The organism is Alcanivorax sp. DG881, assembly GCF_000155615.1.
Taxonomy (GTDB): Bacteria; Pseudomonadota; Gammaproteobacteria; order Pseudomonadales; family Alcanivoracaceae; genus Alcanivorax.
The window spans coordinates 210,756-268,426 of the sequence record NZ_DS989915.1 but is presented as its reverse complement, the minus strand read 5'-3'; the positions used below and the strand labels follow the sequence as shown (position 1 = coordinate 268,426).

The following is a 57,671-nucleotide window of genomic DNA, read 5'->3' as shown; positions in this document are numbered from 1 at the left end:
TCAGTGGCAATACCCTACCGCGCAATACCATCGGGCTCAAAAAGTCGGCTGATAATCGCCGCCCAGGCGTCCGCGACAGGCCCGTCATGCTGCCAGTGGTGCAGTTCGTGACGGACAGGATACTGTTTACGCAGGCGATCAAAGGCCGCAGCAGGTGCCGCTTCAGTCAAGCTGTCACCCAATCGCCGGTAATCATCGTCCAGCCGATATGCTGCTTGCAGTAACGCCAACAGGTCCGCATCACTCGCCACCGACTGCCGTAACACCGGCACATCCGCCCCAGCAGCCTCTCCCGCCGCTTCCCTGCCCGCCCACTCGCACACCGCGTCATAGAGCATGCGAGTCCCTTTGAGCTTGCCTTCCAGGCTGTAACCCGCAATATGCGGCGAGCCCATCAGAACCTGTTGATACAGCGTCGGCGGCACCGTCGGCTCTTCCTCCCACACATCCAGCACCGTTAACGGCCCGGCACCATCGGCCAGCTGCCGGGACAGCGCCGCATTGTCGATAACCGGCCCGCGACAGGTGTTAATCAGCATCTGTTGCGGCCCCAACCGGGAAAGCCGGGCCTTATCCAGCAGGTGCCAGGTGGCATCATCCCCTGTGCGGGTCAGCGGCACATGCAAGGTGATGATATCGGCATCCAGCACCTGATCCAGCGGGGCCAGGCTCACCGGCCCGGCGTAACCAGCTCGCTCCAGCAGAGGGTCACAGCCGTGCACCGTCATGCCCAGCGCTCCCAGCCAGTCCGCTACGCGACGCCCCACATTCCCCAGGCCAACCACTGCCACCCGGGTTTCCCGCGGACATCGCCCCTGGGCCGCGCACAGCAATAGCACGGATTGCAGCACATATTCCGCCACCGCACGGGCATTACAGCCCGGCGCATGGGCAAACGTAATGCCCGCCTGGGCCAGATACGCCAGATCCACGTGGTCCGTACCAATGGTGGCGGAGCCCACAAAGCGTACCCGCGAACCGGCCAGCAAGGTGGCATCCACACGGGTGACAGACCGCACCAGCAGAATCTCCGCCTCGCCCAGCTGTTCCCGGGTCAGGGTGCGGCCATCCACTCGCTCAACGGTGGCAAAGGCCTCGAAAGGCTCCAAACCGGGCATGTTGGCATCGGCGATAATGTGCATCGGTATCCTTGGGTTAAGCATCAGTATTGGAGCCCGCTATTTCAGCTCCCGGCAAAGCAACCGGGCCATATCGGTAACGGTTGAGGTATAGGGATGACCAAACAGGTTGAAGTGATTCAGCCAGTGATACAGGTCATACACCGGCCACCGTGCCCGTTGCTCCGGTGTCGGCAAATGCCCCTGGTAGCCATGATAAAACGCCTCGGGTGGTCGGCCGAACAAGTTCAGCATGGCCAGATCCACCTGCGGGTCGCCATAATAACAGGCCGGATCGAAGAACACCGGCTCTGCGCCGTCAATTTGGCCCAGATTCCCCATCCACAGGTCCCCGTGCAACAACCCACTGGCAGGCTTGCGCGGCAACCAGTGCGGCAGATGGTCGATAACCCGATGCACGGCCCGGCAGGCCGGCGCCGGCAGCCCCTTCTGCGTTGCCCATTGCAACTGCGGCTGCAGCCGCTGACGGGCAAAAAAACGGGGCCATTCGGCTTCGTCGCGGTTGTGCTGCGGCATGCCACCAATAAAGTTGTCCGCCACACCGCCATAAACCGTGTTTGTGGCCCCGCGGTGAAGCCCGGCCAGGGCTTGCCCGGCAGCCCGCCACCCGGCCTGCCCCAGTGGCTCCAGCACCAGAGCTTCCAGAAACAGCACCCCGCCCGCCTCATCGGCATATCGGCCCTCTACCTGCGGCACCCGTAACCACGGCGCCAAGGCCCGCAACCCGGCTTCTTCCGCTGCCAGCAATGCGGCAGTCGGGTGCATTTTCACAAAGCAACGGCCCCCCGAATGCGTCAGCAAACCGCTATTGGCGGTGTCCCCACCCGCGCCGGATCGATACCGCATCTGCTGGTTCCAGCCTCTTGCGGACAGGGCCCGTCGCAGCACTAGTGGCAAATTCGTATCATTGCTATCCATAAACTTGACTATAGAGGCCTCCGTCGGTGGTGCTAAGGGCCAATCATGACCGATGGTTACCCTTGATTTAAGCCGTTCTTCTGATTACAACTAGGCACTAAAGAATGCCGCGTTGGCGGCCCATAACAACAAAAGAAGCGATCGCCACCCATGAAAGCATTTTTGCCCTTTTGCGGCGCCGTGTTAGTGAGCCTGTGTTCCATTGCCGGTGCGGCTGACGACGATGGCCTGTCCGAGCAGATTCGCCAACTCAAGAGCGAAGCCCTCAACCTGAATCGGGACCTCACCCTGCTGGAGCAGGAATTACTCTACGCCAGCCCGCAGACCAGCATCTTTGTCTCTGTAGACGTGGGCACGCCGATTCGCCTGGTGGACATCAACCTGACCATCGACGGTGACCATGTTGGTTACCACTTTTATTCCGACCAGGAATTCGAAGCGCTCACCAAGGGCGGCATTCAGCGCTTGTATACCGGCAACCTGACCAGTGGTCGCCATGTCATGGAAGCCACCATCACCGGCTACGATCCCCTCGGCAAGGACTACCAGAAAACCACCAGCTACAACTTTACCAAGGGCCCCGGCCGCAAAATGGTGGAAATGCAGGTGGTCGATGACCTGAATAGCCAACAGCACAAATTCGAATTCCGTGAGTGGAATCAGCAATGACACGACCCCGGATGAAACGGTGGCTGTTGTGTTCACTGCTTGCGATTAATCTCTCGCCCGCCCTGGCAGCAAAAGTCGAATTTTTTGATGACGTAGACACCGGCCCGCAGGTTCTCGGCGAGGAAGAGCACCGTTATCTGGCATTCGGTGAAGTCATGTATGACTACTATCGCGAAGCCAACTTCGATGCCATCAACCTTCTGCTGGTCAACCAACAGCAGCAACTTTTCAGTGAAGATACCGACTACGCCGAACTGGTCCTTGGGGATCTCTACGTCACCTACGGCCTGCCGGGCAAAGCCGAAACCATCTTCAACCGGCTGCTGGCCAAGGATATCCTCAGCCGCACCCGCGCCCAGACCTGGCTGCACAAGGCCGCCTTGCATTACCGCGAAGGCAACTACACCGACGCGGCCATGATTCTCGATGGCGAAAACATGAAAGGGCTGGAGCCGGTTGACGAAGCTCGCCGTCGCCTGATGCTGGCCAATATCTTCATGGCCGAGGGGGACTTTACCGGTGCCCTGGACTACCTCCATTCCGTGCCCCTGAATACCGATGAAGGCCGTTACGCCAGCTACAACATGGGCGTGGCGCTGATTCGGGCCGGCCATCAGGCTCAGGGCCTTGAACTGCTTAAATCCTTGCTGTCTGCAGGTGGCAGCAGCGATCAGGCGCTGGCTCTGCGTGACCGGGCCGCCCTGGCGTCGGGCCTGACAGAATTGAAAGACGGCAACCTGGAAAATGCCCGCGCCGATCTGCGCCAGGTACGTAGCGACGGGCCTTTCTCCGAAGATGCCCTGCTTGCACTCGGCCTGGCGAACTACCGCGCCGGCGACGTGAAACGCGCCCTGCCCCTGTGGCTGGAAGCGGTACGTCGCAACAGCAGCCATCCCTCCGTGCAGGAAGCGTTGATGCTGGCCCCCCGTGCCTACGAAGAGCTCGGCGGCCTGCCCCAGGCCCTGTCGGGCTATCAGTATGCTGCCACGCAATACCGCGAGGCCCTTAAGGACATTCAGCGCGCCATCGATAACATCGCCAAACCCGGCTGGTCCGAAGCCTTGCTGCCGGAGGACGAAAACGCGGCCGGCCTGCTGCCGGCCAACACCAACGACATGGCAAAAGGCGGCGAGCTGTCGTATTTATACAAGCTGTTTTCCAGCAACCATTTTGCCCAGCGTTTTGAGCACTACCGGCAAATCCAGCAGATCAAGACCATGGTTGAACACTGGCAGGAATCGCTGCCGGCCTTGCAGCAAAGCTACCAGCAACAGCGTGAGACCCTGAGCCGAAACCTGCCCCATGTTCGCGGGCAGGTTACCGGCTTGATGAGCCGCCAGGAGACGCTCAGCCAGGCCAGCGACCAGCTGGCCAGCCGTATCCCCAACTATGTGGACCTGGAAAAGCCTGCCGATGTAGCCAATGCTGAACAGGCCATCATGTGGAAGAAAGTCGACGCCCTCGCCCACCAATTCGGCCGTATCCCCGGTTCCGACCACAACAACGCCATTCGCCTGCGCCGGGTTCGCGGCCTGCTACTTTGGGATATTGCCCACCAGTCGGTGGAACAACGCGAACAACAAGTGCAAGCTGCAACCCACTTACGCGAAGAAAGCCAGATACTGGCACAACGTATTGCGGCGATAAGCCAACAGATCCGGGACGCCACCCTGCGTACCCGTGACGACGTAGGCCAACGCCTCGCCGCACAAGACCAGAAAATAAAACAAATAAAACACCTGACAGAAGACACCTTGCTGGCCCTGGAGCAAAACATGCAGGCCGACGCCCTCGCCCTGCTCCACGCCAACCAGCAAAAGCTGGCTGACCAGTTGGCCGAGGCACATCTGGCCATTGCCCGCCTGCAGGACTCGTCTGTCTCCGGTGAGAAAAACCAGAGGAAAGGATCGTGAAACGATTTCGCCTGCACAGTCTGGCTGCAGCGATGGTGGCCTTGGGGGGCTGCGCATCCGCACCGCCAAGTGGCACCCTGGAGCAACAGGCCCGTTTCGGGGGAACCACCCTGGCGGACCTGGAAAGCACAGACATTGTCATTGAAGAGCAGCAACTGGAAAGCGCGTCCACCCAGGATGCCCTGAACAGCTACCGTCAGGCGGCTGAACTGTTCGACGATCCGCAACGCCGGGCCAAAACCCTGCGGCGCATGGCCGATCTGGCGTTGGCATCTGCCACCGAGCAGGACATGCAGATTGCCCAGCAGGAAGACGAACAGCTGGAGCAAAAAGTCGACCAGCTCGTCTACGACAACACCATGTCCCAGGTGAATACCACCGACGACACCGAGCGGAAACTGGCCCTGCTGGACCTGGCAGGCACCATGTCCCCCACGCTCGCCGACGAGGATGTGGACTACAGCACGGCGATCCAGCTGTATCAGGAGCTGCTCAACAGCACCAACGATGCCAACGAACGTGCCGAAGCCTACTATCTGCTCTCCAAGGCCTACGCCATGGATGGGGATTTGGACAAGGCCCGCAGCAGCCTGGATTCTCTGGTAGAGCAATACCCCAACAGCGAGTGGGCACTGGAATCCCAGTTCCGACGCGGCGAAATGCTGTTCTCCGAAGGCGACTACGAATACGCAGAAAAAGCCTACGCTGACGTCATCGAACGGGGCGAGCGCAATGAATTCTATAACCAGGCGTTGTACAAGCACGGCTGGAGTTACTACAAACTGGGCGAATACGAACGCGCCCAGGACAGCTTCTTTACCCTGCTGGACAACCTCAATGGCCAGGCCGTGCTGGCGGATAACACCAGCATGGAAAGCAAACTGTTCGTCGATACCCAACGGGTTGTCAGCCTCAGTTTCAGCAACCTGAACGGCGCCAAGTCAGTGAAAGCCTGGTTTGCCCGCAACGGCAACCGGGACTACGAGCCGGCGATTTACCGTACCCTCGGTGACGTCTACCTGAACCAGGAACGTTTCCGCGATGCGGCGGAAACCTACGACATGTTCGTTCAGGTGTACCCGGATTCCCGCCTGGCCCCGGAGTTTTCTACCCTGCAGATCGAGTCTTACCAGAAAGGGGGCTTCCCGACGCTGGTATTGCCGGCCAAAGAAAAATTCATCGACCACTATGGGGTGAACAGCGAGTACTGGAACCGTCACCCGGATATCCGCCAGCAATATGTGGATCTGCTCAAGGGGCATATCCTCGACCTGGCCGAATACCACCATGTGCTCGCCCAGAAATCCGGCAAGCCAGCGGACTACCAGGCGCCAGCACGCTGGTACAAGGAATACCTGGACACGCCCCCCGTCAGCGCCAATCAGGGTGACGTGAACCACCGCTACGCCGATGTGCTGTTCGCCGCCAACGATTACCCGGCTGCGATTGCGCAATTCGAGCGCACCGCCTATGGCTACCCCGAGCACACCACCGGTGGCGACGCTGCCTTCTCCGGCCTGGTTGCCTATCAGAAAATTCTCGATGGCGAGCTGGAACCGGAACAGGCAACCCTGTGGCGCCAACAGAAAATCGCCAGTGCCCAGAAGTTTGGGCAGCACTTCCCGCAACACCCGCAGGCAACCAATGTGTTGCACAACACCGCTGAAGATCAGCTGGCACTGGGTGATGTAGAAGGCGCGGTGAAAACCGCCGGCATTCTGGTCAGCCGCGACCCGGCACCGGCACCGGAAATGCTCCGCTACGGCTGGGCCACCATTGCTAACGGTGAATTCGATCTGGGGCGCTTCAAGGTTTCCGAACTGGCCTACAACAAGCTTTTGCTACTGGAAGAAGTGCCGCCGGAGCAGCGCGCGGAGTACCGCGAAAAACTGGCGCTCAGCATCTACCGCCAGGGCGAACAACAGCGTGATCAGGGCAACCTGGATGTGGCCGCCGCCACCTTCCTGCGCGTTGGCCAGGCGGTACCGGAAGCCGCCGTACGCAAGAATGCCGAATTTGACGCCGCCACCCTGTTCATCCAGCAGCAGCGCAGTGCCGATGCCATTCCGGTCCTGGAAGCCTTCCGTCAGCGTTACCCGAACGATCCGCTGACCGATACCATCCCGGACAAACTGGCAGTGGCCTACGAACAGCAAGGCAACTATACCGCCGCCGCCGGTGAGCTGACCCTGATCGCTGCCAACCATAAAGGCGAGAACGATGAACTGGCCCGCCAGGCCATGTGGCGCGCCGCAGAAATGCAGGACCGGGCCGAGAAGCCGCAAGCGTCCATCGCGCTCTATGAGCAGTACCTGCAGGAATGGCCACAGCCCTATGATTTCCGCTCCGAAGCGCAATTCAGGCTGGTGGAACTGAACCGCAAAACCGCCAACAGCGAGCGGGAAACCTACTGGTTGAAACAACTTGTCACCAGCTACCGGGACGCCGGCAACAATGCCGACGACCGCGTCGCCTGGCTGGCCGCCTATGCCAGCTTTACTCTGGCTGAACCGAACTTCCAGGAGTTCAACCGCATCAAGCTTGAGCAGCCGCTGAAAACCTCTCTGGCCGCCAAGACCACGGTGATGAAAACAGCACTGGCCGATTATCAGGCCGTTGCCCAGATCGGCGTCGCCGAATACGCCACGGCCGCCAATTACAAAATCGGTGAAATGTATCGCGTGCTGGCCAGGGACCTGATCAAGTCGGAACGCCCCAACGGCATGGATGAACTGGAGCTTGAAGAGTACACCATGCTGCTTGAAGACAAGGCCCTGCCCTATGAGGATCAGGCCATCGATATTCTTATCGCCAATGCCAACCTGGTCACCGATGACATCTATGACCAGTGGGTAAAAAAGAGCTTTACCGCGTTAGCAGAGCTGATTCCCGGCCGTTATGCGAAGTTTGAACAGGTTGAGAGCTATGTCGACATTATCTATTAACGCAGCACGCGGCACGCAACACGCAACACGCAGCGCGTTCCTCTTGCTGGCACTACTATTCTCTGGCTGTGCCATCAATCAGGGCGGCGGGCTGGACGGTACCGCCGAAGGCAACACCAGCAAATATGAACAGCAAAAGAGTGGCGGCGCCGCTGCCAACAGCGATGCGGTGCATATTCCACCGGTGCCCCACGACCCCAAAGTCGAGAAAATCGCGCAACAGGCCATGGGCGAATACGCCCGTGCCCTGCAAACCCGCATGGCAGGCAACAATGAACAGGCACTGGTCATGTTCCAGTCTCTGGCCGAACGTTATCCGCAACTGTCCGGCCCGCAGCTCAACATCGGCTTGATACAGATGGAGCTGGAAGATTACGACAAGGCCCAGGCGGCCTTCGAGCAGTCGCTGGCCATCAATGATGCCAACCCCTACGCCCACAATGGGCTGGGCCTGGCCCTGCGCGAGCAAGGCGAATTCGATAACGCCCGCATTCATTATGAGCGTGCCCTGGTGCTTGACCCCAAGTATGCCCGCGCCCATTTCAACCTGGCCGTACTCGGCGAGCTGTACCTGCAGGACATGAACCTGGCGCTCAATCATTTCCGTGCCTACCAGAACCTGCAGAAACTGCCGGACGAAAACGTAGCCAACTGGATTGTCGATCTGGAGCGCCGTGCGCCAGAACAGCCCAGCCAACCGGTGGCCGAAAACGGCTCGACCCTTAACCCCGGGGAGATGAACTGATGCGAAGCCTGTTGACCCTTGCTGCACTGCTGCTGGCCACTGCCAGCCATGCCGCCGATGACTCGAGCGAACCGTCGACCAACGTTATCGGGACCCAGGAGGCACCCACGGTGCTGAACGTGGTGCCCTGGAAAGACCGTGAAGTAAAACTGGAAAAGAAGGATCCCACCTCGTCGTTGCTCAACCGGGTGCTGGAGCCACTGGACCAGGAAGTGCTGATGCGTGAAATCGAGTATCACCAGCTGCTGACCCAGGAACCGGACAATGACGGCCTGTTTCTGGAATAAACAAACACCGTAAATAGCATTAGCGTGCGTGCACGCTTTTTTTCTGATAAAAACGAACACTTTGGGGAAAGGCGCCAGCACGTTCACACCAGCCGAAACGTCGCTGCGCCCAACAATAACGCTAAACAGAAACATCGCAGGAGAAGTTCATGCCCACCACCGCCGCTGCCGCCCAAAATCTGGGTGTCATTGAGACCTCTATCAAATTTATTCAGGATGGCGGGTTCTTCATGTACCCCATTCTGATTGTGTTGGCACTGGGCCTGGCCCTGTCTCTGGAACGCATCATCTACCTCCAGGCCACCAAGGCAAAAAACCAGAAGACCTGGAAAGACGTTTACCCGCTGATTGCCAAGGGCCAGTTCCGCCAGGCGCTGGACGTGGTCAGCAACAGCAACACCGGTATGGCCAAGGTAATCGGTTACGGCCTGGAACGCGCCAAATCCGCCAAGCGTCATGATGATATCGAACTGGCCATGGAAGAAGGCCTTATGGAAATCATTCCGCGCCTGGAAACCCGCACCCCCTATATCGCCACCTTCGCGAACATCGCCACCCTGCTCGGTCTGCTCGGTACCATTCTTGGTCTGATCAGTGCTTTTACCGCGGTCGCCAGTGCTGACCCGGCCCAAAAAGCCGATCTGCTGTCTGCCTCTATCTCTGTCGCCATGAACACCACGGCGTTCGGCCTGATCGCTGCGATCCCCATGTTGTTGGCTTTCGCCTTTATCAATTCCATGACCGGCAAACTGGTCGACAGCATGGAAATGGCCTCGGTGAAATTCGTTAACGTATTCCGCCAGGTTTCTGCCCAGCAAGAGCGCAAGAACGACGGCCAATAAGCCGATTTCTTGTTTTCGCTAACCTGGTGTAAGGATCTGGTATGCGTTTTCGCAGACGACGTTCGCACGACACCGAGGTGGAACTGAACATCACTGCCTTCCTGAATTTGATGGTAGTGCTGATTCCTTTTCTGCTGATCAACGCGGTCTTCGCGCAGGTATCCATCCTGCAACTCGACCTGCCCGCGGTGAATGACAGCAGCACCCCCTCGGAAGACGACGAAAAAGACAAGCTGGTGCTTGAAGTGCTGATTTACGGCAACCGCTACGAAGTGGTCGACCGCAATACCAGCGCGGTACTCAAGATTGTGAAAAACGATGGCGAGAAGCCCAATAGCACCGGCCTGCACGATTACCTTGTGCAGGTAAAAGAAAAGTTTCCCCAGGAAACCGCCATTACCTTGCTGTGTGAGGATGACACCCCCTACGAGGTGATGATCCAGACCATGGACGCCGTGCGTCTGTACAACAGCGAGGTCAACGGCCAAACCATCAAGAAAGAGTTGTTCCCGAGCATCAGCATCGGTTCAGCGCCCAAGGATCAAAGTGGCAATAACGCCGGCAAGGGAGGTGATGCATGAAGAAGTCATCCCGCGCCCGCCGTATGGCCCGGCACCACGGCAAGCACAAGGCCGTTGCCACACTGAACCTGACGTCCCTGATGGACATTTTCACCATCCTGCTGATCTTTCTGCTGGTGAATAACAACAATGCGGCCAAGTTGCCGGACAATCAGGATATCCAGTTACCGGAATCCATTGCCCAGGAGCTGCCCACCGAGGTGCTGACCATTCAGGTAAGCCCCGTGGACATCATTGTTGAAGGGCAAAAAATCGCCGATACCGAAACAGTCAGAAATCAGGAAGAGCGTACCGTGGCGGCGCTGGTGGAAGAATTGAATTTCCGCGCTTCGCAAGGGCTGGCGATCAGTCCGGACGAAGACCGGGAAATAATGATTCTTGCCGACCGCTCGGTACCCTACTCGGTGATCAAGAAGTTGATGCGTAGCTGTATGGAAACCCCATACACACAAGTCGCCTTCGCTGTGCTGAAAGTCGCAGAGGAGGAGGAAGAATGACGCAGAAAAACAATAACAAGCTGCGCATCCTGATTGACGGCTCGCTACCTTGGGATAAACAGGAGGGGGAAGATCGACGCCTCTACGGCATCGTTATCGTTCTGCTGATTCTCTCTTTGCTGATCATGATCATGGTGAACGCGGTGACCATCGAGAAACCGGACCGCCGTGAACAGCAGAAGATTCCGGAACGCCTTGCGCAACTGGTCATGGAAAAGAAAAAAGAACCACCACCGCCTGAGCCCGAACCGGAACCCGAGCCAGAAGAGAAAAAGGAAGAACCCAAGAAAGAGGATCCCAAACCGGAGCCCAAGCCTGAGCCGAAACCCGAGCCCAAGCCCAAACCGGTACCGGAACCTCAGGAGCGCCAGCAGGCCCGTGAAAAAGCACAGGCAAAACTGGAAGAGGACCTGGGTGACTCCCTGGCCGGGCTGGACGATATCGGCCCATTGGTGAACTCTGGCAGCGACCTGCGAACCGGTGGCAGCACCACCGCCAAGGCAGAGCGTGACCTGATCGGCACCCGTGCCGGCAGCGGTTCCGGGGGCGTGGCAGTAGCACGGGCCTCAAGCGGCGGCGGTGGCGGCGGCACCTTATCTGCCGGCACCGTGGGCAGTGGCGGCAAGCAGGTGGACAGCAAGATCGCCCAGGCCGGTGAAGCAGCCAGCACCTCGCGCAAAGGCAGCGATGGCAAGAGTCGTCGCACCCAGGAACAGTTACGCCGCGTATTCGACCGCTATGCTGGCAAGTTCAACAGCCAGTACCAGCGCGCACTGCGCAGCAACCCTGCCCTGCAAGGCACTGTGGTTCTGGCTTTGACCATCGCCCCCAGTGGCGACGTGCTGGACGTGAAGATCAAGTCCAGCCAGCTGGGTGACGACAAGCTTGAACGGCGGATCCTGTTGGTGGCCCGAAAAATGAACTTTGGCGCCATGAATGTGGAAACCTGGAAAGGCGATTACAAGCTGAACTTTTTTCCTAACTAAAACCAAGCCGCGGCACGCACTACGCCGCATGCAACACGAAAAAGGCGGAAATGGGCTAGCCCCCATTTCCGCCTTTTTTCTATCATTAGCCGTGTAGCGTGTTGTCGGCTTACGGCTACGCCTAAGTCGACCTTGTGTCTCTCCGGCGGAAGGATTTGCTACCCTTTCGCCACTGTTGGCGGGCAACCCGTATTCGACCTGAGGCCCTGAGCCTGTGATGTAGATAGGTCCCGCCAGCATTTCTCTCAAAACTTGAACGATATCCGAGCCCGCCGTTGACCGGATGAGGCTGCACGAACAAGGAGAAGTGGAGAGATGGCTACCATCGGTATTGATGTCAGTAAGAAAAAGCTCGATCTATGCTGGTTGCGTGATGCTCAGGCCGGCAAGGTAAAAACCCGGGTATTTCCCAATGCCCACGATCATTATCCCGCGCTGCTGTCATGGTTGCTCAAACAAATCGACGCGTCCCCCGGCGAGCTTCAGGTGTATCTGGAAGCGACCGGCATCTATCACGAACCCCTGGCGTACTGGCTGCACCAATCTGGCGTGACGGTCTACGTGCTGAACCCTGCCCGCGTGAGCTACTACGCCCGCTCCCTGGGCGATCAAGGCAAGAGTGACAAGAAAGACAGCAAACGGATTGTGCATTTTGCGCAGGCGAACCCTGAGCTGACGCCTTGGCAGCCTGAGCCAGAGGAAGTGCGGACCCTCAAGCAGCTGGCCAAACGTCTGGAGACGGTACAGAAGGACATTCAGCGCGAACAGAATCGGTTAGAAAAGGCGCAGTTCAACCGTGACACGCAAGCAGAACACTCGATTACGCATGTGCTGGCATTGCTGCGACGGGAGGCCAAAAGGCTGATCAAGGAAGTGGATGATCATATTGATCGCCATGACGGCCTTAAGCGCGACAGGCGCTTGCTGGAAAGCATTCCGGGGATCGGCGAGGTGCTGTCGGTGCATTTACTGGTGACGCTGCGATCAAGGCGCTTCAAAAGCGGCCGACAAGTGGCCGCCTTCATGGGTCTAGTGCCGGTGGAGTGGACCTCGGGCAGTTCGGTCAGGCACGCACCGCGGCTCTCGAAAAATGGAGATCCAGCCTTGCGGCAGAAGTTGTATATGGGTGCCGTTGTGGCGATGCGGCATAACCCCAGCATCCGGCGGCAATATCAACGGCTGTGTGCTGCAGGCAAACGAAAGATGTCAGCGCTGGGCGCGGCGATGAGAAAACTGGTGCACATTGCTTATGGCGTGCTCGCACACCAGAAAGAATATGAACCACAACCCACTTGAGAGGGGTTGTGGCTCATTGGGAGAGACGGTATCTACATAATGAGCAAGCTGTTACTGAGTATCGCCCTTTCTGACAACGATCACGCACTATTGTGCCAGCCGCGCTAACGCTTCGCGCAGGGCATCAGGAATGGCTACAGGCCGCCCTGTTGCTCGATTCACGAACACGTGTACCACAAAGCCGGTGGCCTTCGCCGGGCCTTCACTGCCAAACAGTGCCAATCCATAGCGCACAGAACTGTTTCCGAGCTTGTCCACCTTCATCCCCACCACCAATGATTCCGGATAGGCTGCCGCTTCCAGATAGTCACAACCGGAGCTGACCACATAGGCGATGTGCTCGCCATCATGGATATCCAGTCCGCCTTCGTCGACCAGGTAGCGGTTGATGGTGGAATCAAAATAGCTGTAATACACCACGTTGTTGATGTGGCCGTAGATATCGTTATCGCTCCAGCGACTATCCACCGGGCAAAGGTAGCCGTACTCCTCACGCTGAGGGCGGCTCGGTTTATCACTCATTCGTACTCATCCCAGGAAGGCAACACGCCGAATACCAGCGCGTGTTGCATGCTGCGTATCGCGTGCTGCGTCTCTTGATCAATACACTGCCTTGTAAATATTCAGGGCATCCGCCTCTGTCACTTCACGGGGGTTATTCACCAGTAGCCGTTGCTGCAGCATGGCATCCGAGGCCAGGGTTTCCAGGCTGTCTTCGGTGACCCCGGCATCGCGCAGGCGTACCGGCAGGCCCACCTCACGGATCAGCGACTCCAGCGTCGCAACCAATACTCCCGCGCCATCTTCATGGTCAGCAAAGGGACGGTCACTGAGAATCGGCGCCAGTTCAGCATAGAGCGGCGCCGCCTTGGGTAAATTGAAACGCAGCACTTCCGGCAACACCAGAGAGTTGCTCAAGCCATGGGGGATGTGAAAATGCCCTCCCAGAGGGTAAGCCAGCGCGTGCACTGCCGCTACCGGGGCATTGGCAAAGGCTTGCCCCGCCATCATTGCACCCAGCAGGCAAGCTTCCCGGGCAACCAGATTACTGCCCTCCTTCACTGCCGTAGCCAGATTGCCCCCCAGCAGGCGCAGCGCTTCACGGGCCAGCATGTCGGAGTACGGGTTTTTCTTGTGCGCACTGGTATACGCCTCGATGGCATGCACCATGGCATCCACGCCGGTTGCGGCCGTCACGTGAGGCGGCAGCCCCAGGGTCAGCTCGGCGTCCAGCACAGCCAGATCCGGCAACAACGACGGCGCCACAACGCCCGCCTTGGTGGTCGCACCGGTGGTCACGATTGCCACCGGCGTCACTTCAGAGCCGGTACCAGCAGTCGTCGGCACCTGCACCAACGGCAGTCGCGGCCCCGTTGCCAGGCCAACGCCGTAGATATCGGACAATTGCTGGCTGGCCTTGGGGTGTGACAGCAAAGCGACCAACTTGGCCACATCCATGGACGAGCCACCGCCAAAACCGATCACCAGGTCCGCCCCGGCGTCCCTGGCACTGGCTGCTGCCTCCAGCACCACCGAGTCTGCAGGGTCCGCAGTCACCTGGTCGAAAAGCGTCAACGGCATGTTGGCGCTGCGAAAGCTCTCTTCCACCGGCCCCAGCAAGGGGGTGCTGCGAATCCCCGGATCGGTAACCAGCATGACCCGGGTTGCGCCCAGCTGCTGGCACAGTTCAGGCAAACGGGTTGCGGCACCCGCTTCCACCAACACACGGTGCGTGGTGGCAAATTCAAACCCCACCATGGTGTCTCTCCATCGAAATTTGGAATGTGATTTTATGCTAGCACAGCTGACCATGGGCATAGGTGCCAATCCCCACGGATTTAACGCCAAAAGTGTATCTGTTTATCAATAAAAAACGCGCCCGAAGGCGCGTTCTGTGTCGTCCTGATGGGCCCGATCAGCCAATAAAATAACTGCTCGCCTTGGCATTGATCTGGTCACTGACATACTTGGCCAGCGCCTGCACCGTCCACTGGGGCGGCGCGCTCATCGGCTCGGGGATCAGGCTGGCATCCGCCACGAACAGCCCCGCAGTGCCATGGACTTCGCCATTGGGCGCCACCACGGAGTCATAGCTGTCGGCGCCCATACGGCATGTGCCGTGGGGGCTGAAACTGTTGGAACGAAAGGTGTACATGCCCTTGATGCCATAATCCACTTGCGCCAGTTTTTCATCCAGGCTGAATACCGAGTCCACTTCCAGACTCTGGAAGGTCGGCATGAACACTTTCTCGGCGCCACCGGAAAAGAAGATTCGTGCGGCCAGCGCCGCCGATGCCTTCATGTTCTCAAATTCTTCCCGATTGGGGTTCCAGTGAATGGTCTTACCGCCGGTATAGGCGTCGCCATCCCACTGCACATACCCCCGGCCCAGATCGGTGCTGAAAGCGTTCACTCCAGCGTAGTATTTGTAGTCCTTCATGAAATCGATATGCGCCTTGCCGGCCTTCATATCGCCTTGCGCCATGAGGGACTCCGGCTCAGCCAGCCCCGAGAAAATGGTGTAGCCGTCCGTGCGGGTAAACTCATCCACCTGCACCCCGACCAGGGCACCACGGAACCCGTACAGCGGCTCCTTGAATTTCCCCATCACCTGGGTGAACGGCTGGATGGACAAGTTACGGCCCAGTTGCCCGCTGCGGTCTGCAATTTCACTGCGCTGCATGATCAGCGGGCTGTGAATGGCCCCCGCTGCCAACACCACCAAATCCGCATCCACCTGCATGTCTGCCACATGGGCACCGCTGTCCGGGTCGGTCACGCGGGCTTCCACCCCGCTAGCCCGGCCGTTTCGGGTGCGCACTTTTACCACTTCCGTATCCGAGAAAATCCGTGCGCCATGCGCCGCCGCCCAGGGCAGATGGGTTACCAGGGAACTCATTTTCCGATCCGACGGGCACCCCGCCAGACAATGCCCGGTAAGCGCGCATTGCTTCACATTGCGCTGCGCCGGCTTCCAGGAGAACTGCATTTTCTCGCAGCCCTGAATCACCTTGTGGGCGCAGGCATTGATTTCGTGGGCTTCGTTGATGTGAATCTGTAGCTGGTCGGCCACGGTATCCAGATAAGGGCGAAATTTTTCCGCAGACAAATTATCCAGCCCGTACTTGGCAGCCCAGCCATCAAGCACGTCATCGCCGGGCTCTTCCATCACGCAGGCACCAATCACCGTGGATCCCCCCACGCAGGCACCCTGCACAAAAATGATATCCGCGGTAGTGTTCACCTGGCCTACCTGATCCTGATAAATCTTGGTCATGGTATCGCCAAGGTGCTCGGTAAAGGCCGAGCTGGGATAGTACCGCCCGGATTCCAGCACCAGCACATCCCGCCCGGCCTTGGCCATTTCATAGGCCACCATGGCACCGGCGGCTCCGGAGCCCACCACCACCACATCGGTTTTCAGTGTGAATCGCTTACCCAGGCTGGCATCCAGTGCCACGTCTTTTGCCTGGGTGACAGGAACCCCGTCCCGGGCTACTCGTACAAACGCCATTATTATTCTCCGCCCTTACGCCCGTGGTAACGGGGCATTCCCCAATCGTCGTACACCCCACAACTCCGTCACCGGCCCGTGATATTCCAGACCCGGCCAGGTGCGCTCGTCACGCCAGTAGTTCAATGCCACCAACGCTTTCAGGGTGGTCATCAGCCCGCGTTCAAAGAACGAGCCTTCCTGCATGGCATCCACATAAGCCAGTGCCTTGTCATCAGGCAAACGGGTAAAACGGCTGAATTTGAAACTGACCATGGGTCGGTTGTTGAACACCCAGATTCCCAGCCCCAGCAATTCGCGGGTCTGCGGCGGCATTCGCTGGGCCATGGCATCCACGTTTTTTATGGTGGGTACGACATCCGTACTGGAGGGCAACCCATAACGATCAGCGGGGATCATCACCTCGGTCAGGCGGGTGATCACCTCGACTTCGTCGTCATTGAGGCTGTGATATTCGAGGGTTTCCGGTGCCTCACGGCGGCCGAACAGACTGGAACAGCCCGTGGTGAAGGCGGCACCCGCCAGCACACTGGTGCGCAGGAATCCGCGGCGGCTCAGTGGCTCTAGGCCACCCAGAAAGCCGGGCAGCGGCGCACGGTTATTATTCTTCATTCAGACCCTCTCCTGGGCAGGCCTGTTTTTCGTTCAGGCCCTTGTTGTTATTGGTGGAGCGGTATTTGCCATCGTTATTATTCCTTGAGTCTATAACAAACCGTTACAAACGCCAAAGCCCCCGGCGCAACCGGGGGTGGGCGTTATGATCAAGCGGGACGACGTGATTACGGAGGGCTGGGCTGCGGGCATCCCTGCCCGCTGCTTTCACGCTATTTGCCGGGCAATTCGGGTAGCCAGCGCATACACCGTGATCTGCGGATTGACGATAATGGAGGTGGGCAGCAGGCTGGCGTCAGCCACGTACAGCCCGGGAACATCGTGGCTCTGGCCATCGCTGCCTACCACACTCTGGTCCGGGTCTGCCCCCATTCGGCATGTGCCTTGGGGGTGGTAACTGACCATACGCAGGTGCTGCGGCAGGTTTTCCAGCGTATCGACCATGACATCGATATCCGCCTCACTGCGAATCACCCGGTTATCGCTGGCCGGCACATAGACTTCTTCAGCGCCCGACGCCAGATGCAGACGCGCAGCCGCTTTCAGCGCTCGCTGCATGGAGGGAAAATCCATATCGCTGAGCTGGTAGTTGATCTTCTTGCGCTCGCCGTCCCACTCAATGGTGCCCACATTGTGGTCGTGGATCAGCGTGACCAACCCGCCCAGGTACTTGGCATCGGCCATGTAATCCATGAACGGTTTGCCGGTGCCCGGTTCCGCCGCCATGGTCAGCTCCACCAGCCCGGCGCCGCCGTCTTCCAGCACGAAACCGCCTTTATCAGGATGCATAAACTCGTCCACATACACACCGAGCATGGCGCCACGCCAGGGATAAACCGGCTCTGGATAGCGGGCGGGAACATACAATGACGGGTGACAGGCGAAGTTCTTTCCCACCTGTCCGGACCGGTTACCCAGTCCGCTTTTCAGCAGCAGCAGCGGGGTCTGCACCGCCCCTGCTGCGACAATCACCCGGGGCGCGGTGACGGTCATGCGCGCTGCAACAGAGCCATCGCGGTGGGTTACCGTTGCCTCCACACCACTGGCCTTGCCGTTTTCGGTGAGAATGTTCTCCACGCGGGTATCCGCATAAATCTGCGCCCCGTGGGCCGCAGCCCAGGGCAAATAGGTCACCAGCATGGATTGCTTGCGTTCGGTCTTGCAGCCAGACAGGCAGTGCCCGGTCAGGCCGCACTGGCGGATATTGCGCTGCAACGGTTTCACCGACCAACCCAGGCGGTTGGCACCGGCGCGGATCAGGCGCCCGTGACGGGGAATCTCATGCTCACCGTTTTCATGGACGGCCAGGTTCTTTTCCACTTCGTCGAAATAGGGTGTCAGCTCCGCCGTGGTCAGGTCATCGAGACCAAAATCCCGCTGCCAGTCCTGCAGGATGAAATCCGGCGTACGGAAACACACACAACCATTGACCACCGTGGAGCCCCCCACACAGGCGCCCTGCAGCACCAACAAATCGCCGCTGCTGTTGGTCTGGCCGCCATGGTCTTGATACAGGGTGTCCAGGCTGTCAGTGAACCGTTCGGTGAAGTCCTTTGAGGGCACATAGGCGCCAGCTTCCAGAACCACAACCTTGAAACCCCGCCGGGCCAGCTCATAGGCACTGACCGCCCCGCCCGCTCCGGAGCCGACGATCACCACATCCGCCTCAATTGTCAGCCGCTCGCCCTCGGGCTGCTTGCCCGTCAAATCACTGGCCTGGTGCACCGCAAGGCCTGAGGCCTGCCAACCTGCCGTATTGTCCGCTGTTGTTGCGATTGTGTCGTTCATGCCTGCCCCTCCGGCTGGTTGGCGCGCATCGCATCATCGGCCGGTAACGGCGCATTGCCGAGATAGGCAAGCCCCCACTTGTCGCTGACCGGGCCATCAAAACCGGTCGGCGCCCAGGTTGCCGGCTCCTGCCAGTAAGCGCTGTAGGTCAGTTGCTTGATCACTGTGGCCAGGGTGCGCTGAATCACGCTGGCGCGCCCCCAACTGTCAAAATAAACGCGCGCATCCGCGTCGGATAGATCCACAAAACGACGGCCGTGACTGAGCACCGCCGCGTTGTCGAACAAGCCCAGCCCCGTCCCCATTTCCTTGCGCGTGGCCGGGTCCAGGTTATTCAGCAGTGCCTGCACATTACGCACCACCGGCACCTGGTCACTGGGGGTCAGCGCGGTGCCTTCCACCGGCAACAACACCTGGCGGGCACGATCAAAAAGGTGATATTCCGCAGCAGAAAGCCCGGTGGCCCACTCCGGCGCAGGCTGGTTGTCCAGCGGGGAGCGGCGCAGAAAGGCAAAACCGCCGGCGGCCACGGCAGCCACACCTGCGGAACCCAGCAGGCTCCATTTCAGAAAGCGCCGTCGGGCCATGCCCTGCTGCCAGATTGCCGCCACGTTGGGGGCGGAATGGGGGCTTTTCATGGTCTGTCCTCAACACAAACAAGTCAGTGATGAAGCTACTGAAAAGCCCTTATGAAAACAATGTGTTTACCTGCACAGCCCGGTTTGACCGCACAGTACAGCCCAGCATTGGCGCGGGGTTGGGAGGAGCCGTCAGGTTGGAGGTCGATCGTCGAGGGTGACTTTTGGCCCAACGGCCACCGGGTCCTGGTGGATAATCACATCCGCCATGGGAAACGCCTCCTGGATACGCGTTTCAATCCGGGTGGCCAGATCGTGGGCCTGCAGTAGGGTTAGGTTCTGATCCATATCCACATGCAGCTGGATAAACTGGGTGCGCCCGGACTGGCGGGTACGCAGATCATGGAACCCCAGCGCCTGCGGATGATCCGCCACAATCGCGGTAATCACTTCCCTCACCTCGCCGGGGATCTCCCGGTCCAGCAACAGCTGCGCAGATTCATAGGCAATATGCCAGGCGCTGAACAGAATGAAGACCGCAATCACCAGGCCCACCACGCCGTCCAGCCACAAATAGCCAAACTGGCTGACCACCAGCACGACGATGATTCCCACATTGACCGCCAGGTCCGACAGGTAGTGCAGCGAGTCAGCCTCAATGGCAGTGGAGCCGGTTTCCCGGACCACATACTTCTGGATCAACAACAAACCGAATGTCAGCACGATGGAAAACAGCATCACCGCCACGCCCGCACCGTTCTCGCTGATGGGCTGCGGGTCCATCAGCTTGGTCACGGACTGGTGAATCAGGAACACCGAAGAACCGGCAATAAAAACCGCCTGCCCCAGCCCGGCCAGCGCTTCAGCCTTGCCATGGCCGAAGCGGTGTTCTTCATCCGCGGGCACCAGAGAATAGCGAATAGCGAAAAAGTTGATCAGCGAGGCAATGGAATCCATCACCGAATCCACCAGCGAGGCCAGCAGGCTGACAGACCCGGTCATCAGCCAGGCAATGGCTTTTGCCGCAATCAGAATCAGCGCCGTCAACACGGAGGCCAGCCCTGCCACAAGCAGCAGGCGATGTTCACGGCGATCATCACGACGCATATAAGTGTTCCGTCCAGTCAGTTAAGTCAAAGCGGCGCCGGGAAATCAGCGTTTGGGCAAATAGCCCATGGGGTCGACGGGCTTGCCGTCTTTACGGATTTCAAAATGCAGCTGAGTGCGGAAAGTGCCACTGGCCCCCATGGTGGCAACCTGTTGACCGCCCTTCACCGTATCCCCTTCCTTGACCATCATCTTATCATTATGGGCATAGGCGCTTAACCAGCGTTCGCTGTGCTTGATAATCAGCAGATTACCGTAGCCTGTCAGGCCACTGCCCCGATAAACCACTCGCCCCGGGGCCGCCGCTACCACAGGGCTGTTCCGGCGCCCGGAAATGGCGATTCCCTTGCGCCCCTGGCTGGCATTGGAAAACGATTCCACCACCTGGCCGCTGGCAGGCCAGCGCCATTCCACCGGGCCTACCGGTACAGTCGGCCTGGATGAGGGTTTGGCGGCGGGTTTTGCCGCCGGAGCAGGCTTGGAAGCGGGTTTTGATGCCGCCGGTTTGCTGGCCGGTTTGGAAGAAGACGTGGCCGGCTTGCTGGCAACCGTCGGGCTGGAAGTCTTGATGCCCAGCGAGATACGCTGGCCGGGATAAATGGTGTACGGCGCCGGAATATTGTTGGCCCGGGCCAGCGCCCGAAAATCCCAACCATAACGCCAGGCAATGGAGTACAGGGTCTCCCCTTCACGCACATGGTGGGTGCCGGAGGTAACTTTGCGCGGCTTCGGTTCCTGGCCATAAATATCCACCACCGGCGCAAAGTTGCCGGCACTGCAGCCACTGACCAAAATCCAGACCATGAACGCTGCCAGTGTGCGCATCAGTGACTGTCGGTGCCTGTGTGAAGATCTACTGCCATCAACCACCCCGTTGCCAGGAAACCAGAATCCAGATTGCTCAGTAAGCGTAAACCGACCCCCAGGGCGCTACTCAGCCTTGCGGTGTCTGCGCAACATTATGCACCGGCGCCACCCGGTAAAGTAACCACACCAGCCCGGCCGCCACTGCCACCATGGTCAGAGCCAAAGGCAGCTGTGCGGACTGCTCGGTAATCGCAGCATACTGTGATGGCCACAACCAGGTGTCACCCAGGCCGTGCTCACCGCTCAATCGCCAGGGCCACAATTTCAGTAATGAACCCGCCATAAAGCCGGCCAGTAACGCCATGACCGTGTCATGGAAACGATGCAGCGTCCACTTGAGCACATGCACAAAACTCAGCAGCCCCACCGCGCATCCCGACAGAAATGCCAGCAGCAAGCCAAACTCAGCCTGCTTCACAGCTTCCAGCACAGGCTGGTACATGCCCAGTAAAAGAAGGATAAAACTGCCGGAAATGCCCGGCAGAATCATTGCGCAGATGGCCAGCATGCCACTGAAGAAAAACACCAACGCACCGCTACCGGCAGCCGACAGTGCCGGGGCCAGGCCGATGGCCACGGCCACGCCGGTGCCCAACAAAAAGGCACCTATCTGCACCGGGCCTCGCTGCTGCAAGGGTTTCAAGACCAGAAAAATGCTGGCGAGAATCAGGCCGCTGAAAAAGGCCCATACCGGCACCGGATGGCTATCCAGTAACCAGGTGATTAGCCGTGCCAGCACGGCAATGCTGGTGAAGATGCCGGCCAGCAAGGTGAACAGAAACGTGAGGTTGGCCTGCTGCCAGGCGGCAACGAATCCCTGCTGACGCCATACAGTGAGTAGTCTCGGGGTAATGCCGCCCAGGGTGTTGATCAGTTCTTCATAGATACCGGTGATCAGGGCCAGGGTGCCACCGGAGACGCCGGGCACCACATCAGCGGCTCCCATGGCCATGCCGCGAAAAAAAATACCGGGTCGAATCATGTTTACGCCTCATGCACCACGCTGCACGCAACAACGCGATTTCGGGATGAGTGTTTTTGCACGCTGGAGTACGCGCTTCTCTAATCAGCAGAACCATTTAGACCGGGAAGCAAGTTACCACTTTCACGTTGCAACACGAGCTTGGGATTGTCTTGCCCCACTACCGAATTTCGCCCTTCAAACTGTTGTGGTGCGCGGGCAGAGCTTATTCGCTAGAACCAATTCTGATCGCGCCTTGTAGCTTGTAGCTTGAAGCTGCCTTATCGCAGCACCCCACGCTGGAACGGTACGAAACGTACCGGGTCCAGGGTCTGGGTATGAAATTGATCACCCTCACGGTCGACCACGGTGAGAATCTGCTGGCGATCACCGCCAACCGGCATCACCAGGCGGCCGCCGTCTGCCAGTTGAGACAACAAATCGTCAGGAATATCCGCACGGGCGCACGCCGCGAGAATACCATCGAACGGCGCCTCTGCCTTCCAGCCAAAACCGCCATCCGCATGCTTGAGCTGCACCTTGGCCAGGCCCAGCTGCAACAGGCGTTTGCGGGCCTGATCCTGCAGGGGGCGAATGCGTTCCACCGAATACAGCTCATCACAAAATGGTGCCAACACCGAGGTTTGATAACCGCAACCGGTGCCAATTTCCAGCACCTTGCGCGGCTTCCCGTTGGCAATCAGCAGCTCGGTCATGCGGGCAACCACCCAGGGCTGGGAAATGGTTTGCCCATGACCGATCGGCAAGGCGGTATCATCATAGGCCTGATGCGCCAGGGCTTCTTCGATAAACAGGTGTCGTGGTGTATTGCGGATAGCGTCCAGTACGCGCTCGTCCTGAATACCGGCGTCACGCAGACGCTGCACTAACCGATCCCGGGTTCGCGCAGACGTCATGCCGATGCCGCTGAGTTGGATATCCATCTGTGTTCGTTTGCCTCAATGCGAGTCAATCAGCCGGTGAACTGATCAGCTCTGCCATTACTGTCGTGGCAAAAGCGCCTGTGGGTAGCGTAAACGCCAGCTCCAGGCAGTCTTCCCCTTCCCGTTCCGGGTCTGTATGCCAGACCCACTGCAAGTCCCGTACCGGCAGCCTTGTGCTACGGCGGGCTTCTTCTACCTTGATCTGGCGCAGGCCCTCAATCACCGGGGCGTGTGGCGCCAGTATCTGCTGCTCCAGTTTATTACAGGGGCCAGATGATGCCATGCCGGGCAGGCCGGGCAAAGGGGCGGTGGGGTGCACTTCCCCGCTGGCAACCCGTTCCACCGCGTCGCAATCGTCATCGGCCATAAATAATCCGCGGCTGCCTTCCGGTTGCAAAATATCGCCGGCCAGCACTCTGTTCCAGCAGTCGCGACGTACCCGTTCAGCCAATACCTGATTGAACAGATTGCTGCGCACGGCGGACAACCACATGCCCCGCAGCGCTTTCTTGCGTGGTGCTTCCCCGCCGAGCAACCATTCGGTGCCACGCACCAGATTCCCGGCCCCTCGACCAAAACGCTGCTCGCCGAAATAATTCGGAACGCCTTCCGCCATGATGGTGTGCAGCTGGGTCTCCAGTGCTTCCCGGTCGCCTTGGAAAGCCGTGACGCGCAACCGAAAGTCATTGGCGCGGTGGGTACCACGGTTGAGTTTGCGACGGTGACGACCGGCTTGCAGCACCGTCAGCCCTTCGGGCCAATCGAACTCCGGATCGTCCTTGCCCGGCAAATGCAGGCTGAACCATTGCCGGGTCACCGCGTGTTTATCTTTCAGGCCACTGTAGCCCACCGACAAGCGATGAACGCGGGCCTGCTTGGCAAGCAGCATGGCCACGTCTTCGGTATTCCAACCGGTTTTTTCAATTTCCAGCCAGAGGTGTTCACCCTGGCCTTCCGGTGTCACGTGCATTTGTTCTGCAACGTAAAAATCGTCTGGCCGGGCCTTCAATACGCCCTGACACACCGGACCACCGTGGGCGCAGGGCAAGCCTTGATGAGTCATTTCGGACACGGCACTCACAGGCTCTCCAGCAACACCACGGCCTGCACCGCTATGCCTTCCTTGCGACCGGTAAAGCCCAGTTTTTCCGTGGTCGTCGCCTTGACCGACACCTGCCCCGGATCGCACTGCAGCAATTCGGCGATGCGCTCACGCATGCCGGCAATGTGCGGCGCCAGCTTGGGTGCCTGACAGATCACCGTCAGGTCCGCGTTGCCCAGCCGCCATCCCGCATCCAGAATCGACCCATAAATGGCACTCAGCAACTGGCCGGAATCAGCACCTTGCCATTGTGGGTCGGTGTCCGGGAAATAGTGGCCAATGTCCCCCAGCGCCAAGGCGCCAAGCAAGGCATCGGATAATGCATGCAACGCCACATCGCCATCGGAATGCGCCTTGAGCCCGTGGCTGTGGGGAATGGCAATACCGCCAAGCATGACATGATCGCCCTCATCGAAGGCATGGACGTCAAACCCCTGACCAATACGCACGCTCACCACGGTTCTCCTTCGCTGCTGTCATCACCCTGCTGCCTGCTCAGATAAAAGCGGGCCAGTGGCAGATCGTCGGGGACGGTTATCTTGATATTGTCGCTGTGACCGGCGACCAGCCCAGGCTGCCACCCGTCACGCTCCATGGCAGAGGCTTCATCGGTAATGGTGGCCAGGTCACCCTGTAGTGCCGCCAGCAGCGCCTGCGCCGGGAACAGTTGAGGTGTCAGCGCCCGCCAGATATGCGCCCGGTCCAGCGTGGCCGCAATATGCTTTTGCTCTGCGGCCTGCTTGATGGTATCCACCACCGGCAAGGCGAGAATGGCACCCTGGGGGCCGGTCTGGTCCAGCAGACTCTGAATATCCGAGAGCCGGATCAGCGGGCGGGCCATATCGTGCACCAGCACCCAGGCGTCGGCACCACCTTCGTCCCGCACTGCCGCAACACCGTTGCGTACCGAATCAGCCCGGGTGTCGCCGCCGACCACCGTCTGGATGCGCGGGTGCCGGGATACCGCCAGCGTGGGCCACCAGGGGTCGTCAGCGGACACCGCCACCACCACTTTGTGGATCGGCGCGAACGAGAGCAATCGATTCAGGGTGTGTTCGGCCAGGGTTTGGCCGGCCAGGGAAAGATACTGCTTGGGAAAACCCGCGCCCATCCTGCTCCCCACCCCGGCAGCGGGAACCACGGCATACAGCGGGCCGGAAATAACAGGATTCACTCGGTGCCCCGGGGCTGTTCAAGAATCAGGAAAAACGTTTCCCCCTTGCGAACCATACCCAGGTCCTTGCGTGCGATTTCTTCCACGGCTTCCGTGCCCTGCTTCAGGTCATTCACATCGGCGGCCATCAGGCGATTGCGTTCTGCCAGCTTGGCATTGCTTTCCTTCAGCACGGCCACGTCCTTTTTCAGCGCGGCCACATGCCGAAGGCTGCCTTCACCAAACCACAACCGGACCTGCAGGCCCAAAAACAGCAGCGCCAGCAACGCCAAGGCGACTTGCCGGGCGGGTGACAGTTTCAGTGTCATCCGCTCGGCATTGCCCTTGCTGTTGCCGGCGCTGGATTTTGCCTTGGGGGCTGGCATCGCTTAGCCGAGCAGCTTGAACTCTTTACGGCCATGGTAAGCCGCACGGCCCAGTTCCTGCTCGATGCGAATCAAACGGTTGTACTTGGCAACACGGTCGGAGCGGCACAGGGAGCCGGTTTTGATCTGGCCCGCCGCCGTCGCCACGGCCAGATCAGCAATGGTGGTGTCCGCCGTTTCACCACTACGGTGGGAAATGACCGCAGTGTAACCGGCATCCTTGGCCATCTTGATGGCGTCCAGAGTCTCGGTGAGAGAGCCGATCTGGTTGAACTTGATCAGAATGGAGTTGGCCACGTTCTCGTCGATACCGCGCTGGAGAATCTTGGTGTTGGTCACAAACAGATCATCGCCTACCAACTGGATTTTCTTGCCCAGTTTTTCGGTGAGGATTTTCCAGCCATCCCAGTCGGATTCGTCCATGCCATCTTCAATGGAAATGATCGGATAACGGTCGCACAGCTCTGCCAGGTAATCCGCAAACTCTTCAGAGCTCATGCTGCGGCCTTCGCCAGCCAGCACATATTTGCCGTCTTTATAGAATTCGCTGGCCGCGCAATCCAGTGCCAGGGTCACATCATCACCGGCCTTGTAACCGGCAATCTCGATGGCTTCCATGATGGCTTCCAGTGCCGCTTCATTGCTGGGCAGGTTCGGCGCAAAGCCGCCCTCATCCCCAACCGCGGTGTTCAGGCCACGTTTCTTCAGCACCCCTTTCAACGCATGGAAGATTTCCGCCCCGTAGCGAATGGCTTCTGCCACAGTGGGCGCGCCCACCGGCTGGATCATGAACTCCTGAATATCCACGTTGTTATCCGCGTGTTCACCACCGTTGATGATGTTCATCATCGGCACGGGCAGGGAGTATTCGTTATCGTCGTCCTGCAGGTCGGAAATATACTCGTACAGGGGTTTACCCTGATCCACCGCCGCCGCCTTGGCCGCCGCCAGGGACACAGCCAGAATCGCATTAGCCCCCAGGTTCGCCTTGTTCTCGGTGCCATCGGCATCCAGCATGGCCTGGTCCAGCGCCTTCTGGTCGGAAGCGTCTTTGCCTACCAGCAATTCACGGATAGCGGAATTTACATTGCCTACCGCCTTGGTGACGCCTTTACCCAAATAACGGGACTTGTCACCGTCACGCAGTTCCAGCGCTTCGCGGGAACCGGTGGAGGCGCCGCTGGGCGCACAGGCACTGCCACTGGCACCGGATTCGAGAACCACATCGGCTTCGATGGTCGGGTTGCCACGGGAATCCAGAATTTCGCGGGCCTTGATATCAACGATCTTGGACATGTCGATCAATCTCCAAACTCTAATCAGTTATTTTCGAAGGCAGGCAGTGCCTTGACGGTATTATCCAGTGTTTGCATCTGTGCCAGGAATGGCTCCAGACGATCCAGTCTCAGGGCGCAGGGGCCATCGCATTTGGCATTATCCGGGTCCGGATGGGCTTCCAGGAACAGACCGGCAATTCCCTGACTGATCCCCGCGCGGCCCAATTCTGCAACCTGGGCACGACGGCCGTCGGCGCTATCGGCCCGGCCACCGGGTTTCTGCAAGGCGTGGGTCACGTCGAAAAACACCGGGTAGTTGAATTGCTTCATGATGCCGAAGCCGAGCATGTCCACCACCAGGTTGTTGTAACCAAAGCTGGAACCGCGCTCGCAAAGAATCAGCTGATCGTTACCGGCATCCTCACATTTGTGCAGAATGTGCGACATTTCGTGGGGCGCCAGAAACTGGGGCTTCTTGATATTGATGATGGCCCCGGTTTTTGCCATGGCCACCACCAGGTCCGTCTGCCGTGCCAGAAAGGCAGGCAGCTGGATGATATCCACCACTTCCGCCACTGGAGCCGCCTGGTAAGGCTCATGCACGTCGGTGATCACCGGGCAGTTGAAGGTTTTCTTCACTTCTTCAAAGATTTTCAGGCCTTCATCCAGGCCGGGCCCCCGGTAGGAGCTCAATGAAGACCGGTTTGCCTTGTCGAAACTGGCCTTGAATACCCAGGGCATGTTCAGCTTGCTGGTCACTTCCGCGTAGGCTTCCGCTACCTGCATGGCCATGTCCCGGGATTCCAGCACATTCATGCCGCCGAACAAGGCCATGGGCTTGTCGTTGGCGAATTCCAGCCCGTTCAGGGCAATGGTCTTCTGATTACTCACGGGATCACGCCTCCTTGTGGGCCTGCTGTTCCGCCAAAGCGGCTTCCACATAGCCTTTGAACAAACCGTGACCGTCACGGGGGGTGGAGGTGAATTCCGGGTGGAACTGGCAGGCCACAAACCACGGATGGTCGCCCACTTCGATCACTTCCACCAATTCACCGTCCACGGAACGGCCGACGATCTTCAAGCCTGCCGCTTCCAGCTGCGGCAGGTAGTTGTTGTTTACCTCATAGCGGTGGCGATGGCGCTCCACGATACGTGTGCTGCCATAGCACTGGGCCGCACGGCTGCCGTCTTCAAGCACACACTCCTGGCCACCCAGGCGCATGGTACCACCCAGGTCGGAGTCCGCAGAGCGCTGCTCTTTCTGACCATCTTCGGTGATCCATTCGGTGATCAGCCCCACCACCGGATCCGGCGTGTTCGGGTTCAGCTCTGAGGAATGGGCTTGTTCGATGCCTGCCACGTGACGGGCATATTCGATGACTGCCAGCTGCATGCCCAGACAGATGCCCAGATACGGCACCTTGTTCTCACGGGCATAACGGATCGCAGCGATCTTGCCTTCGGTTCCCCGGTCACCAAAACCACCGGGCACCAGAATGGCATCCAGGCTTTCCAGCACACCGGTGCCGTCACGCTCGATATCTTCCGCATCCAGATAGAGGATATTGACCTTGGCGCGGTTGCTGATACCCGCATGGATCAGCGCTTCATTGAGCGACTTGTAGGCATCGACCAGTTCGATGTACTTGCCCACCATACCGATGGTCACTTCGTTTTCCGGGTTCAGCTGTGCTTCGACCACACGATCCCATTCGCCAAGATCCGGTTCGGGCAGGTCCAGGCCAAATTTTTCCACCACGATGGCGTCCAGGCCCTGCTCGTGCATGCCACGGGGCACCTGGTAAATGGTCTTGCAGTCCGGGGAGGAAATCACCGCCCGGGCTTCCACATTGGTAAACAGGGCAATTTTTTCCCGGGCGCTCTGCGGAATCGGGTCATCCGCACGGCACACCAGAATATCCGGCTGCAAGCCGATGGAACGCAGCTCTTTCACGGAGTGCTGGGTCGGCTTGGTTTTGATTTCCCCGGCGGTGGCGATGTACGGCACCAGCGTCAGGTGCACCAGCAGGGACTGGCTGGAACCCAGCTCCACGCGCATCTGTCGGGCCGCTTCCAGGAAAGGCAGCGATTCGATATCGCCCGCAGTACCACCAATTTCCACGATGGCCACATCCGCATCGCCCGCCCCTTCGCGGATCTTCAGCTTGATCTCATCGGTGATATGGGGGATCACCTGGACGGTGGCGCCCAGGTATTCGCCGCGGCGCTCTTTATCCAGCACATGCTGATAGACACGGCCGGTGGTAAAGCTGTTGCGGCGGTTCAGGCGGGTGCGAATAAAACGCTCGTAATGACCCAGATCCAGGTCGGTTTCGGCGCCATCGTCGGTCACAAACACCTCACCGTGCTGGTAAGGGCTCATGGTGCCAGGATCCACATTAATGTAGGGATCCATTTTAATCAGGGTGACGTTGAGGCCGCGGGCTTCCAACAGAGTGGCCAGGGACGCGGAGGTAATCCCCTTCCCCAGAGACGACACCACACCGCCGGTGACAAAGATGAAACGAGACATGCACTCACCAGATCGCTAGTGGGTTGATAGCACCATCGTCAGTGTGTACCGGCCCCCATAAAAAAAACACCCTGCACGTTACAGACGGGCAAGGAGCTTTCGTGAATCGGGTTGGCCAGCTTCGCAAGAGACGATTGAACACCTGAAAATTCAGGAGCTTGCGCTACATCAGGACGGGAGAAAATGTTAACAGAAGCCGCCCCGCGCCTCAATCGGAATCGCTCCCGAGAGCGTAAAAAGGTGGTGATACCCACATCGGCTACGCCGAATTACGCACTGCCTGTTTAAATGGCTGGCCAAGCGACTGAGAGAGCAACAGGGTTCAGGGGCCGACTCACTTCTTGCGCCCCGCCGAGCGCAGGAGGCAGGAAGCCCGAGGCCAGCCTCAGGGCTTCTCGCATGCCGCCAGCACATCGGCAAAAGGCGAGTCGATCAGCGATGCAAACGCGGAATGCCGGCCAAGACGGGCACGGCTGGCTCGGGGGCTGCTGATACCACAAAGAAAGCGCGCCAGTTGCCGGGGCGTGGCCAGCGCCCCATGCCCTTCCTGTCTCACTGCCTGAATCACCGCCGCATCAGGTACACGGCGATGGCGTGCCGTCATGGGGCAATGTTCGCCCTTGCAATGACTGCACTGCCCACAGGGTTCAGGCAAGCGTTCGCCAAAATAGCTCACCAGGGCCTGCTGATAACAGCCCTTGCCCTCGGCCCAGTCACACACTTGCTGCAACCGCTGGATATCCCGTTGTTCGCGCACGCGAAACTGCTCTTCCATCCTAGCGGTCAACGCCTGAGGTTCCTGGGGGCGCTGCAACATCCGGTATCCCTGGCGCACCCCGGCCACACGCAGCTCAATCATTCCCTGTTGTTCCAGATAGCCCAGCGCCTTGAGGATGCGAAGCCGGTCAACCTGCAGCTCTGCGGCAGCATCAATGGGCTTCAGGGTTACCCAGATGCGCCCTTGTTTCCCGGTCGCGAAAACCCGCTGCAGGAAATCCGCCCGGTCGTCATTGAATTGACTGATCACGTCATCTTGGGACGTCCGGAAAGCCAGCTTGTACTCCGTATAAAATGGCGCCGTGGCGCGAACCACGCCTTCCAGCTCCAGATAGGTCAGCAGTGTATTGATCACCAGAGGACGAACATCGAATTGTCCGGACAACTCATGCACCGACAGGTCGAACTGCTCGGGCTGGGCCACCAGCCAGTCGATCAATCCGGCCAGCGACGTACTGTCCGGGGTGTCCCCGTAACTGAAATTCTCCAGTACGGTCAGATCGTCCGAACCGGCCAGCAATACACACTCGGAGGGTGCGCCATCCCGCCCTGCCCGGCCGATTTCCTGCATGTAGTTTTCCAGGGACTTGGGCAGGTTATAGTGATAAATAGCGCGAATATCGGCCTTGTCGATGCCCATGCCAAACGCGATGGTGGCAACGACAATATTCCCCTGCCCGGCCATGAAGGTTTCCTGTACCCGGTGGCGTTCGTCATCCTTGAGCCCCGCATGATATGCCTGTGCCGGCAGCCCCTGCGCCTGCAGGAACCCGGCTACCTGTTCGGCGGTTTTCTGCAGGGTGACATAAACAATGGCCGGCTCTGACGATCGGGACTGCAATGCCGCCAGCAATGCCTGATCCCGTTCGGAGGCATTGTGGGGCCGGATACTCAGCGCCAGATTGGGGCGGAAAAAGCCGGTCTGAACATGATCTTCCCGGGCAATGGAAAAACTGTCGCGGATCTGCTCTGCCACCTGGGGCGTGGCCGTCGCGGTCAGCGCCAACACCCTGCCCACATTGAGATCGCTGGCAAGCTGCGCCAGTTTCAGATAATCCGGGCGAAAGTTATGCCCCCACTCAGAAACACAGTGCGCTTCATCCACCGCCATCATGCTGATCGACAGCCGCTTCAAACGCGCCAGAAATCGCTCATTGGCCAGGCGCTCCGGCGCCACGTACAGCAGCTTGATACTGCCGTCATCCAGCCCCCGGTAGATACCCTGCAATTGCTCTGCATCCACGCTGGAATCCAGCCGCGCGGCAGCAATACCCAGCCGGTGAAGCTGATCCACCTGGTCTTTCATCAATGCAATCAGCGGCGACACCACCAGGGTCACACCACTGAACATCAACGCCGGCAATTGGTAACACAGGCTTTTACCGCCGCCAGTGGGAAACACCGCCAGCGCCGAACGCCCGGCCAGCAATGCGTCGATAACCGCCTGCTGCCCGGGGCGAAAGGCCTGAAGCTGAAAGGTCTGCTGCAAGTGTTGCTGAAGGGCCTGCATGGCACTCCCTTTTTCGGCTGTAGGGTTGAATACGCAAGGGGTTCGGGATCAGTCAGCGCAAGTCTGGCAGAGGCGGAATACTGAGACGAGCAGGTACGTCGTATTTTACTGTGCGCCAGAACGGACAGCCGCCCGGTGTCTGTAGCTCATGCGGGAGTGCTTGCTAGCGAGGAGCTTCGTTTGAAGGCAGCAAATACCAGCGCTCACTGTTGTCGCCCTCTTCACCATCGGCCAACCCCACCAGCGGCACACTCACCACCTCCCCATCACGGAGCAACAATGGCCACTGACGCCGCTGCCAGGGCGGCACGCCCGCCGCGCGCCAGAGTTCTTTGATCTGTTGATGCAATCCATTGCGGCGCACGACCAGAGAGCCGGACAATGCCCTGAGCTGCAGATTCCCCGGTGGACGAAGCACCCAAATATCCCCCTCAGCACCTTGCTTTGACCAATGCCAGTGGGGCAAGGCCGGCGGCGGCGCCCCTTCCGACCAGAGCACATCGCCCTGCCAGGGCTGAAAGGCCTCACGTGAAGCCAGATACAATGCCCCACGGTACAAGCGTGCCGCGAATCCACCCCACTCCACCCGCGCCTGGCTATCCCCCGCAGCCAGATGTAGCACCCGCAACTGTTCAAGCACCGCGGCACTGGGCGCGGTGGCCCGGTTTTGCTGTAACCACCAGCGCAGCACATTGCGCTGCCGCGCCAGGGACAAATCGGCCAAATCGGTCAGAGGAAAAGACGCCCCGGCCACGCCAAGGCTATCCGCATCCTGTACCGCGATTTCATTGAGCAGCTCACCGGCTTCCGCCATATGATCCGCCGCCCGGGCAAGCGTGCCATCGGCACCGGGCCAGCGATCGCGTAGTGCCGGAAAAATGGTGTGGCGTAGATAATTACGGCGCAGTGACTGATCCTGATTGCTGGGGTCTTCGCGCCAGTTCAGCGATAACGCCGCCCCCCAGCTCTCCAGCGTCTGCCGGCCAACCCCCAGCAACGGCCGCCAAAGGGGCACGCCTTGTTGCTCACTGTGCTCACGCATGGCCGATAGCCCCTGCACACCCGCTCCGCGCAGCAACCGGAACAACAGGGTTTCTGCCTGGTCATTGCGATGGTGTGCCATCACCAGCGTCGCGCCCTGGGCGCGGGCCAGTGGCAATAGCACACGATAACGGGCATCACGGGCACCGGCTTCCAGCCCGTTGGCCATGTCGACAGCCACCTTTTCGATGGCGAGCGGGATACCTTGCTGATCCGCCAGCGCCTGGCAAAAGCGTGCCCAGCCCTGGCTATCGGCCTGCAATTGATGGTCAATATGAACAGCGGAGAGGCGCGGGCCCAGACCCGCTTTGATCAGGAGGTGAAGCAACAGGCAGGAGTCCAGACCGCCACTGAGGGCCAGCAGCAGAGGCCCGTCGGGGGCCTGTTCAGCCAGCGACTGGCTGAACCCGGCAGCATCGGACATGGTTATTCGTCAGCGGGATCGCTGACCACGTTGCCGTAGCTCATCAGGCGCTCGTAACGGCGGTCGATCAGCGCATCCATTTCCATGGCGCGCAGCGATTCCAGCTGGGTTTCCAGCGCCTTGCGAACGGCATCCGCGGCCTGGTCGTGATCGCGGTGAGCGCCGCCCAGCGGCTCCTTGATCACCTGGTCCACGATGCCGAGCTCGTGCAGGCGGCCGGCGGTCAGGCCCATGGCTTCTGCCGCTTCCGGCGCCTTGTCGGCACTGCGCCAGAGAATCGAGGCGCAGCCTTCCGGGGAAATCACCGAATAGGTAGAGAATTCCAGCATCTGCAAATGATCGCAGACGCCGATGGCCAGTGCCCCACCGGAGCCGCCCTCGCCAATGACGGTGGCGATAATCGGCGTCTTCAGCTGGGACATGACACGCAGGTTGCGGGCGATGGCTTCCGACTGACCACGCTCTTCCGCATCAATACCCGGGAAGGCACCGGGAGTATCAATAAAGGTGAGTACCGGCAGCTTGAAGCGTTCGGCCATTTCCATCAGGCGCAACGCCTTGCGGTAGCCTTCCGGTTTCGGCATGCCGAAATTACGGCGCACCTTCTCTTTCACTTCGCGGCCTTTCTGGTGGCCAATCACCATTACTGGCTGGCCCGCCAGGCGCGTCATGCCGCCGATAATGGCCGGGTCGTCGGCAAAGGCACGGTCCCCATGCAGCTCATCGAAATCGGTAAAGATCCGCTTGATGTAGTCCAGCATGTAGGGGCGCTTGGGGTGCCGGGACAGCTGGGAAATTTGCCAGGAGCTGAGGCCGCGGAAGATGCTTTCGGTGAGCGTAATGCTTTTTTCCTGCAGCTTGGCCACTTCCTCGGAAATGTTCACCTCGCTGCCACTGCCCACCAAACGCAATTCCTCGATTTTCGCTTCCAGGTCGGCAATCGGTTGTTCAAATTCGAGGAAATTGGGATTCATATTCTGAGCCTGTTCAAGGTGTTATCAGCATGCGCCCGGACCAGAATGGCCGTTCCCTGGCGCCAATACGGCAGAAACGCTACGCCGGCGACCCCCGAACGCAACCTGCCCATAAAAGAATGCAACAAGTGTAGCCGCAACCCAATGACAACGTCGAGACATGGCCGACATGGCTAGGTTGCAAACTGTTTCAAAGGGAGACGCGGCACGCATCACGCTTCACGCGACAACGCGGGAGAGCATCGAGCGCAAAGAGTGGCCCTGCCGCCGCGTCCAGGCGTTTGAATCGCGGAACCCGACACTCTGGTCACCACTCAGCCTTCTCGTGTTGAAGCGTGCTGCGTGGTGCGTCTAGCGCTAATACTCCATCCGCACTGCGTTTTCACCAAAGCGTACCCGCAGCTCCTCCACCAGTGACTCGTGGGGGCTGATTTTCCATTCGTCGCCCAGCCAGAAACTGGCAGCGGCAATGTTGTGGTCCAGATCCAGCAGCACCGGCGTGTTGCCCCCCTGGTACGGCGACAGCATCTGCTGGAGCTGCTGGGGCAAATCATCCGCCACTGGCACCGCCACCCGTAAACGGCGGGCAAAGGTTTCCCGGGCCTGGCGCATATCCATGATTTCATCGGCGACCAGATTAAAGCCGCCGGTGTATTCGTCGTTGCGGACCCCGCCCTTGAAGATCAGCAGGGTATCCTTCTGCACCAACTCGCCGTATTCGGCAAAGGTCTTGCCGAAGACCGACACTTCCACCCGACCGGTCTTGTCATCCAGGGTGATGAACGCCATACGATCGCCACTGCGTTTGCTGCGGGTAATACGCAGCGCCACCACCAGCCCGGCGATGGTGGCGGCCTCCCCTTTCCCGGTGGGCTGCAGGGAATTGATTCGGGCGGTCACGAACTGCCGCACTTCTTTTTCATACTGGTCGATGGGGTGGCCGGTCAAAAACAGGCCCAGGGTGTCACGCTCGCCATTAAGACGGGTTTCGTCGTTCCAGGCGCGGGCCGGCTTCCATTCCACCGCCGTGGCCGGACTGTCATCCACGGCCCCGAACATATCCATGATGCCGGCCGCTTCGTTGCGGGCATCCTGATCTGCAGCGGCAATGGCGTCCGGCAAGGTGGCCAGCAACTGCGCGCGGTCGTGGAAACTGCTTTTCGGCCCCAGCTTGTCCAGTACCCCGGCGCGCACCATGGCTTCCAGGGAACGACGGTTGATTTTTTTCAGGTCAATGCGGCGACAGAAATCAAACAGGTCCTTGAACTCACCGCCATCTGCCCGCGCCGATACGATGGCATCGATGGGACCTTCACCCAGCCCCTTGATGGCACCCAACCCATAGACGATGTCGCCCTCCGGGTTCACGGTGAAGCGGTAGCCACAGGAATTCACATCCGGCGGCAGTACCTGCAACCCCATGGTTTTGCATTCATCAATGAAGGTCACCACCTTGTCGGTGTTCTGCATATCCGCAGAAATGGTGGCGGCCATGAATTCCGCCGGGTAGTGAACCTTGAGCCAGGCGGTCTGGTAGGCAACCAGTGCATAGGCGGCGGAGTGGGATTTGTTGAACCCGTAGCCCGCGAATTTTTCCACCAGGTCGAAGATCTTCATGGCCAGGTCCGGGTCCACACCCTTACCTTTAGCCCCTTCTTCGAAGATCGCCCGCTGCTTGGCCATTTCTTCAGGCTTTTTCTTGCCCATGGCCCGGCGCAGCATGTCAGCGCCGCCCAGCGTGTAGCCGGCCAACTCCTGGGCAATCTGCATCACCTGCTCCTGATACAGGATAACCCCGTAGGAGGGTTTCAGGATCGGCTCCAGCCACTCGTGCTGGTATTGCGGATCCGGGTAGGCCAGCGGTTCGCGACCGTGCTTACGGTTCACGAAGTTATCAACCATGCCGGATTCCAGCGGCCCCGGACGATACAGGGCCACCAGTGCGATGATGTCTTCAAATACGTCGGGCTGGAGCTTCTTGATCAGCTCCTTCATGCCCTGACTTTCCAGCTGGAACACCGCCGTGGTATCGCCCCGCTTGAGCAGGTCGAAACTGGGGCCGTCGTCCAGCGGAATGTGGTCAATAACCAGATCGTCCAGCCCTTCACGGCCGCGCTTCACGTTGGCGGCTTTTACGGCCCAATCAATGATGGTCAGGGTTTTCAGGCCGAGGAAGTCAAACTTCACCAGGCCGGCGGATTCCACATCGTCCTTGTCGTACTGGGTAACCAGGTTGGTACCGTCTTCTTCACAGTACAGCGGCGCGAAGTCCGTCAACTTGCCCGGCGCGATCACCACGCCCCCGGCGTGCTTGCCCACGTTCCGGGTCAGGCCTTCCAGCTTGAAGGCCATCTCCATGATTTCGTTGGCAGCGTCCTTGTCGGAATTTTCATCGCTTTCCAGGAATTCACGCAGGGTTTCTTCCTGCTCCAGCGCCTTGGTCAGCGTCATGCCCGGAATACCCGGGATCATCTTGGACAAGCGATCAGCCAGGCCGTAAGGCTTGCCCTGCACCCGCGCCACATCGCGCACCACCGCCTTGGCGGCCATGGTGCCGAAGGTGATGATCTGACTCACCGCATCACGGCCGTACTTGTCTGCCACGTAGTTGATCACGCGGTCGCGTTTTTCCATGCAGAAGTCGACGTCAAAGTCGGGCATGGAGACCCGTTCCGGGTTAAGGAAACGTTCGAACAGCAAGTCGTAGCCAATAGGATCCAGGTCGGTAATCTTCATGGCATAGGCCACCAAGGAACCGGCACCGGAGCCCCGACCCGGGCCCACGGGAACTTCGTTGTCCTTACCCCACTGAATAAAGTCGGCAACGATCAGGAAGTAACCGGGGAAGCCCATCTGGTTGATGATATCCAGCTCGAACCGCAGCCGGTCATCGTAATCCTTTCGTTTTATGGCGTACTCGGGATCATCCTTATCCAGCAACACCTTGAGACGCTCTTCGAGCCCGTCACTGGAAACTTTTTCAAAGTATTGCTCGATGGTCATGCCGTCCGGAATCGGGAAATCCGGCAGGAAGTTTTCCCCCAGGCGAATATCCAGCGTACAGCGGCGAGCGATCTCCACCGTATTTTCAAGCGCTTCGGGCAAGTCGGCAAACAGCTCCGCCATTTCTTCGGCGGATTTCAGGTATTGCTCTTCGGAGTACTTCTTCGGACGACGCGGATCGTCCAGGGTGTTGCCGTCGTGGATACACACCCGGGATTCGTGAGCTTCGAAATCTTCCCGGCGCAGAAAGCGTACATCGTTGGTTGCCACCACGGGCAGCCCCAGCTGCCCCGCCAGCGTAACACTGGCATGCAAGCAATCTTCGTCGCCCGGGCGCGAGGTACGTTGCACTTCCAGATAGAAACGGTCGCCGTACACAGAGGCCAGCCAGCTCGCATATTGCTGCGCCAGCTCGTACTTTTCAGCCAGTAGCAATTGTCCCACTTCGCCCTGGGAGGCTGCAGAAAGGACGATCAGGCCTTCGTTCAGCTCTGCTACCCATTCCGGCTTCACCAGCGCCCGGCCACGATCCTGGTTGGTCTGCCAGGCGCGGCTAATCAGCAACGTCAGGTTCTGATAGCCCGCTTCGTTGAGCACCAGAAACGACAGGCAAGCGGGCTCCTCTATGTGTGTGCCCTGCACCCACAGGTCGGCGCCCATCAGCGGCTTGATCCCCGCATTCATGGCATTCTGGTAAAACTTGATCAGCGCAAACAGGTTTGAATCGTCGGTAACGGCCACCGCCGGAATCTGCTGGTTTACACAGGTCTTGATCAGTTCCTTGACCCGCACCACTCCATCGACCAGTGAATAGTCGGTATGCAAGCGCAGGTGGACAAAACGGGGATCACTCAAAACAGGTTCCCTTGTGCAATTGCTGCGGCGACCGGGCCAAAGGAGCGGCGATGCTCGGCCAGGGCGCCATGTTGTTCCAGGGCCGCCATGTGCACCGCTGTCGGGTAGCCTTTGTGGCGGTCGAAGCCATATTGGGGGTAACGGGCATGCAAGGCATGCATTTCGCGATCCCGGGCCACTTTGGCAAGGATCGACGCGGCGGAAATGGCCGGCACCCTGCCGTCACCCTTTACCACCGCTTGCGACGGGCACGGCAACGCTGGCACCCGATTGCCATCAACAAGCACGGCTTGCGCCGCCATGGGTAAACCGGCGACCGCCCGCTGCATGGCCAGCATGGTGGCATGCAGGATATTCAACTCATCGATTTCCGCCGGTTCGGCCCGCCCCAGTGCCCAGCCCAGAGCATGAGACTTGATCTCAGCTTCCAGCGCCAACCGTTTCTTTTCACTAATTTTTTTGGAATCAGCCAAGCCGGCAATGGGGTGTTGAGGGTCGAGAACAACGGCGGCTGTTACTACCGCGCCCACCAACGGCCCGCGGCCCACTTCGTCCACCCCCGCCACCAGCATGCCAGGCTGCCAGGCAAAGGCGGACGGGATGAAAGGGTCAGCCAGGGCATATTCCGCAAAGGGATCGCATGATTGCGATGGTGCCATCAGGCCTCCAGCAGTTTAGCAACGGCGGCTGCCGCTTTCTCGCTGGCGCCACCGCGAAGCTGTTCATGTACGTCCTGGAACCGGGCTTTCAGGGCCTGGGCCTGCTCAGGTTGATCGAACCAGCGACGCACGGCGGCAACGATCGCATCCGTGGTCAGTCCCTCCTGAATCAGTTCGGGGACCATTTCCTGCCGACATAACAGATTCGGCAGTGAGACAAATTCGCTCTTTATCAAACGGCTGACGATGGCATAGGTCACCGCGCCAACCCGATAGCCTACCACCATGGGTTTGGTCAGCAACAAGCCTTCCAGGGTCGCAGTGCCGGATGCCATAAGCACCACATCAGCGGCGGCCATTACCGTACGGCTCTGGCCATCCACCAGCGATACGGGTAAATCAGGCTGGGCGTCCAGCAGTGCCTGGATTTGCTCACGGCGAGCATTGTTGGCCGCAGGAATCACGAAATGCAGCGCCGGATCCTGCTGATTCAACACCACCATGGCCTCCAAAAAGGCGGGCATCAACTGCCCCACTTCTCCACCGCGGCTACCCGGCAGCACAGCCAGAATACGCGCCTGCGCATCCAGGCCCAATGCCTTGCGGGCACCCGGCACATCTGTCTCCAGAGGAATTCGGTCGGCAAGCGGGTGCCCCACAAAGGCCACCGGCACCTGGTGCTGCTCATAGAACCGGGCTTCGAACGGCAACAGGGTCAGCATCAGATCAATGCTTTTCTTGATGCCCTTGATGCGCCCCTGCCGCCAGGCCCAGACCGACGGACTCACATAGTGCACGGTTTTCAGGCCGCGATCGTGGAGCCGCCGGGCGATGGGCAAAGTGAAATCCGGGGAATCAATCCCGATGACCACATCCGGTTTCTGTTCCAGCAGGAAGCGGACCAGGGATTTACGCAGACGCAGCAATTCGGGCAGATGGGAAAGCACTTCGGTGATTCCCATCACCGACAGTTTTTCCATGGGGAACAAGCTGGTGAGCCCCGCCTCGGCCATCTCTTCGCCCCCGACACCGATAAACCGGGCTCCGGGATAACGGGCGGCAAGGGCCTGCATCAGACCCGCGCCGAGAATATCCCCGGAAGCTTCCCCGGCAATCAGCGCGACCAGCGGTGCGTCCTTGCGCTGTGCCATGTCAGCGGGTGATACCGCGCTCGGACGCTTTCAGGGAATCGATGAAGATTTGCAGCGCATCCGACGGTTCCATGGCTTCCAGTTCGGCCAGCGCCTGTTCCAGCGTGAGCCCCTGGCGGTAGACCACCTTATAGGCCTGACGCAGGCTGCTGACTACATCCTTGGACCAGCCACGACGGCGCATGCCTTCAAAGTTCATGCTGCGCGCGCTGGCCGGATTACCGGACACCATCACGTAAGCCGGAATATCTTTCAGCACCAGCGAGCAACCGGAGGTCATGGCGTAGGAGCCAATCTTGCAGAACTGGTGCACACCGGTCATGCCGCCGAGAATCACGCCATTGCCCACATGGGCATGGCCCGCCACCGAGGCATTGTTGGCAAAAATACAGTCATCGCCAATCATGCAGTCGTGCGCCACATGCACATAAGCCATCAGCAAGTTACGACTACCGATTTTAGTCAGGGAGTTATCCTGAATGGTACCGCGATGAATGGTGACCGATTCACGGATAACATTGTCGTCGCCAATTTCCAGACGAGTCGGTTCCCCGTTGTACTTCTTGTCCTGGCAGTCCTCGCCGACGGACGCGAACTGGAAGATGTGGTTATTGCGACCAATGGTTGTCGGCCCTTTGATGACCACATGGGACGCCACTACGGTGCCCGCACCGATTTTCACGTCGGGGCCAATAATGGAGTACGGGCCCACCTGCACATCCTCTGCAAGCTCCGCGGCCGGATCAATAAGGGCGGTCGGATGAATCATGGACTAGTCACTTTTATTTTGATGATGAAGGCAGGCAGTATACGCCAGCTAATCACTGGCGTACGGGCGGGGATCAGACTTTTTGCTCAGCCACGAGCATCTCTGCGCTCGCAACGGTTTTCCCGTCTACCTGCGCCTCACAGGTGAATTTCAGAATATTGCGCTTTACCACCACATACTCGGCGAACAGGTGCAGAGTATCCCCCGGGATCACCCGGCGTTTGAAACGCGCCTTGTCAGTCCCTACCAGCAGGTAAATATAGCCGTCAGAGGGTTTCTTTTTTTCCGTCACAAAACCCAGAATGCCTGCAGCCTGCGCCATCGCTTCTACGATCAGCACGCCGGGCATGATGGGCTCATCAGGAAAATGGCCGTTGAAGAACGGCTCGTTGATCGTCACATTTTTCAACGCTTCGATCCGTTTTCCGGGCTCAATATTCAGTACCCGGTCAATCAGCAAAAAAGGGTAACGATGGGGCAGGTATTCCCTGACCTCTTGGATATCCATCATCATGTGTTCCACACAGGCAAGTACCGCAAATCGCGGAAATTAGTCGCTTAAACGCTCAAGCTTGCGCACACGGCGGGCCAGATCATCCAGATTCCGGAAACGCGCCACGTTCCTACGATAGCGGGATTGGCTATCCACAGGCAACGCAGAGCCATAGGTACCCGGTTCCTTGATAGAGCTGGAGACCAGTGACATGGCCAGGATTTGCACCTTGTCACACACCTCGATGTGGCCAGCAATACCGGCGGCTCCGCCAATCAGGCAGAAAGAGCCGATTTTGGCTGAACCCGCGATGCCAGCCTTCCCGGCGATAGCAGTATGATCACCAATGACAACGTTGTGAGCGACCTGGATCTGATTATCCAGAATCACGCCATTGCCAATAATGGTATCGTCGATTGCACCACGGTCCACTGTGGTGCCGGCGCCAATTTCTACATCGGCACCAATGGTGACACCGCCGACCTGATGAAGCTTGGTCCACCCCGCGCCATTAAAGGCGAACCCGAAACCATCGCCACCGATCACGCAATTGGCGTGTATGATAGTGCGCGGACCCAGTGTGACACCATGGTAAATTGTAACATTTGGCCAAATTCGGCACTGATCACCGATAACGGAACCGGCGCCGACCACGCTGTTGGCCATGATCACGGCACCCTCTCCCACCGTCACATTCGCTTCCACCACCGCATTTGGACCAATGGAAGCTGAATCGGCAATCCGGGCTGTCGCATCAATCACCGCAGCAGGATGCACACCCGCTTGCGGTTGCGGCGCAACCTCAAAAAAGGCACTGGCCTTGGCAAAGGCAAGGTACGGGTCTTTAACGATCAGGGCCGCCACCGGGCAGTATGCCCGCTGGGATTCAGGGATCAGCACCGCCCCCGCACCGGTCTGTTCCAGAAACGACCGATAGCGAGGATTGGCAAGAAAGGTAAGCTGGCTGGATGACGCGGACTGGATCGTACCCAGACCGTCCACCACGTGGCTGGCCTCTCCGACCAGCTCCGCACCCAGCTTTTCTGCAAGCGCTCCGAGAGTCAGCATTATTTCATGCTGTTCAGTTGTTTGCCCACAGCCTCGGTAATGTCCAGATCAGGCTTGGTGTACATCACCGCCTGGGCATTGAGTACCACATCCAGCTTTTCACGCTTGGCCACGGCTTCCATGGCGGTTTTCAGTTTCGGCTGCATTTCTTCCAGAATCTCACGTTGCGCTTCATTGGCACGCTTTTGCAGCTTGCGCTGCAGGCTCTGGATTTCAATCATCTTCTGCTGACCTTGCGTCTTCAGCGTGTCCTGCTGATCCGCTGACATGGTCATGGCTTCTTTCTGCAGTTTCTGCTGCAGCTTCTGCACATCATTCTGCAGAGAATTGAGCTTTTGCTCATCGGCAGACAGCTCATTTTCCAGTGATGACATTTTTGCCTTCACGTTATCCGACGATTGCAGTGCAGCAATCGGATCGAGAACCCCAATGGTGCCATCGGCCATCGCCAGAGCCGGAAGAAGAAGAGTCAGTGCTACCAGTGTTTTTTTCATCATTATTAAACTCCTAAAAAGTCTGTCCCAGAGAAAATTGGAATACTTCCGTGTCATCGCCAGGCTGGTCATTCAGTGCCTTGGCGAGGTTGAAGCTGAGCGGCCCGATGGCCGTCAACCAGGTCAGCCCGATACCGGCAGAGGTGCGAATATCCTGCGGCTCAAAGTCCGCAAAAATATCATCCCGCTCGGTTTCAAACACGTTCCCCGCATCCACGAACAGGAAGGTTCTCACGCTTCGCGACTCCGGCGCAAAGGGCGTCGGGAAAATCAGCTCCATGCTCGCTTCTGTCAGGAAGTTGCCGCCGATGGGATCCGGGCTTGGATCCGTGGTGCCATTGAGGAAATAGCTCAGGCCTTCAGAGCGTGGCCCCAGGGAGCGAGACTCGTAGCCACGCACAGAGCCGATACCGCCTGAATAATAGTTTTCGAAGAACGGCAGCACCGTGTCGTCACCATAGCCATCACCGTAGGCCACATCAGCACGGGTGCGCAGCGTCCAGCGTTGGGTAATGGGGAAATACTTCTGCCCGGTCCAGTTCAGCTTGTAGAAGCCGTAATCGGACCCCGGCACCGCCACTTCAAATCCAAGGGTACTCGACCAACCGCGATCAGGCAGGATGCCCCGGTTCAGGGTGCTGGTCTGCAGGGACGCATTGGCCTTGTATTCATTGAACTTGGTGCCTTCTTGGATCAGGAAGTTGGCAATATCCACGGCCACGAAATCACCGGTAGTAATGTCGGTTTTCTCGTAGGTGGCACCGAAGCTCAGGCGAGAATATTCCGAGATGGGATAACCAAACGTCACCGAGCCACCCAAACGATCCGCCGCGTAGGACGCTACTGTGGTTTCATCGAAATCAATTTCAGAATAAAACAGGCTGAAGCCCCGGCTTACCCCGTCCAGGGTGTAATACGGGTTGTAATGCGAAAAGCTGTAGGAGTCGCGGATATCAGACCGGCTCAGCGCAAAGGACACCCGGTTACCACTACCGCGCCAGTTATTCTGGGTCACGTTGGCACCGAAGATGAAACCGGAGGCATCGGAGAAACCCACGTTGGCACCGATGGAACCGGAAGGCTGCTCTTCAACCTTGTAATTCACATCCACCAGGTCATCCGCATTGGGTACTCGCGGAGTATCCGCCTCTACCACGCTGAAGTAACCGAGCCGCTGCAGACGCTGGCGAGACAAGTCCACCAATGAGGTGTTTGCCGGGGCCTGTTCGAACTGACGCAATTCACGGCGCAGCACTTCGTCATCCGTCTTGGCATTACCGCTGAAGTTGATCCGGCGAACATAGACCTTGCGGCCCGGGTCCACGTAGAAAGTCACATCGACGGTGTTGTCTTCATCATTGGCATTATGCTCACGGCCATTCACTTCCGCGAAAGTGTAACCTTCATTGCCAAGACGGCGTTTGATCAAATCGTTGGTATAGGTCACCAGTTGCTGGCTGAACACCTGGCCTTTTTTCACGATCAGCAAAGGCCGCAATTGATCCTCTTTTACCACCAGGTCACCGGCCAGGTTTACTTCATTCACGGTGTACTGTTCGCCTTCAGCCACATTCACCGTGATAAATACACTGCGCCGGTCCGGTGTCACGGATACCTGAGTGGACTCGATGGAAAAGTTGATATAACCGCGGTCCAGGTAATAGGAACGCAACCGCTCCAGGTCACCGCCCAGTTTTTCCCGGGAATACTTGTCATCACCTTTGATGAACGACCAGAAACCGGAAGAATGCAGTTCGAAATCTTCCAGCAAGGCTTCATCGTCAAACAACTGGTTTCCAACGATGTTGATGTTGCGAATTCTGGCGGCTTTGCCTTCATAGATTTCGATCTTCAGGGCCACCCGGTTACGCGGCAGCGCCACCGATTCGGTCTTGATGTCTGCCCCGTAGCGGCCCTGGCTGACGTACTGACGCTCCAGCTCGCCGGCAATCGCCTGCAAGGTAGAGCGCTGGAACACTTCGCCTTCAGCCAGCCCGGCTTCAGTCAGGCCCTTGCGCAGATTTTCTTCATCAATGGATTTGTTACCGGACAAGTCGATGCGCGCGATGCTTGGTCGCTCGGCAACAATAACCACCAGGTCATCACCGTCACGGCCCAGCTGCACATCCTCGAAATTGCCGGTGGCAAACAGGCGCTGCACCGCATCGACTACCTGATCACGGTTAACCGTGTCACCGGCCTGAATCGGCAGGGAGGCATAGACCCGTTCCACTGGCAAACGCTGAAGCCCTTCTACGCGAATATCGTGGACCTTGAACGGTAGCTGTGTGTCCGCATTTAGCAGCGGCGCTGCCAACAGGCAAAAAACCGCTAGCAGGCCCTTCAGGGGGCTGCTCAGAATGTCCCCAAATCTCATGAAAACTGCTTCACCAAGTCGTTGTAAATGGCCAATAACATGAAGCTGACCACGAGCGTCAGCCCAACACCTTGTGCGGCCATCAAGAACCGCTCAGGTAAACTGCGACCGCGAATCATTTCAATGATTCCAAAGAAAATCCAGCCGCCATCAAGCATTGGTACGGGTAGAAGGTTAATCACCCCCAGCGTGATGCTGAGGTAAGCCAGCAATGCCAGGAAGCTGGCAATGCCTATGGACGCACTTTCACCGGCCACCTGGGCAATGGTGATAGGGCCGCCCAGGTTATCGAGGGAGAGCTTGCCGGTCACCAGTTTCACCAGGCTCGCGCCCACCACGTTCACCTGCTCGGCAAAGCGACTGCCCGCCGCACCGACAGCGCCCAGCACACCAAATTCCTGCTGGTAAACGCCTCCCAGGCCAACGCCGATACGGCCAAAGGACTCACCGTTTTCAGTCACTGTGGCAGGCTCCACCTGGAGCGTCTCGATGCGCGTTCCGCGAAGTACGCCGACAGTCAGGGCCTCACCCGGTGCTGCCATGATACTTTCCTGCCACTGGGACCAACTGAATACCGGCTCAGCGTTCAGGGTAAGCACCTGATCACCACCGGTCAGGCCAGCCTGCTCTGCCGGACTGTCCGCCTGGACCTCACCAATAACCACGGCCTGATTGAGCCCCAGAGCTTCCAGGGGCGGCTTGTCCAGATCTGCGGACCAGGGCGAGGTATCCAGCTCACGAACCGTGGTGCCGCCCCCTGCCTGCTCTACGGTGATCGCCAGGGTATCCGGCTCGCCCAGATGCAGGATCAATTCGTTATAGAAGGCGCGCCAGCCTTTGAGCTCGGTGTTGCCCACCGCAACGATGCGGTCCCCAGGCACAAAACCTGCCTGCTCGGCGACCGAATCCGGCGTCACCGGGCCCACCACTGCCTCCAGGCCGCGTTGGCCATAGCCAAACATCAATACCCAGTAAATCAGCATGGCGAGGATAAAGTTGAATACCGGGCCCGCCGCATAGGTAATCACACGCTGCCAGGCCGGCTTGGCGGAAAATTCGCCCGGCGCACCGTCCGCCGTCTCATCTTCACGGACATCCAGTGGTTTCACGTAACCACCCAGAGGGATCGCGCTGATCACCCACTCAGTGCCTTTCTTGTCAGTGAAACGCAGGATTTTCGGGCCAAAGCCCACAGAAAAGGTCAGAACACGGACGCCAAAGGCGCGCATGGCAAGAAAGTGGCCCCATTCATGGAAAGCCACAATGATCACAATCGTGACGACGAATGCCAGCAACGTCAGCATCCACGCTCCTTAATCCAGCGGCAGGCAACCTGCCGCGCCTGGCGATCAATCTCCATGACCGCATCCACATCCCGGCAGGCTGGCGCATCCTGTTGCTCCAGGGTTCGCGCCACCACATCCGCAATGCCCATAAAATCGAGCTGACCGCTTAGAAAAGCCGCCACAGCCTCTTCGTTGGCCGCATTGAGCACCGCCGTTGCGGTCCCACCGGCGGCCATGGCATCACGCGCCAGGCCCAGGCAGGGAAACCGTTTCAGGTCCGGCAATTCAAAATCCAGCCCGGCCAACGCCGCAAAATCCAGCCGCTTGGCCCCGGATTCCACCCGCTCCGGCCATGACAGACCGCAGGCGATGGGGGTGCGCATATCCGGCGTTCCCATCTGCGCCAGTACCGAGCCATCCCGATAAGCGACCATGGAGTGAATCACACTCTGGGGGTGCACCACCACATCCACCATGGCGGGCGGCACATCGAACAACCAGCAAGCCTCGATAAACTCCAGCCCCTTGTTCATCAAGGTGGCAGAGTCCACAGAAATCTTCGGCCCCATATCCCAGTTGGGATGTTTAATGGCCTGTTCCGGGGTGACCGCTTGCAACTGTTCTGCGCTGAACTCCCTGAAAGGGCCACCCGATGCGGTCAACAACAGACGCTCCACGCCAGCGTTGACCCCTTCGGTGGGCAGGCATTGAAAAATGGCGTTGTGCTCTGAATCCAGCGGCAACAAGGTTGCCCCGTGACGCTTTACCGCATCCATAAACAAGGAACCGGTCACGACCAGCGCTTCCTTGTTAGCCAGCAGCACTCGCTTACCCGCTTCCACCGCCGCCAGAGTTGGACGCACTCCCGCCGCGCCGACAATACCCGCCACCACGGTATCGGCATCCGGGTGAGCAGCCAGTTCACAGAGGGATTCAGGGCCAGCCAGAACCTCTACTTGTGACCCGACCTTATCAAGATGGTTCCGGAGCGCCGTGGCGGCGGCAGGGTCCGCCATGGCGGCATAACGTGGATGTACCGTTTCGCAGAGTCGCGCCATGGCCTGCCACTGGGTACCAGCGGTAACCGCAAACACCTCGTAGCGCTCCGGGTGACGCACCACCACATCCAGGGTTTGCTGGCCGATACTGCCCGTGGCACCCAGCAGCGTCAGGCGCTGCCTGCCAGTACGAGCAGCACGCAGGGAATCACTTGCAGAGGGTGTCACAAACTGCCTCCCGGCAGGGCAAACCAGTTAAACCCGGCCAGAGCGATGGGCATGGCAGCGGTAACACTGTCGATGCGGTCCAGCATGCCGCCGTGACCAGGCAGGATGGTGCCGCTGTCCTTGAAGCCGCGCTCACGCTTCACCATGCTTTCAAACAAATCGCCCAGGGCAGATGCCAGCACAGTGAACAAGGCCACCAGCATCAGCGGCCACAACTGGGCGTCCAGCAGACCGGCAGCATACACGCCTGCCACCACCGCCAACGCCAGAGCCACCCCGCCCAACAGCCCTTCGATGGTCTTGCCCGGGCTCACCAGCGGGGCCAGCTTGTGTTTGCCAAAGGTACGGCCGGCAAAATACGCACCGGTATCCGCCGCCCACACCCACAGAAGGATAAACATCAGCGCCCAGGGGCCCGCCAGGCCCAGGGCTCCATTGCTCTGTAATTGCACAATGGCCGCCCAGGACGGCACCAGCAACAACAGCCCCACCAGCGCCATCAGCGCAGGGCGGTACCAGGCGCGAGCATTGCCCGGGTAGCCCACCACCAGCAGCAACGCCAACAACCACCACACGGGAATGGCATTCAGTAACCAGGCGGGCTGGAAATACTCCGCTGCGGCCATCACCACAGCCAGTGCCGCCACCCAGGCCAATCGCACAGTCAGGCTGACCTTGCCCATCATTGCCGCCCATTCCCAGCCGGCGAGGATAAAGAACACCCCGGCCACGATGGCAAACGGCAGGCGATCCAGCCCGAAAACGGCGCCCAGCACGATTGGCAGCAGCACCAGCGCGGTAATCACGCGCAGCTTTAACATTATTGTTCTCCACTCAAGCTGGTCACTTCCTCACCGGAGCGACCAAAGCGTCGCTGGCGGCCAGCAAAATCCTGTAACGCTGCATCAAAGGCGTCAGCGTCAAAATCTGGCCACAACAACGGTGAGAAATACAGTTCACTGTAAGCCAGTTGCCACAACAAAAAGTTGCTTATTCTTTGATCGCCACCGGTACGGATCAGCAAATCCGGCGGCGGCAAATCCGCCATGGACAGATGCGGCGCCATGGACTCCGCGCTGATCTGCTCCGGCTGTATCTCACCGGCGGCCACTTTTTCCGCCATTATCCGGGCGGCGTGGGCAATATCCCACTGCCCGCCATAATTCACCGCGATCACCACAGTCATGCGGTTATTGGCACCGGTTAACGACTCCGCCTCGGCCATACCGTCCTGCAAGTCCGCAGCGAACGCTGAGCGGTCACCAATAAAACGGATACGTACACCGTGCCCGTGCAGTTCTTCAACCCGGCCACCCAATGCCTTCAGGAACAAGGCCATCAGGTGATCTACCTCAGCCTGGGGTCGGCGCCAGTTTTCCGAGCTGAACGCGAAAAGCGTCAACGCCTCAATGCCCTGGTGGGCGGCCTGGCGAATGATCGCCTGCACCGTTGCCTCACCGGCACGATGCCCTTCCTCACCCGGCAAGCCCTGCTTACGGGCCCAACGGTTGTTACCGTCCATGATGATCGCCACATGGCGGGGCACACTGCCCTGATGGGAATCGAGATCGGGGGCGCTGGAATGCGGTTGATTGTCGGCCATACTGCATCCGCCAATAATAAAAACGGGCTGACGCGCAGCCCGAAATGTCAGTCAGATCACCGTTTCGCCAGCAGCGATTAAACGGTCATCAATTCCTCTTCTTTCTCTTTCAGAACACTCTCCACTTGCGCCACCATCTTGTCGGTAAGCTGCTGGATCTGTTCTTCGCCGCGGCGCTGCTCATCTTCGGAAATTTCTTTTTCCTTGAGCAGTTCTTTCAAGTCGCCATTGGCATCACGACGCACGTTGCGCACGGACACGCGGGCTTTCTCTGCCTCTGCCCGCACCACCTTGACCAGGTCCCGACGGGTTTCTTCGGTCAGCGGCGGCAGCGGCAAACGAATCAGGGTGCCGGAGGTGGACGGGTTAAGGCCCAGATCAGACATCATGATGGCGCGTTCAATCTGCGGAATCAGCGACTTGTCGAACGGCGAAATCGTCAGCGTTCTGCCCTCTTCCACCGAGATATTGCCCATCTGGTTGAGCGGCGTTTCTGCGCCGTAATACTCGATGGTAATATTGTCCAGCAGGCTCGGATGCGCCCGACCGGTACGCACCCGTTTCATGGCTGTATCCAGCGCCTCAAGACTCTTTTTCATGCGGCTTTGCGCATCATTGCGAATATCGTCAATCACCGTTATTCCTCGCTCTATCAGCGGCTATCGCCAACGCTTACTGCGCGGCTTCCACCAGGGTACCTTCACTACCGCCCAACATCAGGTTGAGCAGGGCACCCTTCTTGTTCATATCAAAAACACGCAATGGCATGGCATGGTCACGGCACAGACAAATGGCCGTCAGATCCATGACACCCAGTTTTTTATCCAGCACTTCATCATAGGTCAAGGTGTCATACTTGACCGCATCCGGATTTTTCACCGGATCGTCATTATAGACCCCATCCACCTTGGTCGCCTTCAATACCACATCGGCACTGATTTCAATGCCGCGCAAGCAGGCGGCAGAATCGGTGGTAAAGAAGGGGTTGCCGGTACCGGCACAGAAGATCACCACTTCACCGTTTTTCAGGTGGCGGTTGGCATTGCGGTGGTCATAGTGCTCGACCACGCCGCTCATGGGGATCGCCGACATCAAGCGGGTGCGGATATTGGAACGCTCCAGGGCATCGCGCAGGGCCAGGCCGTTCATTACTGTCGCCAGCATGCCCATATGGTCCCCGGCGACCCGGTCCAGGCCCGCGCTCTGCAACGCGGCACCACGGAACAGATTACCACCGCCAACAACCAGGCCGACCTGAACACCGATGCCAACCAGTTGGCCGATTTCCAGGGAAATGGCATCCAGTACCTTCGGGTCGATACCGAACCCCTCTTCACCCGCCAGCGCCTCACCACTCAGCTTGAGCAGAATACGGTTATAGCGCGGTGAGCGCTCCTTGTTCGTCGGCATGTCTTTCTCTCCACCACTCATACGAAACCGCCACCCATGAATAACCCGCCATCGTCATCATTTTTACCGGCCCAGGCCGGCCTTTCACTGCATTCAAACGCACGAGCCTGTGCTGCATAGCACAGTACCGCCCCGCACGATGGTTGCAAGCGCTTTTCACTTTCTGCCGTTCAACAGGCGAAAAAAACGCCCTGCTAGTCAAGCCAGCAAGGCGCCCTTTTACACATCGAACTCGCGAGCCTTAGCCTTTGGCCGCAGCTTCCACTTCGGCAGCGAAGTCGACTTCTTCTTTCTCGATACCTTCGCCGACAACCAGACGCTCGAAAGCGACGATTTCAGCACCGGCCGCTTTAACCAGCGCGCCGACAGTGGTATTCGGATCTTTCACGAACGGCTGGTCCAGCAAGCTCACTTCTTTCAGGAACTTGTTGATACGGCCGCCGAGCATTTTCTCAACGATCTCAGCCGGCTTGCCTTCCATATCAGGCTGGGCACGGATGATCTCTTTCTCTTTTTCCAGCACTTCAGCAGGAACCTGATCGCCACTGATGACCATCGGGTTAACCGCAGCCACGTGCATGGCAACATCTTTACCCAGCTCGGCATCGCCACCTTTCAGGGCAACGAGAACACCGATACGGCCGCCGTGAACGTAAGCGCCAATGGCACCTTCCGCTTCCAGCTTGGCAGCACGACGGATCTGGATGTTTTCACCGATTTTCTGAACCAGTGCCTGACGGGCCTGTTCAACGGTCGCACCGTCGTCCAGAGTCAGCTCGCCAATCTTGGCGGCGTCGGTTTCACCTGCGGCCAGAGCAGCGCCAGCCACTTTGTCGCAGAAGCCCAGGAAGTTTTCATCGCGGGCAACGAAATCGGTTTCGGAGTTGATTTCTACCATCACGCTAACGGTGTTTGCGTCGTTGGTAGCAATCACCACACCGCCTTCAGCAGCGGTGCGGCCGGCTTTCTTGGCCGCTTTGGCCTGGCCGGATTTACGCATATCGTCGATGGCTTTTTCGATATCGCCATCAGCTTCAACCAGCGCCTTCTTGCACTCCATCATGCCAAGACCGGTACGCTCACGAAGCTCTTTAACCATTGCAGCAGTAACAGCAGCCATGATTATCCTCTTAACTTTGGTATGTTTCGGTAAAGCGGGCGAGCCAGCGGCTCGCCCACCGATAGATTAACCTTCGGCTTTTTCGCCCTGGGCTTCATCTGCTACCTCGACGAACTCGCTCTCGCCACCGGTCTGGTTCTGGGCGTACTGCTTGCCTTCCAGAATCACGTCAGCTGCGGCTTTCACATACAGCTGAATGGCGCGGATTGCGTCGTCGTTGCCGGGAATGACGTAATCAACGCCGTCCGGGTTGGAGTTGGTATCAACCACTGCAACAACCGGGATCCCCAGCTTGCGAGCTTCCTGCAGCGCGATGTCTTCGTGATCTACGTCGATCACGAACAGTGCGTCAGGCAGGCCGCCCATATCCTTGATACCACCGATGGAACGCTCGAGCTTGTCCATCTCGCGCTTACGCATCAGGGCTTCTTTCTTGGTCAGCTTGTCAAAAGTGCCATCCTGGAACTGGGCTTCCAGCTCACGATAACGCTTGATGGACTGACGAATGGTTTTCCAGTTGGTGAGCATGCCGCCCAACCAACGGTGATCCACATAGGGCATACCGCAACGCTGAGCTTCTTCGCTCACCGCTTTCTGCGCCGCACGCTTGGTACCAACAAACAGGATCTTGTTGTTGCTGGCAGCCAGCTTGTTCAGGAACGCCATGGCGTCGTTGAACAGGGGCAGGGTCTGCTCCAGGTTGATGATATGAATCTTGTTGCGGGCGCCGAAGATGTAAGCATTCATCTTCGGGTTCCAGTAACGGGTTTGGTGACCGAAGTGCACGCCCGCTTTCAGCATATCGCGCATAGTTACGCTAGACATTGTTAGTACTCCACTTTGGGTTAGGCCTCCACGCCCCCGCATAAACCCAACCAGATCGGTCCAACTTACAGACCAGAAGGCACCCAGGGCTATGTGACGGGGCATGTGTGATTTCCTTCCCCACTCATCGGCGGTTACAATGCGACACCGTCGTCTGTTGACCGACGCAGAGCGGGAAAGCGCGCGCTTTATACCACAGCCGCCCCTCACAGGCAACGCAAAGGTGCCTACCCGGCCCAAAATGCTTTGCCCAAGCCCCGCCCAACTCACTGAAAAAGCAGGAGTTTCCCCAAGTCCCATGAATGTCGTCATTAAAACCCCCGAGCAAATCGAGCAAATGCGTGAAGCGGGCAAGCTGGCCGCCGAAGTCCTGGAAATGATCGGCGAGTACGTCAAGCCGGGGGTCACCACTGAGGAACTGGACCGCATCTGCCACGACCATATCGTCAACAAGCAGCAAGCGATTCCTGCCCCTCTGGGCTATGGCGGCGCCCCCGGTCGCATGCCCTTCCCCAAATCGGTATGCACCTCGGTGAACCATGTGGTCTGCCACGGCATCCCCAGCGACCGCAAGGCCCTGAAAACCGGCGATATCGTCAACATCGATGTCACCGTCATCAAGAACGGCTGGCATGGCGACACCTCGAAGATGTTTTTACGTGGGCGAGCCCTCTGTGTTGGCCCGCCGACTGGTGGAAACCACCCGTGAATGCATGTTGGCCGGTATCCGCATGGTCCGGCCCGGCATACAGCTTGGCGACATTGGTCATCGAATTCAGAAAATGGCCGAAGGCGAACGCTTCTCTGTGGTGCGGGAATACTGCGGCCACGGTATCGGCGAAGGCTTCCACGAAGAGCCCCAGGTGGTGCACTACGGCAAACCTGGCACAGGTCTTGAATTGCAGGAAGGCATGGTGTTCACCATCGAGCCCATGATCAACGCCGGCAAAGCCGCCAATAAACTGCTGCCCGACGCCTGGACCGTGGTCACCAAAGACCGCAAGTTGTCCGCCCAGTGGGAACACACCATCGCCGTCACTGCCGATGGTTACGAAGTCCTCACTGCCCGCAGCGAAGAAACGGACCTTTATTAAGTGTCATTGCTACCCGCAATATCTCAGGACTCCCTGCTCGACGCTCTGCAGGAAAGCGCCCAACCCGGCCAATACGCCCGACAATATCTGGCTCAGGGGCAAGAACGCCTGAACCAGGCGTTTGAAGCCACCAACATTACCGAGCTGGTCCAGGCCCGGGCGACCATGGTGGATCAGGTGATGATTGCCGCCTGGTCCCTGTTTGGCCTGGCCGAACGGAATGATGTGGCGCTGGTTGCCGTGGGCGGCTACGGCCGCGGGGAATTGCACCCCTGCTCCGATGTGGATCTGCTGGTGCTGCTCGCCGACACCCCGGAACAGGCGTTGTGCGACAGCCTTGAGCGATTCGTGGCCTTTTTGTGGGATATGGGCCTGGAAATCGGCCATGCGGTGCGCACCCTGGACGAGTGCGTGGAGCTGGCGCGGGAAGACATCACCGTGGCCACCAACATCATGGAAGCGCGCACCCTGGCGGGAAACGACATCCTGCGCGGGCAGCTGGAAGACCGCACCGGCCCGGAACACATGTGGGACTCCGCCGCCTTTTTCGCCGCCAAGTGGGAAGAACAAACCGCTCGCCACAAGCGTTTCAATGACACCGAATACAATCTCGAACCCGACCTGAAAAACGCCCCGGGTGGCCTGCGCGATGTGCAGATGATCGCCTGGGTCGCCAAACGCCACTTCAATGCCGACAGCCTGGAAGCCCTGGTCAACGACGGTTTCCTTACCCCGGAAGAATACGGCGTGCTGCGCAAGTGCCTGGACTACCTCTGGGAAGTGCGCTGGCAGCTGCATGTGCAGACCGAACGTAACGAAAACCGTCTGCTATTCGATCACCAACGGCAATTGGCTAGCCGGCTGGGCCACGAAGACACCAGTGCCAACCTGGGGGTCGAGCACTTCATGAAGGGCTTCTACCGAGTCGCCCTTGCCCTGTCCGTGCTCAACGAAATGCTGCTGCAGCTATTTGATGAAGTCATTCTGCGCAGCGACACCCAGGAGCAAGTGCGGCCACTCAACCGCCGCTTCCAGGTACGCAACGATTACCTGGAAATCAGCAGCCCGGATGTCTTTGAGCAACACCCCAGCGCCCTGCTGGAAGCCTTTGTGCTGATGGCCCAGAACCCGGACCTGAAAGGCATTCGCGCCTCCACCGTCCGTGCGCTGATCTACAATCGCCGCCAGATCGACGACGCCTTCCGCAATAATCCGGTCAACACAGACCTGTTCATGCAGCTGCTGCGCAGCCCCCATGCCCTGTTCTCCCAGCTACGCCGCATGAAACGCTACGGCATCCTGGGCAAGTACCTGCCGGAATTCGGCGGCATCATCGGCATGATGCAGTACGACCTCTTCCATATTTACACTGTAGACGCCCACACCCTGCTGGTGATCAAGAACATGCGCCGGCTGCGCTACGAAGACCTGCGCGAAGAATTCCCGTTGGCCAGCGAAGTGTTCTATCGTCTGCCCAAGCCCGAGTTGCTGTACGCCTCCGGCCTCTATCACGACATCGCCAAAGGCCGTGGTGGCGACCACTCCGAACTCGGCGCGGACGATGCCATCGCCTTCTGCCAACGCCATGGCCTCACCGCCTGGGATGGCAAGCTTGTGGCCTGGTTGGTGCGCAACCACCTGACCATGAGCGTGACGGCCCAGCGCAAGGATATCTCCGACCCGGACGTGGTCTACGATTTTGCCCGCAAGGTGGGCGATCTGGTGCACCTGGATTATCTCTACGTGCTCACCGTGGCGGACATCAATGCCACCAACCCTACTCTGTGGAATTCCTGGCGCGCTTCCCTGTTGCGCCAGCTGTACACCGAAACCAAGCGCGCCCTGCGTCGCGGCCTCAACAACCCGGTGGAAAAACAGGACTGGATCGACGAAACCCGCGACGCCGCCCTGCGCCTCCTCACGGACCGGGACCACGATGGCCCCGAAATCGAAGCCCTGTGGGCCAACATCGGCGATGAATACTTCCTGCGCGAAACCCCGCGGGACATCTCCTGGCACACCGAAGCCCTGCTCGACCGGGAAGACCCGGACGATCCACTGGTACTGATTCGTGAATCCAGCCAGAGCGTACTGGCCGGAGGGTCGCAGATCTTCATTTACACCCCGGACACCCGCAATCTGTTCAGCGCCACCGTGAACGCCCTGGACAGCCTCGGGCTGACCATTATGGACGCGCGCATTATTACCAGCGTGGACGGCTTCAGCCTGGACACCTACATCGTGCTGGACGAACACGGCACGCCCATCGGCGAGGACTGGGCGCGCATCGAGCAAATCCGCAAGACGCTCACCGAAACCCTGAAATACCCGGACCGTTACGCCACCACCGTGAGCCGCCGCATGCCCCGGCGCAACAAGCACTTTGATGTACCCACCCAGGTGGTGATCAGCAACGACATCGTCAACGATCGTACTGCGGTGGACATTCAAACCCTGGACCGCCCCGGTCTGTTGGCTCATATCGGGCGTATCTTCATGCGCTTCGAGATCCTGGTGCAGAATGCCCGTATTGCCACCCTGGGCGAACGCGCCGAAGACGTATTCTTCATTACCGACCTTGATGGCGAACCGGTTTCCGACCCGACTTTGTGCCAGGAACTGCAGCAAACCCTCAAGCAAGAACTCGACGACAAGAACAACGGAAACACCTGACCCTATGAACCCAGATCTGGAACGGTTGCACCCCTACCCGTTTGAAAAATTGAAGACCCTGTTCAGCGGCTTGCCCCAATCGGACAAGTCGCCCATTGCCCTGTCCATCGGCGAGCCCAAACACTCGTCGCCGGATTTTGTGCAGCAGGTATTAAAAGACAGCACCGCGCGGCTATCCAACTACCCAACCACCGCCGGCATCCCGGAATTGAGTGAGGCCATCGGCCAGTGGCTCAAGCGCCGCTTTCACCTGCAAAGCATCGACCCGGCCAGCCAGGTCTTGCCGGTAAACGGCACCCGGGAAGCCCTGTTTTCCTTTACCCAGGCGGTGGTGGATCGCCAGCGCCAGCCGCTGGTGCTGATGCCCAACCCCTTCTACCAGATTTACGAAGGCGCCACGCTGTTGGCCGGTGGCGAGCCCATGTACCTGCCTTGCACCGATGCCACAGGCTTGCAGCCGGACTTCGATGCGGTCAGTGAAGACACCTGGACTCGTACCCAGCTGCTGTTCATCTGTACCCCCGGCAACCCCACCGGGGCCACGCTCAGCAAGGCCCAGCTCAAGGCCCTGATTCAGCTGGCGGATAAATACGACTTTGTCATCGCCTCGGACGAGTGCTATTCGGAAATCTACCGCGACAAACCTCCCGCCGGGCTGCTGGAAGCCTGCGCCGAGATGGGCCGTCACGACTACCGCCGTTGTGTAGTCTTCCACTCTCTGTCCAAGCGCTCCAATCTGCCCGGCCTGCGCTCCGGTTTTGCCGCTGGCGACAGCGAAGTGCTGCAACGGTTTCTGCGTTACCGCACCTATCACGGTTGTGCCATGCCCATTCATCACCAGCTGGCCAGCATCGCCGCCTGGAATGACGAAAAGCATGTACAAACCAACCGGGCACTGTATCGGGAAAAATTCGACGCGGTACTGGACATTCTTGGCGGCCCCCTTAAGGTATCCGCCCCGGCAGCGGGCTTCTATCTGTGGCCTAAAACGCCCATCAGTGACGAAGCCTTCGCCCAGCGTTTGCAGGCCGAGCACAACGTCACCGTGTTACCCGGCCGCTATTTATCACGCACCATCAATGGTAAAAACCCGGGGGAAAACCGGATACGCATGGCACTGGTGGCCCCGCTGGAGGAATGTATTGAAGGTGCACAGCGGATCAAGGCATTGCTGGATGCCCTCTAACACATTCGCAGGA

General features: G+C 58.9%; 51 protein-coding genes and 1 pseudogene (1 of these 52 only partly in view). 14 read left to right on the top strand and 38 right to left on the bottom strand.

Annotated features, from left to right (window positions below):
* Positions 1 to 52: the end of a PA1571 family protein gene (locus ADG881_RS17655; protein WP_196220407.1), read on the top strand. 122 nt of this gene lie to the left of the window's left edge; only the last 52 of its 174 coding nucleotides appear in the window; its start codon lies beyond the left edge, outside the window; its stop codon occupies positions 50 to 52.
* Here the strand turns inward: ADG881_RS17655 and ADG881_RS01160 are convergent.
* Positions 15 to 1,142, bottom strand: a complete 1,128-nt coding sequence (locus ADG881_RS01160) for a 4-phosphoerythronate dehydrogenase (RefSeq protein WP_007149018.1) — start codon at positions 1,140 to 1,142, stop codon at positions 15 to 17. The two genes, ADG881_RS17655 and ADG881_RS01160, sit on opposite strands and share 38 nt — an antisense overlap.
* A gap of 36 nt (positions 1,143 to 1,178) precedes the next feature.
* Positions 1,179 to 1,985, bottom strand: a complete 807-nt coding sequence (locus tag ADG881_RS01155) for a fructosamine kinase family protein (protein ID WP_083787440.1) — start codon at positions 1,983 to 1,985, stop codon at positions 1,179 to 1,181.
* 222 nt (positions 1,986 to 2,207) lie between these two features.
* Here ADG881_RS01155 and ADG881_RS01150 point away from each other — a divergent pair, with 222 nt between their 5' ends.
* The 10 genes from ADG881_RS01150 to ADG881_RS01105 all read left to right on the top strand — a co-directional run bounded on the left by ADG881_RS01150 (position 2,208) and on the right by ADG881_RS01105 (position 12,818).
* Complete coding sequence (locus tag ADG881_RS01150; RefSeq protein WP_155135385.1) at positions 2,208 to 2,726, top strand: hypothetical protein; 519 nt, start codon at positions 2,208 to 2,210, stop codon at positions 2,724 to 2,726.
* Complete coding sequence (locus tag ADG881_RS01145; RefSeq protein WP_156790305.1) at positions 2,723 to 4,639, top strand: lipopolysaccharide assembly protein LapB; 1,917 nt, start codon at positions 2,723 to 2,725, stop codon at positions 4,637 to 4,639. Before ADG881_RS01150 ends, ADG881_RS01145 begins: the two co-directional genes overlap by 4 nt.
* Positions 4,636 to 7,584, top strand: a complete 2,949-nt coding sequence (locus ADG881_RS01140) for a tetratricopeptide repeat protein (RefSeq protein WP_039925891.1) — start codon at positions 4,636 to 4,638, stop codon at positions 7,582 to 7,584. Before ADG881_RS01145 ends, ADG881_RS01140 begins: the two co-directional genes overlap by 4 nt.
* On the top strand, positions 7,565 to 8,329 hold the full coding sequence (locus ADG881_RS01135) for a tetratricopeptide repeat protein (protein ID WP_083787439.1): 765 nt from the start codon (positions 7,565 to 7,567) through the stop codon (positions 8,327 to 8,329). The genes ADG881_RS01140 and ADG881_RS01135 overlap by 20 nt, the downstream gene beginning before the upstream one ends.
* Positions 8,329 to 8,616, top strand: coding sequence for a hypothetical protein (locus ADG881_RS01130; RefSeq protein WP_007150639.1), 288 nt, complete (start codon positions 8,329 to 8,331; stop codon positions 8,614 to 8,616). Before ADG881_RS01135 ends, ADG881_RS01130 begins: the two co-directional genes overlap by 1 nt.
* 149 nt (positions 8,617 to 8,765) lie before the next feature.
* Positions 8,766 to 9,458: a MotA/TolQ/ExbB proton channel family protein gene (locus tag ADG881_RS01125; protein ID WP_007151030.1), complete on the top strand. Its 693-nt coding sequence runs from the start codon at positions 8,766 to 8,768 to the stop codon at positions 9,456 to 9,458.
* A 41-nt stretch (positions 9,459 to 9,499) separates the two neighbouring features.
* Entirely contained in the window at positions 9,500 to 10,039 is a 540-nt protein-coding gene (locus tag ADG881_RS01120; protein WP_039925890.1) for a biopolymer transporter ExbD, read from the top strand.
* Positions 10,036 to 10,536: a biopolymer transporter ExbD gene (locus ADG881_RS01115; protein WP_007149995.1), complete on the top strand. Its 501-nt coding sequence runs from the start codon at positions 10,036 to 10,038 to the stop codon at positions 10,534 to 10,536. The genes ADG881_RS01120 and ADG881_RS01115 overlap by 4 nt, the downstream gene beginning before the upstream one ends.
* The gene (locus ADG881_RS01110) at positions 10,533 to 11,522 is read left to right on the top strand and encodes a TonB family protein (protein WP_007151258.1); all 990 of its coding nucleotides are present in this window, start codon (positions 10,533 to 10,535) and stop codon (positions 11,520 to 11,522) included. Before ADG881_RS01115 ends, ADG881_RS01110 begins: the two co-directional genes overlap by 4 nt.
* Positions 11,523 to 11,837: 315 nt before the next feature.
* Complete coding sequence (locus ADG881_RS01105; protein ID WP_007148336.1) at positions 11,838 to 12,818, top strand: IS110 family transposase; 981 nt, start codon at positions 11,838 to 11,840, stop codon at positions 12,816 to 12,818.
* Positions 12,819 to 12,905: 87 nt separating this feature from the next.
* Here the strand turns inward: ADG881_RS01105 and ADG881_RS01100 are convergent, their stop codons facing one another.
* The 36 genes from ADG881_RS01100 to rpsB form a co-directional block, all read right to left on the bottom strand.
* Positions 12,906 to 13,340, bottom strand: coding sequence for a thioesterase family protein (locus ADG881_RS01100; RefSeq protein ID WP_007151571.1), 435 nt, complete (start codon positions 13,338 to 13,340; stop codon positions 12,906 to 12,908).
* A 78-nt stretch (positions 13,341 to 13,418) separates the two neighbouring features.
* Positions 13,419 to 14,576 carry an iron-containing alcohol dehydrogenase gene (locus tag ADG881_RS01095; RefSeq protein WP_007148456.1) on the bottom strand — a complete coding sequence of 386 codons (1,158 nt, stop codon included), beginning with the start codon at positions 14,574 to 14,576 and terminating at the stop codon, positions 13,419 to 13,421.
* Positions 14,577 to 14,733: 157 nt separating this feature from the next.
* Positions 14,734 to 16,332: an FAD-dependent oxidoreductase gene (locus ADG881_RS01090; protein ID WP_007149416.1), complete on the bottom strand. Its 1,599-nt coding sequence runs from the start codon at positions 16,330 to 16,332 to the stop codon at positions 14,734 to 14,736.
* Positions 16,333 to 16,347: 15 nt separating this feature from the next.
* A complete protein-coding gene (locus tag ADG881_RS01085; protein WP_007150876.1) occupies positions 16,348 to 16,944 on the bottom strand; it encodes a hypothetical protein in 597 nt (198 codons plus the stop codon).
* A gap of 207 nt (positions 16,945 to 17,151) precedes the next feature.
* Positions 17,152 to 18,732: a GMC family oxidoreductase gene (locus ADG881_RS01080; protein WP_007151574.1), complete on the bottom strand. Its 1,581-nt coding sequence runs from the start codon at positions 18,730 to 18,732 to the stop codon at positions 17,152 to 17,154.
* Entirely contained in the window at positions 18,729 to 19,370 is a 642-nt protein-coding gene (locus tag ADG881_RS01075; protein WP_007150737.1) for a hypothetical protein, read from the bottom strand. The genes ADG881_RS01080 and ADG881_RS01075 overlap by 4 nt, the downstream gene beginning before the upstream one ends.
* Positions 19,371 to 19,502: 132 nt before the next feature.
* Entirely contained in the window at positions 19,503 to 20,417 is a 915-nt protein-coding gene (locus ADG881_RS01070; RefSeq protein ID WP_007149275.1) for a cation diffusion facilitator family transporter, read from the bottom strand.
* A gap of 45 nt (positions 20,418 to 20,462) precedes the next feature.
* Entirely contained in the window at positions 20,463 to 21,221 is a 759-nt protein-coding gene (locus tag ADG881_RS01065; RefSeq protein ID WP_230457778.1) for a peptidoglycan DD-metalloendopeptidase family protein, read from the bottom strand.
* 130 nt (positions 21,222 to 21,351) lie between these two features.
* A complete protein-coding gene (locus tag ADG881_RS01060) occupies positions 21,352 to 22,266 on the bottom strand; it encodes a DUF368 domain-containing protein (RefSeq protein WP_007148937.1) in 915 nt (304 codons plus the stop codon).
* 260 nt (positions 22,267 to 22,526) lie between these two features.
* Complete coding sequence (locus ADG881_RS01055) at positions 22,527 to 23,189, bottom strand: protein-L-isoaspartate(D-aspartate) O-methyltransferase (RefSeq protein WP_007149852.1); 663 nt, start codon at positions 23,187 to 23,189, stop codon at positions 22,527 to 22,529.
* A gap of 25 nt (positions 23,190 to 23,214) precedes the next feature.
* Positions 23,215 to 24,270, bottom strand: a complete 1,056-nt coding sequence (gene truD / locus ADG881_RS01050) for a tRNA pseudouridine(13) synthase TruD (protein WP_232211661.1) — start codon at positions 24,268 to 24,270, stop codon at positions 23,215 to 23,217.
* Positions 24,267 to 24,749, bottom strand: a complete 483-nt coding sequence (gene ispF, locus ADG881_RS01045; protein WP_039925884.1) for a 2-C-methyl-D-erythritol 2,4-cyclodiphosphate synthase — start codon at positions 24,747 to 24,749, stop codon at positions 24,267 to 24,269. The genes truD and ispF overlap by 4 nt, the downstream gene beginning before the upstream one ends.
* Positions 24,743 to 25,465: a 2-C-methyl-D-erythritol 4-phosphate cytidylyltransferase gene (gene ispD, locus ADG881_RS01040; RefSeq protein WP_007151431.1), complete on the bottom strand. Its 723-nt coding sequence runs from the start codon at positions 25,463 to 25,465 to the stop codon at positions 24,743 to 24,745. Before ispD ends, ispF begins: the two co-directional genes overlap by 7 nt.
* Complete coding sequence (locus ADG881_RS01035) at positions 25,462 to 25,830, bottom strand: septum formation initiator family protein (RefSeq protein WP_007148986.1); 369 nt, start codon at positions 25,828 to 25,830, stop codon at positions 25,462 to 25,464. The genes ispD and ADG881_RS01035 overlap by 4 nt, the downstream gene beginning before the upstream one ends.
* Before the next feature lie 3 nt (positions 25,831 to 25,833).
* A complete protein-coding gene (eno, locus tag ADG881_RS01030; RefSeq protein WP_007150504.1) occupies positions 25,834 to 27,126 on the bottom strand; it encodes a phosphopyruvate hydratase in 1,293 nt (430 codons plus the stop codon).
* Between the two features lie 23 nt (positions 27,127 to 27,149).
* Entirely contained in the window at positions 27,150 to 27,998 is an 849-nt protein-coding gene (gene kdsA / locus ADG881_RS01025) for a 3-deoxy-8-phosphooctulonate synthase (protein ID WP_007149276.1), read from the bottom strand.
* A gap of 4 nt (positions 27,999 to 28,002) precedes the next feature.
* Positions 28,003 to 29,640, bottom strand: coding sequence for a CTP synthase (locus ADG881_RS01020; protein ID WP_007151118.1), 1,638 nt, complete (start codon positions 29,638 to 29,640; stop codon positions 28,003 to 28,005).
* 385 nt (positions 29,641 to 30,025) lie between these two features.
* Positions 30,026 to 31,927, bottom strand: coding sequence for an ATP-dependent DNA helicase RecQ (locus ADG881_RS01015; RefSeq protein WP_007149775.1), 1,902 nt, complete (start codon positions 31,925 to 31,927; stop codon positions 30,026 to 30,028).
* A gap of 163 nt (positions 31,928 to 32,090) precedes the next feature.
* The gene (gene tilS / locus ADG881_RS01010) at positions 32,091 to 33,392 is read right to left on the bottom strand and encodes a tRNA lysidine(34) synthetase TilS (RefSeq protein ID WP_007149998.1); all 1,302 of its coding nucleotides are present in this window, start codon (positions 33,390 to 33,392) and stop codon (positions 32,091 to 32,093) included.
* A gap of 2 nt (positions 33,393 to 33,394) precedes the next feature.
* Positions 33,395 to 34,366 carry an acetyl-CoA carboxylase carboxyltransferase subunit alpha gene (locus tag ADG881_RS01005; protein ID WP_007148665.1) on the bottom strand — a complete coding sequence of 324 codons (972 nt, stop codon included), beginning with the start codon at positions 34,364 to 34,366 and terminating at the stop codon, positions 33,395 to 33,397.
* A gap of 357 nt (positions 34,367 to 34,723) precedes the next feature.
* A complete protein-coding gene (dnaE, locus tag ADG881_RS01000; protein WP_007150149.1) occupies positions 34,724 to 38,224 on the bottom strand; it encodes a DNA polymerase III subunit alpha in 3,501 nt (1,166 codons plus the stop codon).
* The gene (gene rnhB, locus ADG881_RS00995; protein ID WP_007151478.1) at positions 38,221 to 38,883 is read right to left on the bottom strand and encodes a ribonuclease HII; all 663 of its coding nucleotides are present in this window, start codon (positions 38,881 to 38,883) and stop codon (positions 38,221 to 38,223) included. Before rnhB ends, dnaE begins: the two co-directional genes overlap by 4 nt.
* A complete protein-coding gene (gene lpxB, locus ADG881_RS00990; protein ID WP_007151565.1) occupies positions 38,883 to 40,034 on the bottom strand; it encodes a lipid-A-disaccharide synthase in 1,152 nt (383 codons plus the stop codon). Before lpxB ends, rnhB begins: the two co-directional genes overlap by 1 nt.
* A gap of 1 nt (position 40,035) precedes the next feature.
* Positions 40,036 to 40,803 carry an acyl-ACP--UDP-N-acetylglucosamine O-acyltransferase gene (gene lpxA / locus ADG881_RS00985; protein ID WP_007150054.1) on the bottom strand — a complete coding sequence of 256 codons (768 nt, stop codon included), beginning with the start codon at positions 40,801 to 40,803 and terminating at the stop codon, positions 40,036 to 40,038.
* Positions 40,804 to 40,876: 73 nt separating this feature from the next.
* Positions 40,877 to 41,317, bottom strand: a complete 441-nt coding sequence (gene fabZ / locus ADG881_RS00980; protein WP_007151339.1) for a 3-hydroxyacyl-ACP dehydratase FabZ — start codon at positions 41,315 to 41,317, stop codon at positions 40,877 to 40,879.
* A 36-nt stretch (positions 41,318 to 41,353) separates the two neighbouring features.
* Positions 41,354 to 42,364 (bottom strand): UDP-3-O-(3-hydroxymyristoyl)glucosamine N-acyltransferase, encoded by a 1,011-nt coding sequence (gene lpxD, locus ADG881_RS00975; RefSeq protein WP_007151346.1) that lies wholly within the window; start codon positions 42,362 to 42,364, stop codon positions 41,354 to 41,356.
* Entirely contained in the window at positions 42,364 to 42,861 is a 498-nt protein-coding gene (locus tag ADG881_RS00970) for an OmpH family outer membrane protein (RefSeq protein WP_007148901.1), read from the bottom strand. Before ADG881_RS00970 ends, lpxD begins: the two co-directional genes overlap by 1 nt.
* A gap of 10 nt (positions 42,862 to 42,871) precedes the next feature.
* Positions 42,872 to 45,235 carry an outer membrane protein assembly factor BamA gene (bamA, locus tag ADG881_RS00965; protein ID WP_007150474.1) on the bottom strand — a complete coding sequence of 788 codons (2,364 nt, stop codon included), beginning with the start codon at positions 45,233 to 45,235 and terminating at the stop codon, positions 42,872 to 42,874.
* Positions 45,232 to 46,539, bottom strand: a complete 1,308-nt coding sequence (rseP, locus tag ADG881_RS00960) for an RIP metalloprotease RseP (RefSeq protein WP_007149163.1) — start codon at positions 46,537 to 46,539, stop codon at positions 45,232 to 45,234. Before rseP ends, bamA begins: the two co-directional genes overlap by 4 nt.
* Positions 46,533 to 47,747: a 1-deoxy-D-xylulose-5-phosphate reductoisomerase gene (gene ispC, locus ADG881_RS00955; protein ID WP_007151247.1), complete on the bottom strand. Its 1,215-nt coding sequence runs from the start codon at positions 47,745 to 47,747 to the stop codon at positions 46,533 to 46,535. Before ispC ends, rseP begins: the two co-directional genes overlap by 7 nt.
* Positions 47,744 to 48,568 (bottom strand): phosphatidate cytidylyltransferase, encoded by an 825-nt coding sequence (locus ADG881_RS00950; protein ID WP_007151292.1) that lies wholly within the window; start codon positions 48,566 to 48,568, stop codon positions 47,744 to 47,746. Before ADG881_RS00950 ends, ispC begins: the two co-directional genes overlap by 4 nt.
* Positions 48,568 to 49,350, bottom strand: coding sequence for a polyprenyl diphosphate synthase (gene uppS / locus ADG881_RS00945; protein ID WP_007149577.1), 783 nt, complete (start codon positions 49,348 to 49,350; stop codon positions 48,568 to 48,570). The genes ADG881_RS00950 and uppS overlap by 1 nt, the downstream gene beginning before the upstream one ends.
* Positions 49,351 to 49,427: 77 nt before the next feature.
* Entirely contained in the window at positions 49,428 to 49,985 is a 558-nt protein-coding gene (gene frr, locus ADG881_RS00940; protein WP_007148710.1) for a ribosome recycling factor, read from the bottom strand.
* 37 nt (positions 49,986 to 50,022) lie between these two features.
* Positions 50,023 to 50,760: a UMP kinase gene (gene pyrH / locus ADG881_RS00935; RefSeq protein WP_039925879.1), complete on the bottom strand. Its 738-nt coding sequence runs from the start codon at positions 50,758 to 50,760 to the stop codon at positions 50,023 to 50,025.
* Positions 50,761 to 51,001: 241 nt separating this feature from the next.
* A complete protein-coding gene (gene tsf, locus ADG881_RS00930) occupies positions 51,002 to 51,880 on the bottom strand; it encodes a translation elongation factor Ts (RefSeq protein WP_007150241.1) in 879 nt (292 codons plus the stop codon).
* Between the two features lie 66 nt (positions 51,881 to 51,946).
* Entirely contained in the window at positions 51,947 to 52,705 is a 759-nt protein-coding gene (gene rpsB / locus ADG881_RS00925) for a 30S ribosomal protein S2 (RefSeq protein WP_039925878.1), read from the bottom strand.
* 298 nt (positions 52,706 to 53,003) lie between these two features.
* Here rpsB and map point away from each other — a divergent pair.
* The 3 genes and pseudogenes from map to dapC all read left to right on the top strand — a co-directional run bounded on the left by map (position 53,004) and on the right by dapC (position 57,658).
* Positions 53,004 to 53,799 (top strand): annotated as a pseudogene (gene map, locus ADG881_RS00920) (type I methionyl aminopeptidase).
* Entirely contained in the window at positions 53,800 to 56,472 is a 2,673-nt protein-coding gene (locus tag ADG881_RS00915) for a [protein-PII] uridylyltransferase (RefSeq protein WP_007151471.1), read from the top strand.
* 4 nt (positions 56,473 to 56,476) lie between these two features.
* Entirely contained in the window at positions 56,477 to 57,658 is a 1,182-nt protein-coding gene (gene dapC, locus ADG881_RS00910) for a succinyldiaminopimelate transaminase (RefSeq protein WP_007149254.1), read from the top strand.
* Positions 57,659 to 57,671 lie beyond the last annotated feature (13 nt).

What these genes read in the sequence shown, in the direction of transcription:
- ADG881_RS01160 (WP_007149018.1), bottom strand. Translation starts at nt 1,142, where the DNA reads ATGCACATTATCGCCGATGCCAACATGCCCGGTTTGGAGCCTTTCGAG.
- ADG881_RS01155 (WP_083787440.1), bottom strand. Translation starts at nt 1,985, where the DNA reads ATGCGGTATCGATCCGGCGCGGGTGGGGACACCGCCAATAGCGGTTTG.
- ADG881_RS01150 (WP_155135385.1), top strand. Translation starts at nt 2,208, where the DNA reads ATGAAAGCATTTTTGCCCTTTTGCGGCGCCGTGTTAGTGAGCCTGTGT.
- ADG881_RS01145 (WP_156790305.1), top strand. Translation starts at nt 2,723, where the DNA reads ATGACACGACCCCGGATGAAACGGTGGCTGTTGTGTTCACTGCTTGCG.
- ADG881_RS01135 (WP_083787439.1), top strand. Translation starts at nt 7,565, where the DNA reads ATGTCGACATTATCTATTAACGCAGCACGCGGCACGCAACACGCAACA.
- ADG881_RS01130 (WP_007150639.1), top strand. Translation starts at nt 8,329, where the DNA reads ATGCGAAGCCTGTTGACCCTTGCTGCACTGCTGCTGGCCACTGCCAGC.
- ADG881_RS01125 (WP_007151030.1), top strand. Translation starts at nt 8,766, where the DNA reads ATGCCCACCACCGCCGCTGCCGCCCAAAATCTGGGTGTCATTGAGACC.
- ADG881_RS01120 (WP_039925890.1), top strand. Translation starts at nt 9,500, where the DNA reads ATGCGTTTTCGCAGACGACGTTCGCACGACACCGAGGTGGAACTGAAC.
- ADG881_RS01115 (WP_007149995.1), top strand. Translation starts at nt 10,036, where the DNA reads ATGAAGAAGTCATCCCGCGCCCGCCGTATGGCCCGGCACCACGGCAAG.
- ADG881_RS01110 (WP_007151258.1), top strand. Translation starts at nt 10,533, where the DNA reads ATGACGCAGAAAAACAATAACAAGCTGCGCATCCTGATTGACGGCTCG.
- ADG881_RS01105 (WP_007148336.1), top strand. Translation starts at nt 11,838, where the DNA reads ATGGCTACCATCGGTATTGATGTCAGTAAGAAAAAGCTCGATCTATGC.
- ADG881_RS01100 (WP_007151571.1), bottom strand. Translation starts at nt 13,340, where the DNA reads ATGAGTGATAAACCGAGCCGCCCTCAGCGTGAGGAGTACGGCTACCTT.
- ADG881_RS01095 (WP_007148456.1), bottom strand. Translation starts at nt 14,576, where the DNA reads ATGGTGGGGTTTGAATTTGCCACCACGCACCGTGTGTTGGTGGAAGCG.
- ADG881_RS01090 (WP_007149416.1), bottom strand. Translation starts at nt 16,332, where the DNA reads ATGGCGTTTGTACGAGTAGCCCGGGACGGGGTTCCTGTCACCCAGGCA.
- ADG881_RS01085 (WP_007150876.1), bottom strand. Translation starts at nt 16,944, where the DNA reads ATGAAGAATAATAACCGTGCGCCGCTGCCCGGCTTTCTGGGTGGCCTA.
- ADG881_RS01080 (WP_007151574.1), bottom strand. Translation starts at nt 18,732, where the DNA reads ATGAACGACACAATCGCAACAACAGCGGACAATACGGCAGGTTGGCAG.
- ADG881_RS01075 (WP_007150737.1), bottom strand. Translation starts at nt 19,370, where the DNA reads ATGAAAAGCCCCCATTCCGCCCCCAACGTGGCGGCAATCTGGCAGCAG.
- ADG881_RS01070 (WP_007149275.1), bottom strand. Translation starts at nt 20,417, where the DNA reads ATGCGTCGTGATGATCGCCGTGAACATCGCCTGCTGCTTGTGGCAGGG.
- ADG881_RS01065 (WP_230457778.1), bottom strand. Translation starts at nt 21,221, where the DNA reads ATGGTCTGGATTTTGGTCAGTGGCTGCAGTGCCGGCAACTTTGCGCCG.
- ADG881_RS01060 (WP_007148937.1), bottom strand. Translation starts at nt 22,266, where the DNA reads ATGATTCGACCCGGTATTTTTTTTCGCGGCATGGCCATGGGAGCCGCT.
- ADG881_RS01055 (WP_007149852.1), bottom strand. Translation starts at nt 23,189, where the DNA reads ATGGATATCCAACTCAGCGGCATCGGCATGACGTCTGCGCGAACCCGG.
- ADG881_RS01035 (WP_007148986.1), bottom strand. Translation starts at nt 25,830, where the DNA reads ATGCCAGCCCCCAAGGCAAAATCCAGCGCCGGCAACAGCAAGGGCAAT.
- eno (WP_007150504.1), bottom strand. Translation starts at nt 27,126, where the DNA reads ATGTCCAAGATCGTTGATATCAAGGCCCGCGAAATTCTGGATTCCCGT.
- ADG881_RS01020 (WP_007151118.1), bottom strand. Translation starts at nt 29,640, where the DNA reads ATGTCTCGTTTCATCTTTGTCACCGGCGGTGTGGTGTCGTCTCTGGGG.
- ADG881_RS01015 (WP_007149775.1), bottom strand. Translation starts at nt 31,927, where the DNA reads ATGCAGGCCCTTCAGCAACACTTGCAGCAGACCTTTCAGCTTCAGGCC.
- tilS (WP_007149998.1), bottom strand. Translation starts at nt 33,392, where the DNA reads ATGTCCGATGCTGCCGGGTTCAGCCAGTCGCTGGCTGAACAGGCCCCC.
- ADG881_RS01005 (WP_007148665.1), bottom strand. Translation starts at nt 34,366, where the DNA reads ATGAATCCCAATTTCCTCGAATTTGAACAACCGATTGCCGACCTGGAA.
- rnhB (WP_007151478.1), bottom strand. Translation starts at nt 38,883, where the DNA reads ATGGCACCATCGCAATCATGCGATCCCTTTGCGGAATATGCCCTGGCT.
- lpxB (WP_007151565.1), bottom strand. Translation starts at nt 40,034, where the DNA reads ATGGCACAGCGCAAGGACGCACCGCTGGTCGCGCTGATTGCCGGGGAA.
- lpxA (WP_007150054.1), bottom strand. Translation starts at nt 40,803, where the DNA reads ATGATTCATCCGACCGCCCTTATTGATCCGGCCGCGGAGCTTGCAGAG.
- fabZ (WP_007151339.1), bottom strand. Translation starts at nt 41,317, where the DNA reads ATGATGATGGATATCCAAGAGGTCAGGGAATACCTGCCCCATCGTTAC.
- lpxD (WP_007151346.1), bottom strand. Translation starts at nt 42,364, where the DNA reads ATGCTGACTCTCGGAGCGCTTGCAGAAAAGCTGGGTGCGGAGCTGGTC.
- ADG881_RS00970 (WP_007148901.1), bottom strand. Translation starts at nt 42,861, where the DNA reads ATGATGAAAAAAACACTGGTAGCACTGACTCTTCTTCTTCCGGCTCTG.
- bamA (WP_007150474.1), bottom strand. Translation starts at nt 45,235, where the DNA reads ATGAGATTTGGGGACATTCTGAGCAGCCCCCTGAAGGGCCTGCTAGCG.
- rseP (WP_007149163.1), bottom strand. Translation starts at nt 46,539, where the DNA reads ATGCTGACGTTGCTGGCATTCGTCGTCACGATTGTGATCATTGTGGCT.
- ADG881_RS00950 (WP_007151292.1), bottom strand. Translation starts at nt 48,568, where the DNA reads ATGTTAAAGCTGCGCGTGATTACCGCGCTGGTGCTGCTGCCAATCGTG.
- uppS (WP_007149577.1), bottom strand. Translation starts at nt 49,350, where the DNA reads ATGGCCGACAATCAACCGCATTCCAGCGCCCCCGATCTCGATTCCCAT.
- pyrH (WP_039925879.1), bottom strand. Translation starts at nt 50,760, where the DNA reads ATGCCGACGAACAAGGAGCGCTCACCGCGCTATAACCGTATTCTGCTC.
- tsf (WP_007150241.1), bottom strand. Translation starts at nt 51,880, where the DNA reads ATGGCTGCTGTTACTGCTGCAATGGTTAAAGAGCTTCGTGAGCGTACC.
- rpsB (WP_039925878.1), bottom strand. Translation starts at nt 52,705, where the DNA reads ATGTCTAGCGTAACTATGCGCGATATGCTGAAAGCGGGCGTGCACTTC.
- dapC (WP_007149254.1), top strand. Translation starts at nt 56,477, where the DNA reads ATGAACCCAGATCTGGAACGGTTGCACCCCTACCCGTTTGAAAAATTG.